The 57,214-nt window shown below is 68.4% G+C and carries 50 protein-coding genes (1 of these 50 running past the window's edge); 23 read left to right on the forward strand and 27 right to left on the reverse strand.

Annotation, left to right across the window (positions count from 1 at the left end):
- Window positions 1-114: 114 nt before the first annotated feature.
- The 6 genes from ISF28_RS16150 to ISF28_RS16175 form a co-directional block, all read right to left on the reverse strand.
- Window positions 115-1,038 carry an arginase family protein gene (locus tag ISF28_RS16150; RefSeq protein WP_198118199.1) on the reverse strand — a complete coding sequence of 308 codons (924 nt, stop codon included), beginning with the start codon at window positions 1,036-1,038 and terminating at the stop codon, window positions 115-117.
- A 9-nt stretch (window positions 1,039-1,047) separates the two neighbouring features.
- A complete protein-coding gene (locus ISF28_RS16155; protein ID WP_198118200.1) occupies window positions 1,048-1,803 on the reverse strand; it encodes a helix-turn-helix transcriptional regulator in 756 nt (251 codons plus the stop codon).
- Between the two features lie 60 nt (window positions 1,804-1,863).
- The gene (locus tag ISF28_RS16160; RefSeq protein WP_229519127.1) at window positions 1,864-3,606 is read right to left on the reverse strand and encodes a glycoside hydrolase family 16 protein; all 1,743 of its coding nucleotides are present in this window, start codon (window positions 3,604-3,606) and stop codon (window positions 1,864-1,866) included.
- 243 nt (window positions 3,607-3,849) lie between these two features.
- A complete protein-coding gene (locus ISF28_RS16165) occupies window positions 3,850-6,222 on the reverse strand; it encodes a DNA polymerase II (RefSeq protein WP_198118202.1) in 2,373 nt (790 codons plus the stop codon).
- Between the two features lie 4 nt (window positions 6,223-6,226).
- Window positions 6,227-7,036 (reverse strand): ferritin-like domain-containing protein, encoded by an 810-nt coding sequence (locus ISF28_RS16170; protein ID WP_198118203.1) that lies wholly within the window; start codon window positions 7,034-7,036, stop codon window positions 6,227-6,229.
- Window positions 7,037-7,098: 62 nt separating this feature from the next.
- On the reverse strand, window positions 7,099-7,647 hold the full coding sequence (locus tag ISF28_RS16175; RefSeq protein WP_198118204.1) for a hypothetical protein: 549 nt from the start codon (window positions 7,645-7,647) through the stop codon (window positions 7,099-7,101).
- A 403-nt stretch (window positions 7,648-8,050) separates the two neighbouring features.
- Here ISF28_RS16175 and ISF28_RS16180 point away from each other — a divergent pair, with 403 nt between their 5' ends.
- Window positions 8,051-9,718, forward strand: a complete 1,668-nt coding sequence (locus ISF28_RS16180; protein WP_198118205.1) for a sodium:solute symporter family transporter — start codon at window positions 8,051-8,053, stop codon at window positions 9,716-9,718.
- A 173-nt stretch (window positions 9,719-9,891) separates the two neighbouring features.
- A complete protein-coding gene (locus ISF28_RS16185; protein ID WP_198118206.1) occupies window positions 9,892-10,179 on the forward strand; it encodes a hypothetical protein in 288 nt (95 codons plus the stop codon).
- A gap of 40 nt (window positions 10,180-10,219) precedes the next feature.
- On the opposite strand, the gene ISF28_RS16190 is transcribed toward ISF28_RS16185, so the two are convergent.
- Window positions 10,220-11,839, reverse strand: coding sequence for a rhamnogalacturonidase (locus ISF28_RS16190; RefSeq protein ID WP_198118207.1), 1,620 nt, complete (start codon window positions 11,837-11,839; stop codon window positions 10,220-10,222).
- Window positions 11,840-11,993: 154 nt separating this feature from the next.
- Here ISF28_RS16190 and ISF28_RS16195 point away from each other — a divergent pair, with 154 nt between their 5' ends.
- Window positions 11,994-12,581 (forward strand): LysE family translocator, encoded by a 588-nt coding sequence (locus ISF28_RS16195; RefSeq protein ID WP_198118208.1) that lies wholly within the window; start codon window positions 11,994-11,996, stop codon window positions 12,579-12,581.
- 3 nt (window positions 12,582-12,584) lie between these two features.
- On the opposite strand, the gene ISF28_RS16200 is transcribed toward ISF28_RS16195, so the two are convergent.
- The 5 genes from ISF28_RS16200 to ISF28_RS16220 form a co-directional block, all read right to left on the reverse strand.
- Entirely contained in the window at window positions 12,585-13,412 is an 828-nt protein-coding gene (locus tag ISF28_RS16200; protein ID WP_198118209.1) for an AraC family transcriptional regulator, read from the reverse strand.
- Between the two features lie 55 nt (window positions 13,413-13,467).
- On the reverse strand, window positions 13,468-14,055 hold the full coding sequence (locus tag ISF28_RS16205) for a PEP-CTERM sorting domain-containing protein (RefSeq protein ID WP_198118210.1): 588 nt from the start codon (window positions 14,053-14,055) through the stop codon (window positions 13,468-13,470).
- A gap of 143 nt (window positions 14,056-14,198) precedes the next feature.
- Entirely contained in the window at window positions 14,199-14,804 is a 606-nt protein-coding gene (locus tag ISF28_RS16210) for a 2-dehydro-3-deoxy-6-phosphogalactonate aldolase (protein WP_198118211.1), read from the reverse strand.
- Window positions 14,801-15,706, reverse strand: a complete 906-nt coding sequence (locus ISF28_RS16215) for a 2-dehydro-3-deoxygalactonokinase (RefSeq protein WP_198118212.1) — start codon at window positions 15,704-15,706, stop codon at window positions 14,801-14,803. Before ISF28_RS16215 ends, ISF28_RS16210 begins: the two co-directional genes overlap by 4 nt.
- Before the next feature lie 54 nt (window positions 15,707-15,760).
- Entirely contained in the window at window positions 15,761-16,735 is a 975-nt protein-coding gene (locus ISF28_RS16220; RefSeq protein ID WP_198118213.1) for a LysR substrate-binding domain-containing protein, read from the reverse strand.
- A 189-nt stretch (window positions 16,736-16,924) separates the two neighbouring features.
- Between ISF28_RS16220 and ISF28_RS16225 the strand changes: the two genes are divergently transcribed.
- From ISF28_RS16225 to udk, 6 genes are all read left to right on the forward strand, one after another.
- Window positions 16,925-17,329 carry a nuclear transport factor 2 family protein gene (locus tag ISF28_RS16225; RefSeq protein ID WP_198118214.1) on the forward strand — a complete coding sequence of 135 codons (405 nt, stop codon included), beginning with the start codon at window positions 16,925-16,927 and terminating at the stop codon, window positions 17,327-17,329.
- 25 nt (window positions 17,330-17,354) lie between these two features.
- Window positions 17,355-17,927 (forward strand): hypothetical protein, encoded by a 573-nt coding sequence (locus tag ISF28_RS16230; RefSeq protein ID WP_198118215.1) that lies wholly within the window; start codon window positions 17,355-17,357, stop codon window positions 17,925-17,927.
- Window positions 17,928-18,682: 755 nt separating this feature from the next.
- Window positions 18,683-18,991, forward strand: coding sequence for an SCO4225 family membrane protein (locus tag ISF28_RS31210; protein WP_370663446.1), 309 nt, complete (start codon window positions 18,683-18,685; stop codon window positions 18,989-18,991).
- An 81-nt stretch (window positions 18,992-19,072) separates the two neighbouring features.
- On the forward strand, window positions 19,073-19,447 hold the full coding sequence (locus tag ISF28_RS16235) for a hypothetical protein (protein ID WP_198118216.1): 375 nt from the start codon (window positions 19,073-19,075) through the stop codon (window positions 19,445-19,447).
- Window positions 19,448-19,532: 85 nt separating this feature from the next.
- Entirely contained in the window at window positions 19,533-19,835 is a 303-nt protein-coding gene (locus tag ISF28_RS16240) for a hypothetical protein (RefSeq protein ID WP_198118217.1), read from the forward strand.
- A 116-nt stretch (window positions 19,836-19,951) separates the two neighbouring features.
- Window positions 19,952-20,593, forward strand: a complete 642-nt coding sequence (gene udk, locus ISF28_RS16245; RefSeq protein ID WP_198118218.1) for a uridine kinase — start codon at window positions 19,952-19,954, stop codon at window positions 20,591-20,593.
- Between the two features lie 6 nt (window positions 20,594-20,599).
- On the opposite strand, the gene ISF28_RS16250 is transcribed toward udk, so the two are convergent.
- The 3 genes from ISF28_RS16250 to ISF28_RS16260 all read right to left on the reverse strand — a co-directional run bounded on the left by ISF28_RS16250 (window position 20,600) and on the right by ISF28_RS16260 (window position 22,986).
- Window positions 20,600-21,373 (reverse strand): SDR family oxidoreductase, encoded by a 774-nt coding sequence (locus ISF28_RS16250; RefSeq protein WP_198118219.1) that lies wholly within the window; start codon window positions 21,371-21,373, stop codon window positions 20,600-20,602.
- 73 nt (window positions 21,374-21,446) lie between these two features.
- Window positions 21,447-22,595, reverse strand: a complete 1,149-nt coding sequence (gene dgoD, locus ISF28_RS16255; RefSeq protein WP_198118220.1) for a galactonate dehydratase — start codon at window positions 22,593-22,595, stop codon at window positions 21,447-21,449.
- 97 nt (window positions 22,596-22,692) lie between these two features.
- On the reverse strand, window positions 22,693-22,986 hold the full coding sequence (locus ISF28_RS16260) for an H-NS histone family protein (protein WP_198118221.1): 294 nt from the start codon (window positions 22,984-22,986) through the stop codon (window positions 22,693-22,695).
- A 229-nt stretch (window positions 22,987-23,215) separates the two neighbouring features.
- On the opposite strand from ISF28_RS16260, the gene ISF28_RS16265 reads away from it, so the two are divergent.
- A complete protein-coding gene (locus ISF28_RS16265; RefSeq protein ID WP_198118222.1) occupies window positions 23,216-25,882 on the forward strand; it encodes a sensor domain-containing diguanylate cyclase in 2,667 nt (888 codons plus the stop codon).
- A 20-nt stretch (window positions 25,883-25,902) separates the two neighbouring features.
- Here ISF28_RS16265 and ISF28_RS16270 read toward each other — a convergent pair whose 3' ends face one another.
- From ISF28_RS16270 to ISF28_RS16285, 4 genes are all read right to left on the reverse strand, one after another.
- Window positions 25,903-28,293 carry a sensor domain-containing protein gene (locus ISF28_RS16270; protein WP_198118223.1) on the reverse strand — a complete coding sequence of 797 codons (2,391 nt, stop codon included), beginning with the start codon at window positions 28,291-28,293 and terminating at the stop codon, window positions 25,903-25,905.
- Between the two features lie 243 nt (window positions 28,294-28,536).
- Window positions 28,537-30,120 (reverse strand): fatty acyl-CoA reductase, encoded by a 1,584-nt coding sequence (locus ISF28_RS16275; RefSeq protein WP_198118224.1) that lies wholly within the window; start codon window positions 30,118-30,120, stop codon window positions 28,537-28,539.
- A 20-nt stretch (window positions 30,121-30,140) separates the two neighbouring features.
- Complete coding sequence (locus tag ISF28_RS16280; protein ID WP_198118225.1) at window positions 30,141-31,148, reverse strand: DUF2156 domain-containing protein; 1,008 nt, start codon at window positions 31,146-31,148, stop codon at window positions 30,141-30,143.
- An 83-nt stretch (window positions 31,149-31,231) separates the two neighbouring features.
- Window positions 31,232-31,879 carry a class I SAM-dependent methyltransferase gene (locus tag ISF28_RS16285; RefSeq protein ID WP_198118226.1) on the reverse strand — a complete coding sequence of 216 codons (648 nt, stop codon included), beginning with the start codon at window positions 31,877-31,879 and terminating at the stop codon, window positions 31,232-31,234.
- A 294-nt stretch (window positions 31,880-32,173) separates the two neighbouring features.
- Here ISF28_RS16285 and ISF28_RS16290 point away from each other — a divergent pair, with 294 nt between their 5' ends.
- From ISF28_RS16290 to ISF28_RS16325, 8 genes are all read left to right on the forward strand, one after another.
- Window positions 32,174-33,403, forward strand: a complete 1,230-nt coding sequence (locus ISF28_RS16290; protein ID WP_229519128.1) for a BT3233 family polysaccharide utilization protein — start codon at window positions 32,174-32,176, stop codon at window positions 33,401-33,403.
- Between the two features lie 2 nt (window positions 33,404-33,405).
- Window positions 33,406-36,108, forward strand: coding sequence for an exo-rhamnogalacturonan lyase family protein (locus ISF28_RS16295; protein ID WP_198118227.1), 2,703 nt, complete (start codon window positions 33,406-33,408; stop codon window positions 36,106-36,108).
- Window positions 36,109-36,242: 134 nt separating this feature from the next.
- On the forward strand, window positions 36,243-37,538 hold the full coding sequence (locus ISF28_RS16300) for a right-handed parallel beta-helix repeat-containing protein (RefSeq protein WP_229519129.1): 1,296 nt from the start codon (window positions 36,243-36,245) through the stop codon (window positions 37,536-37,538).
- A gap of 22 nt (window positions 37,539-37,560) precedes the next feature.
- Window positions 37,561-38,844: a rhamnogalacturonan acetylesterase gene (locus ISF28_RS16305; RefSeq protein ID WP_229519130.1), complete on the forward strand. Its 1,284-nt coding sequence runs from the start codon at window positions 37,561-37,563 to the stop codon at window positions 38,842-38,844.
- Window positions 38,841-39,809 carry a glycoside hydrolase family 43 protein gene (locus ISF28_RS16310; protein ID WP_198118229.1) on the forward strand — a complete coding sequence of 323 codons (969 nt, stop codon included), beginning with the start codon at window positions 38,841-38,843 and terminating at the stop codon, window positions 39,807-39,809. Before ISF28_RS16305 ends, ISF28_RS16310 begins: the two co-directional genes overlap by 4 nt.
- Window positions 39,810-39,931: 122 nt before the next feature.
- Entirely contained in the window at window positions 39,932-40,363 is a 432-nt protein-coding gene (locus ISF28_RS16315; RefSeq protein WP_370663447.1) for a YsnF/AvaK domain-containing protein, read from the forward strand.
- A 20-nt stretch (window positions 40,364-40,383) separates the two neighbouring features.
- A complete protein-coding gene (locus ISF28_RS16320) occupies window positions 40,384-41,577 on the forward strand; it encodes a YsnF/AvaK domain-containing protein (protein ID WP_198118230.1) in 1,194 nt (397 codons plus the stop codon).
- Window positions 41,578-41,622: 45 nt separating this feature from the next.
- Window positions 41,623-42,960 carry a GMC family oxidoreductase N-terminal domain-containing protein gene (locus tag ISF28_RS16325; protein WP_198118231.1) on the forward strand — a complete coding sequence of 446 codons (1,338 nt, stop codon included), beginning with the start codon at window positions 41,623-41,625 and terminating at the stop codon, window positions 42,958-42,960.
- Here ISF28_RS16325 and ISF28_RS16330 read toward each other — a convergent pair.
- Window positions 42,923-45,121, reverse strand: coding sequence for a glycoside hydrolase family 3 C-terminal domain-containing protein (locus tag ISF28_RS16330; protein ID WP_198118232.1), 2,199 nt, complete (start codon window positions 45,119-45,121; stop codon window positions 42,923-42,925). The genes ISF28_RS16325 and ISF28_RS16330 overlap by 38 nt on opposite strands.
- A gap of 164 nt (window positions 45,122-45,285) precedes the next feature.
- Here ISF28_RS16330 and ISF28_RS16335 point away from each other — a divergent pair, with 164 nt between their 5' ends.
- Window positions 45,286-46,761: a tryptophan halogenase family protein gene (locus tag ISF28_RS16335; RefSeq protein ID WP_198118233.1), complete on the forward strand. Its 1,476-nt coding sequence runs from the start codon at window positions 45,286-45,288 to the stop codon at window positions 46,759-46,761.
- A 336-nt stretch (window positions 46,762-47,097) separates the two neighbouring features.
- Window positions 47,098-48,453 carry an NCS2 family permease gene (locus ISF28_RS16340; protein WP_370663450.1) on the forward strand — a complete coding sequence of 452 codons (1,356 nt, stop codon included), beginning with the start codon at window positions 47,098-47,100 and terminating at the stop codon, window positions 48,451-48,453.
- Here ISF28_RS16340 and ISF28_RS16345 read toward each other — a convergent pair whose 3' ends face one another.
- Window positions 48,454-48,834, reverse strand: a complete 381-nt coding sequence (locus ISF28_RS16345) for a nuclear transport factor 2 family protein (RefSeq protein WP_198118235.1) — start codon at window positions 48,832-48,834, stop codon at window positions 48,454-48,456.
- A 142-nt stretch (window positions 48,835-48,976) separates the two neighbouring features.
- Between ISF28_RS16345 and ISF28_RS16350 the strand changes: the two genes are divergently transcribed.
- Window positions 48,977-49,354, forward strand: coding sequence for a hypothetical protein (locus tag ISF28_RS16350; RefSeq protein ID WP_229519131.1), 378 nt, complete (start codon window positions 48,977-48,979; stop codon window positions 49,352-49,354).
- Window positions 49,355-49,398: 44 nt separating this feature from the next.
- Complete coding sequence (locus tag ISF28_RS16355; protein WP_198118236.1) at window positions 49,399-50,217, forward strand: metallophosphoesterase; 819 nt, start codon at window positions 49,399-49,401, stop codon at window positions 50,215-50,217.
- Between the two features lie 39 nt (window positions 50,218-50,256).
- Here ISF28_RS16355 and ISF28_RS16360 read toward each other — a convergent pair whose 3' ends face one another.
- The 4 genes from ISF28_RS16360 to ISF28_RS16375 form a co-directional block, all read right to left on the reverse strand.
- On the reverse strand, window positions 50,257-51,663 hold the full coding sequence (locus ISF28_RS16360) for a glycoside hydrolase family 88/105 protein (RefSeq protein WP_198118237.1): 1,407 nt from the start codon (window positions 51,661-51,663) through the stop codon (window positions 50,257-50,259).
- Window positions 51,664-51,676: 13 nt separating this feature from the next.
- Entirely contained in the window at window positions 51,677-52,369 is a 693-nt protein-coding gene (locus ISF28_RS16365; RefSeq protein ID WP_198118238.1) for a DUF6250 domain-containing protein, read from the reverse strand.
- The gene (locus ISF28_RS16370) at window positions 52,366-54,045 is read right to left on the reverse strand and encodes a rhamnogalacturonan acetylesterase (RefSeq protein ID WP_229519132.1); all 1,680 of its coding nucleotides are present in this window, start codon (window positions 54,043-54,045) and stop codon (window positions 52,366-52,368) included. Before ISF28_RS16370 ends, ISF28_RS16365 begins: the two co-directional genes overlap by 4 nt.
- 156 nt (window positions 54,046-54,201) lie before the next feature.
- A complete protein-coding gene (locus ISF28_RS16375) occupies window positions 54,202-54,846 on the reverse strand; it encodes a 3-keto-disaccharide hydrolase (RefSeq protein WP_198118239.1) in 645 nt (214 codons plus the stop codon).
- A 47-nt stretch (window positions 54,847-54,893) separates the two neighbouring features.
- Here ISF28_RS16375 and ISF28_RS16380 point away from each other — a divergent pair, with 47 nt between their 5' ends.
- Window positions 54,894-55,826 carry an alpha/beta hydrolase gene (locus ISF28_RS16380; protein ID WP_198118240.1) on the forward strand — a complete coding sequence of 311 codons (933 nt, stop codon included), beginning with the start codon at window positions 54,894-54,896 and terminating at the stop codon, window positions 55,824-55,826.
- Here ISF28_RS16380 and rhaM read toward each other — a convergent pair.
- Together rhaM and ISF28_RS16390 are read right to left on the reverse strand one after the other, a co-directional pair.
- The gene (rhaM, locus tag ISF28_RS16385; protein WP_229519133.1) at window positions 55,814-56,158 is read right to left on the reverse strand and encodes an L-rhamnose mutarotase; all 345 of its coding nucleotides are present in this window, start codon (window positions 56,156-56,158) and stop codon (window positions 55,814-55,816) included. The two genes, ISF28_RS16380 and rhaM, sit on opposite strands and share 13 nt — an antisense overlap.
- On the reverse strand, window positions 56,155-57,214 hold the 3' portion of the coding sequence (locus ISF28_RS16390; protein ID WP_229519134.1) for a glycoside hydrolase family 88/105 protein. 182 nt of this gene lie beyond the right edge of the window; 1,060 of the gene's 1,242 nt are visible here — the last part of the coding sequence; its start codon lies off the right edge, out of view; the stop codon is at window positions 56,155-56,157. The genes rhaM and ISF28_RS16390 overlap by 4 nt, the downstream gene beginning before the upstream one ends.

The following is a 57,214-nucleotide window of genomic DNA, read 5'->3' on the forward strand; positions in this document are numbered from 1 at the left end:
CGCGGATCGTCGTCTCCGTGACCGTGTTACCGTCTCCTTGCAACGCCCGGGATGGGTGCGGAAAGGATACGATCGCGCGCTGTAAAGTCGCGTCAAGAGCCGTCCTCGCAAGTATTACGAAATATGTCCGCCGGCCCTGCGGAACGGCAACCTGGCCAGCAGGTCGACGAGCGTGCGCGCATGGCGCCCGTCCGGATCGAGGTCGGGATCGAACACGGTGACCGTCATGCCGGCACAGCGCGGATCGGGCACCAGGCCGGCCACGATCGCCACGAGATCGTCCGGCGCGATGCCCGGCGATCCGGGACTGTCGACGGCGGGCATCACGGCTGCGTCGAGCACGTCGACGTCCAGGTGGACCCAGAAGCGCTGGTCCGGCGCGGCGTCCAGGGTGCGGCGGGTGCGTGCCAGCACGGCCTGCGGTCCGATGTCGTTCGCCGCGAACACGTCGATGCGCTCGATCTCGGTATCGTTCACGTCCGGCCACGCGAACTCGGGCCGCCGCCCATCGCGCTCGCCGATCTGCACGACGTGACGGTCCTGCACGAGGGGCGATGCGACGCCCGGCCACTCCGTCATCAGCGCCTCGCCGCGGCCGGTGGCGAGGGCGAGATCCATGCCGGCCACGGCGCCGAGCATGCTCTCCGGGTCGTAGTTGCCCGGATGGCGGAAGTCGCTGTGGCCGTCCACGTGGACGAGCGACAGCGGCCCGCCGCGCCGCGCGCCCGCCAGGGCCCCCAGCAGGATCGAGCAGTCGCCGCCGACGACGAGTGCGAATTCGCGGCGCGCGCACGCCGGCGCCACGTGGTCGGCCAGCGCCAGGTTGAAGTCGCGCATCGCCCGGCCGTTGCGCAGCCGCGTGTCCGGGTCGGCGCCCGGTTTCCAGACCGGCCGTGCCATCGTGACGGGCGCGCCGGCGCCGACGGCGTCCAGCAGGCCCGCGTCGAACAGGGCGGCCGGCGCGCGCCACGCGCCCGGTTCATGACCGGGGCGCAACGGGCGCAGACCGAGGTTGGAGGGAGCGGCGATGACGATCATGGGCGGGCCTCAAGATAACCGGAACGATTCCGGCGTCGCGTCCGCGAACTGGCGGAACGCGTGGATGAGATGGGATTGGTCGTAGTAGCCGCAGTCGCCGGCCAGGCGCGCCCAGTCGACGGCGTCCGGCTGACGGCGCAAGGCGGCATGCGCGCGGCGGAAGCGGCACACCATGGCGAACGTCTTGGCGGACAAGCCCACGCGTTCGCGGAAGAGCAGCGCCAGGTGCTGGCGCGTGATGCCAAGGTCCGCCGCGAGGTCGTCGATGCGGACGGCGCCGCCGCTCGCTTCCAGCCGCACGACGGCCGCCCGCGCCAGCGCGTCCGCGCGCGCCGGAGCACGCGCGTGCAGGCGCGCGAGCAGCGCCCGTTCGATGATGGCCAGGCGTGCGGCCGGCGTCCGCTCGCGCTCCCACAACGCCTGCGCCAGCGCTTCGGCCTGTGCGCGCGGCCACAGGTCGGCCAGCGCGGGATGGCCGTCCTGCAGCTCGTACAGGGGCAGGTCGAAAAAGGCGCGCGCCGCGCCGGGCAGGAAGCGCACGGCGACCGTCAGCACGGGAACGGCCGCTTCCACGTGATGGGGCCGCGACATCATGCCCGCCACCATGCCCAGCGGCGTACGGTCCTGCCACAGGATATCGATGCAATTGTCGGGCAGGACGCGCGTGCGCACGGGCGCGCCGTCCGGGACGGCGTGGCTCGTCCACAGGCAGGCCACGTGGCCGGCCAGCGCGGGATGCGGCGGGTATTCGCGGTACAGGTGCATGGTGGCGTCAGTATACCCGGCACGGCCGCGCAGCCGAGCGCGAAACCGACGCCGCCCGGCTCACTGCATCGTGTAGGTCTGCAGCGCCGTGTCGACCGCGTAGTTGCGCGCCGTGTCCCAGTACGTGAAGCTGTAGCGCACGACGTCGCCGATCTTGAGGCCGCCCGCGCTGTACGTGTTGGTCGTGCCGTCGAGGCGCATGCGCACGTTCTGCTGGACGCCGTCGTTCACCGTGTAGTGGACGTCGGCCCAGCCGCCCGTCGTCGTCGTGAACTGCAGCGTCGTGGCGGACGTCTGCGTCACGTACGTCGGGCCGGACGGCGGCGGCGGCGTCGTGCTCCCCGAATCCCATACGATGTCGTCGATGGCGAACTGGAAGGCCGACGCCGGCAACTTGTTCGCGTCGCTGGAGATCATGAAGACGTCGAGCAGCGACTGCAGCGCCACCTTGGGCCCGATCAGCGTGGACACGGGAATGCTCGCCTGCGCCCAGTCGCCGTTGCGCACGAGGCCATACGCCGTCGTGTTGGCCGGGAAGTTCACCCAATTCTGGTTCGTGTACGTGTCGCCCACGCCGATGTTGAACGAGACGTTGGCCGGGATCTTGATGCGGAATTTCATGGTCCCGTTGCGGTAATTCGTCAGGTCGCGGGCCTGGCGCGCCTGCACGCCGCCGCCGAACCACTGTCCGGGCGCCGTGTAGTTCCAGGCGATGACGTTCGCGCCCTCGTATGGGGGCGTTTTGCCGGCGCCCGACGACGCGCCGTTCCACAGGAAGATGTCGGAACTCGTGCCCGCCACCAGCTTGTCGTTCACGGGCGTCGTGTCCGTGAACACGCCGAACTTGCCGGCCACCTCCGGGACGGTCTGGTTGCCCAGCTTGACGGCGCCCTTGCCGTCCAGCTGGTAGACGCGGATATAGTCGACGTACATGGTGCCCGGCAGCGGCGCCGTCACCTGGCCGGGCGTCGCGGCGTCCGTGAAATTGCCACCGACCGCGAGATTCAGCAGCAGGTAGAACGGCGCCTGCAGCGACGTCGAGTTCACCGGCAGCGGCGCGTCGTACATGTCGTGCTCGACGCCGTTGTCGATGGTCGTGAAGCGCATCGCGCTCTCCGTCCAGTACAGGCGGTACGTGACGAAGCGGTTCGCGAGCGACGTCGCCGGCACGTACCAGTTCTTCGTCTGCCACGCCGTGGACGCCGCGCAGCTCTCGTTGCCGGGCACGCACGCGGCCTGCTGCCACGTGATCACGTTCGAGCCGACGAAGTTGTTGGCCGGCGGCGATCCGGCCGCCGCGCGCGCCGACGCCTTGTGGCCCATCTCCATGATGTCGATCTCGCCGTTGCGCGGCCACGTCTGCGGGCTCGTGCCCAGCATCCACGCGGCCGGCCACAGGCCCGTCGCCACGTTCGGGGCGCTCATGCGGATCTCGATCATCCCGTATTGGACCTGCACCTTGCCGTGGCTGTCGATCTTCCCGGACGTGAAGACGTTGCTGCCCACGGTCTGGTTCTGGGCGCGGATCGCGAGCGCGCGCGTGCCGGGCTCGAACGGCACGTCGGCGATCGACACGTTGTTCGGGCTGTAGTACTCCAGCTCCTGGTTGCCGTAGCCGCACAGATTGATCTGGCAGCCGTTGCCGTCGGTGGCCGTCCAGCGCGACGCGTCCAGGGACGGACCGTTGAACTCCTCGGACCACAGCAACTGGCCGATGGCCGGGCTGGTGACGCTGGCCCCCGCGTGCACGGCACATGCGAACAGGCCGGCGGCGGCCAGCGCGTGGAAAGCTTTCCATCTCAAACGGGATTTCTGGTTGTCATTAACCACGTCAACTCCTCAGTTTCACTTCGAAGAATGCGGAATCGCCCGTCGGACGGCCCGCGCCAGGCCGGCTCGCATGCCGGTCTTGATGAATTCTTGCCGAGAACGAGAATGGAAAGGTTTCCATTTAGGAAACGGAAATATAGCCGCGTTTGGCCGAATCGTCAAATGAAATCGAGCATGAAGTTGCAATGAGTAGGTCGCTGCTCTGGACATGAAGTCTCAGAACAACGCCCCCTGCCGGCTCGTGAGCCGCGCGAAGCTGTCGTCCAAAAACGGCAGGATGCCGTCCGCGACCGGTTCCAGCTGCCTGGTCAGATAATGTTCGTAATCGATGGGGGTGCGGCGCACGTCCAGCGTGTCGAGCGGTTCCGGGCCCGCCGTCGTCATCACGTAGCGGATCCACCCGCCGTTGCGGTAAGGCGCCGGACGCCCCTGGCGCACGTGGAATTCGTCGGCCGCGCGCGCGGCGCGCACGTGCGGCGGCACGTTGCGCTCGTACTCGGCCAGCGGCCGGCGCAGGCGCTTGCGGTACACGAGCTGGTCGTCGAACTCGCCGCGCAAGGTGGCGGCCACGTAGTCGCGCACGTAATCCTCGTAGGGCTCGCCGCGGAACACGCGGCCGTACAACGCCTGCTGGAAGGTCTGCGCCAGCGGCGTCCAGTCCGTGCGCACCGTCTCCAGGCCCTTGAAGATCACCTCTTCGCTGCCGTCGGCGCGGCGCACGAGGCCCGCGTAGCGCTTCTTGCTGCCCTCTTCCGAACCGCGCACGGTCGGCATCAGGAAGCGGCGGAAGTGCGTCTCGTATTCCAGCTCCAGCGCGCTCTCAAGCCGCAGCTCGGCCTGCAGGTGCGCGCGCCACCAGGCGTTGACGTGGTCGACGAGCGCGCGGCCGATCCGCTCGGCGTCGCGCTCGGCGTGCGCCGCGCCGAGCCAGACGAACGTCGAATCCGTGTCGCCGTAGATCACCCGGTAGCCCTGCGCCTCGATCAACTCGCGCGTGCGGTGCATGATCTCGTGGCCGCGCATCGTGATCGACGATGCGAGGCGCGGGTCGAAGAAGCGGCACCCCGTGGTGCCCAGCACCCCGTACATCGAGTTCATGATGATCTTGAGGGCCTGCGACAGCGGCGCATTGCGGTCGCGCTTGGCGGCCTCGCGGCCCTGCCACACGCGCGTGACGATGCCCGGCAGGCAGTGCTGCGTGCGCGAGAAGCGCGCGCCGCGAAAGCCGGGCACCGTGTCGTCCTCAGGCGCTTCCAGGCCCGCGACGAGGCCCACCGGATCGATCAGGAAGGTACGGATGATCGACGGGTACAGGCTTTTGTAGTCGAGCACGAGGACGGAGTCGTACAGGCCGGAGCGCGAATCCATCACGAAGCCGCCGGGGCTGTCCGCGCCGGGCACGTCGCCGATATTCGGCGCCACCCGCCCGAGCCGGTGCATCAGCGGCATGTAGGCGTGCTCGAACGCGGCGACGGAACCGCCGCTGCGGTCGGCCGCCAGGCCCGTCACGCTGGCCCGCTCCAGCAGGAACGGCATCAGGCCGGACTTTTCGAAGATCCGCGTGACGAGCACGCAGTCCTGCAGGTTGTAGCGGGCCAGCGCCGGCTTGTCCTCGTCGAACATGCGGTCGATTTCCGCCATGCGGTCGTACGGGTTGTCGATGGCCTTGCCCTCGCCCAGCAGGCTTTGCGCCACGTGCTCCAGCGAGAACGACGGGAAGCTCCACGTGGCCGAACGCAGCGCCTCGATGCCGTCGATGACGAGCCGGCCCGCGATCCCGGCGAACCAGTGTTCCTGGCGGCCGCCGTGTTCGCGCCATTCGATGGCGCTGCCGTCGCGCCCGAGACGCAATGGCCGCTGCATCTGCTGCGCATGCTGCTGCAGGACGCGCAGGTCGAACTGCACGGGGTTCCAGCCGATGATGGCGTCGGGGTCGTGGCGGCGGATCCAGTCTTCCAGCCGGTCGAGCAGCTCGCGCCTTGTGGCGCACACGGCGTAGTCGAAATCCAGGCCGGACGCATCGCCGTTCGCGGGGCCCAGCATGTACACCTGGCGCGCGCCGCAGCCCTCCAGCGCGATCGAGCGCAGCTCGCCCTGCATCGTCGTTTCGATGTCGAGCGAGACGGTCGTGAGCATCGGCCGGTAATCCTGGACGGGCGCCAGGCGCGCGTCGGCGAGGAGCAGCGGATCGTGCGCGTCCGGCGTGCCGGCGTACGCGACGGGCGCCGTGATGAAGCGCTCCATCAGATAGCGTTCCGGCGGGCGCACGTCGGCCTCGTAGACGTCGACGCCGTGTTCGCGCAGCCGCTTTTCCAGGCGCAGCAGGTGGCGGTACTGGGTGCAGTACAAGCCGAGCACGGGCCGGTGGCGGAAGTCGCGCAGTGCCAGTTCGCGCAGCTCGGCGCCCCGTTCGCGCTGCAGCAGCAGGCGCGCCGTGTCGCCCTGCTCCGCCGGAATGAACGCGACGGCCGGCTGCGGCGCGAGGCGCACGCGCCGCGGCCCATCTGGCGTCGCCAGCCAGAACTCGACCTCGACGCCCGCGTCCGTATCGCGCCAGTGGCGCGTCAGCAGGAAGCCTTGGGTGTCCATGGCGTCAGCCGTGCGCGAAACGGGCCAGCTCCGCTTCGGTAAAACCGGCCTGGCGGCGCGCGTCGACGTTGAACGGCCCCTTGAGCACGGGCGCCTTGTACTGCACCGTCAGCGCGTCGTACGTCGCCACCGGCTCCAGGCCGCGCTGCGCGCACAGATGAACATACCAGCGGTTGCCGATCTCCACGTGTCCCACCTCGTCGCGCAGCAGCACGTCGAGGATGCGTGCGGCCGCCTCGTCGCCGGCCTGCGCCAGCTTGGCGCGCAGCGGCGGAATCGCGTCCAGGCCGCGCGCTTCCATCGTGCGCGGCACGAGGGCCATGCGCGCGAGGACGTCGCCGCTCGTCTTTTCGACCATCTCCCACAGGCTGTCGTGGCCGGGAAAATCGCCGTAGTCCCAGCCCAGCGCGCGCAGGTGCGCCGCCAGCAGGTTGAAATGATGGGCTTCTTCCGCCGCCACGCGCAGCCAGTCCGTGTAGTAGGCGTCCGGCATGCCGGGGAAGCGCCAGACGGCGTCCAGCGCGAGGTTCACGGCATTGAATTCGATGTGGGCCAGCGCGTGGACGAGCATCGCGCGCCCTTCCTGCGTCGCCATCGAGCGCCGGCCGACGAGGCGCGGCGGCACCAGTGCCGGACGCGCGGGCCGGCCGGGAATTTCGGCGGCGACCGCGTCCAGGCTTGCTGCCGCATCCACCGAGCAGGCGCCGGCGCGGCAGGCGTCGGCCAGCAGCGCGACGCCCTGCGTCTTGGCGACCGGGTCGGTCTCGATCAAACACTCGAGCGCGTGTACGCGCAGCGCCAGGGGGTGCGCCATCGTGGTCCTCTGCGACAAAAGCCGCAAGTTTACCATTCGGCGCCCCCGGGCGCGGGTGCTGCCTACTGCTGCTGGACGGGCGGCGTCGTGCCTTGCGGCGGCTGGTTCGGCGCCTGCATGTCCGACTGGTCCATGCGCGGCGTCGGCAGGCCGCTCGTCTGGCCGTTGCTCGGCGGGACGGTATCCTCCTTGCCGCGAACTTCGCCCGCGCCCGCGCCGGTCGCGCCCGTGCTCGAGCTGCCGTAGGCGGTGGCGCCCGGCTGGACGGGGGTGTCTGGGGTGGAAGGCGTCGTGGCGACGACGCGTTCCGTCACCTCGCCCCGCGGCGCCTCAGCCAGCAGTTGCGGCGCGTGCGCCATGTCGTGCTGGTAGACCTGGCGGGCTTCCTTGAGGCACGTGCTGCGGCTGCCCGACGACTTGCGCTTGCACGCCGTCCGCTGCTCCGCGTAGGCCGCATTGATTTCCTTCTTCAGCGTGGCCATGCGCTGGGACTTCGTCTTGTCGCCCTGCGTCCACCGCGCCGGATCTTTTGCCGCCATCGCGGGCGAACCGGCCGCGCACAGCGCGCACGCCAGCGCGACGCCGCGCAGGAACCATGTTGCTTTGCTCATCTCGACCTCCTGATACCGTAAAAAGGCGACGCCACCGGCGTCTGCCGGGACCCCGCCGGCTCGAAAGAAGGCGGGCACGCGTTCAGTATAGTGCTTGCGAGCGGATGACCTGCGTTCCTTTCCCCTTATCAAATAAACAGCGTAAGTTTCAATCCAGGCAACGCCGCCATACGAATATTTCATAGGTGACGCGAAAAATGGATGGTCTCGGCAGCGCGTTTCCTGCCTAGAATCCGGGGCTTAGTGGCTTGACAATAATTATTCGGAGACGCATTGAAGCAATATTCTTTCGCCCCGGCGGCCCATCCGATGGGCGCCCTTGATCGCGGCGGCAAGCTGGCGACGATCATGGACGCTTTCCTGGAGCGCTGAAACACGCGCAACTCTCTACCGAGATAAACTTATGAATCTGATCTCCCCCCTGGACTCCATCGTCTTTTTGGTCTACTTCGTGGTCGTTGCCGGCTACGGCCTGTGGGTCTACCGCCGCAAGAAGAGTGCGAACACCTCCGCGTCCCACGACTACTTCCTGGCCGAAGGCTCGCTCACGTGGTGGGCCATCGGCGCCTCGCTGATCGCCTCCAACATCTCGGCCGAGCAGTTCATCGGCATGAGCGGCTCGGGCTTCCGCATCGGCATGGCGATTGCCGTGTACGAACTGATGGCCGCCGCCACGCTCGTCATCGTCGCCGTGTTCTTCATGCCCGTGTACCTGAAGAACCGCATCTACACGATGCCCCAGTTCCTCGAACAGCGCTACGGCAAGGCCGTCGCCACGACGATGGCGCTGTTCTGGCTCGGCCTGTACGTCGTCGTCAACTTGACCTCGATCCTGTACCTGGGCGCGCTGGCCATCGGCAGCGTCACCGGCATCGGCGTGTTCCCCTGCATGCTGTTCCTGGCCGTCTTCGCCGCGATCATCACGCTGGGCGGCATGAAGGTCATCGGCTACACGGACGTCATCCAGGTGACCTGCCTCGTCGTCGGCGGCCTCGTGACCACGTGGCTCGCATTGGACCTCGTCGCGAAACTGGGCCAGGGCCACGGCGCCCTGCAAGGCTTCTCGACCCTGTACAACACGACCCGCGACCACTTCGAGATGGTGCTGGGCCGCGACAACAAGAACTACATGGATCTGCCGGGCCTGTCGACGCTGATCGGCGGCATGTGGATCGTGAACCTGAACTACTGGGGCTGCAACCAGTACATCACGCAGCGCGCCCTCGGCGCCGACCTGCCGACCGCGCGCAAGGGCCTGCTGTTCGCCGCGTTCCTGAAACTCCTGATGCCGATGATCGTCGTCATGCCGGGCATCGCCGCGTTCGCGCTGGACCGCGCCGGCGTGCTGGGCGACGCCATGCGCGTCGGCGGCGAACTGAATCCGGACCGCGCCTATCCGACGCTGCTGGCGATGCTCCCGTCGGGCATCAAGGGCATCGCGTTCGCCGCGCTGACGGCCGCCGTCGTCGCGTCGCTGGCCGGCAAGGCCAACTCGATCGCCACCATCTTCACCCTGGACATCTACCAGAAACGCCTGCATCCGAACGTCACCGAACAGAAGATGGTGTGGATCGGCCGCATGACCGTCGTCGTCTCGATGCTGCTGGCGGTCGTGATCGCGCCGATGATGGGCATCGACAAGAAGGGCGGCTTCCAGTACATCCAGGAATACACGGGCTTCGTCTCGCCGGGCATCCTGGCCATGTTCCTGCTGGGCTTCTTCTGGAAAAAGACCACGTCCAGCGCGGCGATGTTCGCGACGATCGGCGGCCTGGTGTTCTCGATCATCCTGAAATTCCTGCCGACGATGATGGACCTGTCGTTCCTCGCACCGATCGGCTTCTCCCACGACAACGGTTCGGGCGTGTACGAGATCCCGTTCCTGGACCGCATGTTCATCGTGTTCTGGCTCGTCGTCGCCGGCATGGTCCTCTTGAGCACCGTGTTCGCGCGCGGCAAGGTCAAGGCGCTGATCGTGGACACCAAGCTGTTCAAGGTCGACGGCGCGTTCGCGCTCGGGTCGGCGGTGATCTGCGTGGCGCTGGCTACCATCTACGGCATGTGGTGGTAATACGTCTGGTGGGCACGGGGTGCCCACCCTACGATGTTTCGGTACGCGGTGCGTCAACGACAAGGTAGCCGTAGGGCGGGCTCCCCGAGCCCGCCAACACCTGAAAGCAGCCTGCGGGCTGCTTTTTCATTCCGGAGATCGGCCGGTAGCGGCGATGCCCCCACCGGTTCGCCATGGCCGGCGACGCGCGCGGCTCGATGGTCGAAATCTATCCGCACACGCTGCCGATCGCGCCCGGAGACGGCGCCGGCATGGCGCGCCCGCTGCCGGACGCGGACCCGCGCCCGTATTCCTGCTTCCACCTGGCCATCGCCACCGAACGCACCGTCGACGAGATCCTCGCGATCGGCGCGCGCGAAGGCTGGCGCGCCGTGCCCTGCTCGCGCGGCGGCGTGTTCGACGTCGTCGAACTGTGGATCGAGAACGGCCTGATGTTCGAAGTGCTCACGCCGGAGATGTAGCACGATTACCAGGCCGGCGTGACCATGGACCTGTGGCGCGTCAACCGCGACGAGGAGCCGGTGCCGGCCTGACGCGCCGGATCTCCGGCACGCCGGGGGCGCGGCCCAGGCGCACGTGATCGAAACTGGCGTCCGCCACGTCGTCCAGCACGACGGGCGGCCGCGCATCCGGCGCCGCCGTCCGCAGGTCGACGTGGTGCACCTCGACGTTGTGCACGTGGCGGCAATACAGGCCGTACGCGGGCGTGACGCCGAACATGCTGGGCTCCGGATAATGGTCCGCCTGCTCGGGCGGCGTCCGCGTTGCATCTGCCTGCGTGCCGCCGCCGCCGTACACGATGGTGATGTTGGACAGCCGCACGTCCTCGACGGGCGCCTTGGGCAGTCCGGCCACGATGCACGCGTACGGCGTATTCGCCTGCGACACGACGACGTTGCCAATATTGATACGGCGGATCGCGCCGACCGGCGTCCCTGCGGGCGCGCGCATGCGCCGGCCCAGGCGGATGAACAGCGGGGCCGTCGTCAGGTCGCGCATGGCGAGGTTGTCGACCGTGACGTCCTCGATGACGGCGCCGTCCACGCTTTCGATGGCGAGTCCCCGGCAATGCTCGAACACGCAGTTCGCAATCGCGATGTTGCGAAAGCCCCCGTTCGACTCCGTGCCCAGCTTGATGCGGCCGCACACGCCCTCTTCGTCCGGCGCCTTGCGCTGCGTGGTGCCGAACGTCCCGTCCAGCAAGGTGCCGAGGTCGAAGCCGGACACCTGGCAGCCCGTGATCGTCACGTGCTCCGTGAAGCGCGCGCGGCCCAGGGCGTAGGAACTCTTCAGGCAGATGGCGTCGTCGTTCGGCGTGTTCACGGCGCAGTCGCTGATGCGCACGTTGCGGCAGCAGTCGATGTCGAAGCCGTCCCGCTCCGTGTCGACGGTGACGTTCGCGATCGCCAGGTTGTCGACGCCCGTCGCCAGCACGGCGAAGTGGCCGCACTTGAGCATCGAGAAGTCGCGCAGCAGGACGTTGCGGCAGTTCTTCAGCGCGATCGCCTTGTTGCCCTTGCCGTCCATCTCCGCGCCGAACGCGCTGGCCGAACGCGTGCGCTCGCCCATCGGGTCCTTGCCGCCCAGCGAAGACGGCATGTCGCCCGCCTTCAGGGGCCGGTTGGCGCCGGGCCCGGTGCGGGTCAGGCCGCGGCCCCAGATGCGGCCGGGTCCGAAAATGGCGACGTCTTCCAGGTCCTCGCCCCAGATCAGCGAATTGTGCCAGTGGCTGTGCCCGAAATCCTGGTAGGCGTCGTACGCGTTCGGTTCGGCCGGATCGTAGCGGCCCGGGTCCCGGGCCGGATCGGCCGCGACGATCACGCTGCCCGCTTCAAGCACCAGCGCGACGCGGCTGTGCAACCGGATCGAAAAGCTCAGGTAGCGGCCCGCCGGAAAGCGCACCGTGCCGCCGCCCGCCGCGCCGGCCGCCGCGATGGCGGCATTGATGGCGTCCGTGTCCAGCGTCGTGCCGTCGCCGCGGGCGCCGAAGGCGCGCACGTCGTAGCCGGCGGGCGGCGCCGCCGCGTGCGCGGGAGCCAGGGTGGAGACGCAGGCGGCTGCGCCCAGGGTCAGCAGGAAACGGCGCCGCGTGGCGGCGGTGTGATCGGATACGGTCGTCATCGAAGTCAGCTCATCGTGCCAGCGGCAACCATACCACCGCCGCGCCGCGCCGTCCGCGCAAGTTGGTGAGCGGTTGAGGGTCATTTCGTTCAATACCGCGCGGCCCGCCGCCGCTATCGTCTGCCGCATCCCTCGACACGAAAGGAAAACGCAGATGAATATGTTCGCCTCGATGGCCGCCTTCGCCCTCGCTACCTCGATCACTCCCGGCCCCGTCAACGTCGTCGCCCTCGGCAGCGGCGCCCGTCACGGCTTCACGGCCAGCCTCGCCCACGTCACCGGCGCCACGGCCGGGTTCTGCCTGCTGCTCGTGCTGGCGGGGTTCGGACTGCACCAGGTGGTGACTGCCTCGCCGCAGGTCACAACCGGCGTACGCTGGGCCGGTGTCGCCTTCCTGCTTACCATGGCGTGGAAGCTGGCCGCCGACGCAGGCGACCTGGATGCCGGCCAGGCCCCGGCACGCCCGTCGATGCTGCAAGGCGCGGCCATGCAGTGGCTCAGTCCCAAGGCCTGGTTGGCCGCGCTGGCGGGCATGGGCACGTACGCGCCGGACGGCGACGCCGCGGCCATCCGCCTGTTCGCGCTCGTGTACTTCGTCGTGTGCTGGGTGTCGGTCGCCGCCTGGGCGTGGGCCGGCAGCCGGCTGCAGGCCTGGCTGCGCACGCCGCGCCGCGTCCGCTTGTTCAACCGCACGATGGCCGGCATGCTCGTGATGAGCGTCGTCTACCTGGCCGCCGTGTGACGGTCAATCGCGGTACTGGCCCGGCGTCGCGGCCGTCATGCGCTTGAAGACGCGCTGGAAATGGGCCTGGTCGGCAAAGCCGACGTCCAGCGCCACCTGCGCGATCGGCGCGCCGTCACGCAGCCGCGCTTTCGCGTACTGGATGCGGCGGTTGGTCTGGTATTCGTGCGGCGCGACGCCGTAGCGCCGCCTGAAGGCGCGGATCAGATAGGAGCCCGACAACTGGGCGGCGTCGCACAGGTCCCGCAGCGGCAGGGCGTGCGCGAAATGCGCGTCGATGTAGTGCGCGACGCGTTCCACCCTGGGCGTGGCGGCGGCGTCCGCGATGCGCCCCGGCGCAAGTTCGCGGTCGAGCAAGGCGACGAAGTCGGCGACGGCGGCCTCGCGTTCGGCCAGGCTACCCTGCCCGTCCGCCAGCATGCCGAACAGCCGCACGCCCGCGTCCACCACGTGCGGCGCGCGCAGCGCGGCCAGGTCGTACGGGCGGAACGCGGTATCCGCGTCCCCGCGCAGGCGCGCCTGGACGCGGCCCAGCCAGGCCGGATCGAGATAGAACATCACGTAGGCCCACGGCGCGTCGCCCACCGGATTGCAACCGTGGACGTCGCCCGGATTGACGACGACGACGGCGCCCTGCTCCACCACTTCCGCGTGCGCGCCGTTCACGTACGTGCTGCGGCCGCCGGTGATCACGCCGATCGAATGCGTCTCGTGCCAGTGGCGCCCGTAGTGCAGGCCGCGCCCGTCCGCCACGCGGCGGGCTTCGATGAACGGCAAGGCGGGGTCGCGCCAGAACGTCTGGCGCGCGGTGTGTCGAGCGGGTCGGGTCATGGTCGCGGGCTGGAAGAACGACGCTTGATTCTACCAGCCGGCGCGATTGCGCGGATCAGCGTTGGCGGCGGCGCAGCGCGCCGATACCGGCGAGGCCCAGCGTCAACAGCGCGATCGATGCGGGTTCCGGTACGGGGTGGGTGTCGGCGACCACGACGTTGTCGAGCAGGCCGTCGGTCGAGAACGTCCAGTTGTGCACGTCGTCCGTGAACGTCAGCGTCGAGAGGCTGCTCGCCGCCGTGAAGTCGAAGGCGAAACCGTGCAGCCACGGGCCGGGCGCGGCGTAGTTCCCGCTGCTCAGCACCGAATGATCCTGGGCCGCGACGGCGACGTCGATCTGCTGCCAGTTGCCGTTGTTGGTGCCGTAGTCGAACGTCACGTGGTACGTATGGCCGGCCAGGGTCGCGAACGATTGCGACAACACGGCGTTCGGCGCCTGTTCGCCCTGGTTGAAGACCGCCATGTACACGCCGTTCGCGGCGGGCGTTCCGCCGCCGAAGTACGGCGCGCCCGCCAGGCCGCCGATACCGGTGATACTCCAACCCGTCAGGCCGGCTTCGAAATCGCCGTTGACGATGACGTTGGCGTTGGCGACGCCGGACAGGCACAGTGCGAGCGCGGCAAGCGCAATCTTGTTCTTCATGAAAATTCCTTATAGATTGGATATTTTCGGAGAAGCAATAATTATGCCTGGACAATATTTCACATTTGAAATCATATGCTTGTGCCATGCCGGCGGGACCGCGCGGCGGCACATGTAAAAAGTGCCGACACCGTGGACGCGGATCAGCCGCGCCAGGCCTGCGCGAAAGCCCGGGCGCGGGCCGCCAGTTCGTCCAGCGTCACGCCGGCCGTGAACAGCTGGCTGCCGATGCCCGCGCCCGTCGCCCCGGCCCCCTTCCACGCGGGAAGTTGTTCGGGCGTCACGCCGCCCACGGGCCACAGCGGCGTCCCGGCGGGCAGCACGGATTTCATCGCCTTGAGGCCGGCGGGGCCGATCGATTCGGCCGGGAACAGCTTCAATGCATGCGCCCCCGCGTCCAGCGCGGCGAACGCCTCCGTCGGCGTGGCGACGCCGGGCGCGCACAGCATGCCGGCCGCGCGCGCGTGCGCGATCGCGGACGGGTTGCAGTTCGGCGCGACGAACAGCCGGCCGCCGGCCGCCGCGACGGCGTCGACGTCGGCCACGCTGAGCATCGTGCCGCCGCCCACGATGGCGTCGGCCGGCGCCATGTCGACGAGGATGCGGATGGCGTCGAGCGCGCCCGGCCGGTTCAGAGGCACTTCGAGCAGGCGCCAGCCGGCGCCGAACAGCACGCGGCCCGTGGCGGCGGCGGCGTCGGGGTCGAGGCCGCGCAGGATGGCGACGAGGGGCAAGTCGGGGAGGTTCATGTCGGGATGCGATCGAGGAAGCGCGCCAGTGCGGCGCAATACACACGGTCCGGATCGAGCCCGGACAGCGTCATGCCATAGTAGCCGGCCGCCCGCGCGTAGCGCTCCTGCAGCGCGGGCGAGCCGATGCAGGTCAGCGGCGCGGCGCCGCCGGCGGCCACGAACTCCGCGCCGACGAGCAGGCCGCTGACGAACGGGCGCGCCCACGCGGCCGGCATCGCACCGGCGACGACGCGGGCGCGCACGCCGAACAAGGCGTTCGACAGCGGCGCGCCGCGGCGGGCCTCGTCGAGACCGGCCACGAAGGCGCCATCGTCGTCCAGGCCGCCGGCCATCAACGGCGCCAGCGTGCCGTGCGCGGACAAGGTCGCGAACAACTCGCCCGTCATGAACGTGGCGATGCGGCGGATGACGCCATCCTGCAGCCGCACCCACTTGCTGTGCGTGCCGGGCAGGACGAACCAGCCGTCGCGCCGGCCCAACGCCACGGCGCCCAGCAACTGGGTCTCTTCGCCGCGCATCACGTCGACGTGGTCGCCGCGTTGCGCATAGCCGGGAACGATCAGGCACGGGCGGCCGGCGCGCGGATCGTCGATGCAGACGAGATGGTCCGGCAGCGCGTCGAGCGGCTCGTCGATGTCGAGATAAGGCACTTCGCGCCAGCCCTGGGCGCTGCCCACCATGCCGGACGCGACGACGGGAACGTCCGGGCCGACGTCCAGCGCGGCCACCAATTGCGCGAACGAGCCCGCGAAATCGGGGCGCGCGGCCAGCATGCCCTGGTCGTCGGCCCGCTCGGCGCGGCAGGAGCCGGCGGCGTCGACGAGATAGGCGCGCCGGTTGCTCGTGCCCCAGTCGATGCCGAGCAGGCGGCGGGAAGAAGTTGGTGCTGGCGTATCCATCCCGCCATGCTACCCGCACGGCGGCGCGGCCGCCCATCGCGTGTGCGCGGCCTGCTATCCGGATTTGATATACGTGACGCGCGCCGTCGGCTTGGGACGCGTGGCGGTCTCGCGCAGCGCACTCAGCATCGCCTCCGCGGCCGGCGACAGCTGATGGTGGCGCCGCGTGATGATGCCGTACACGTCCATGCGCAGATTCAGCTCGTACGGCAGCACGGCCAGCAGGCCGCTGTCCAGATACGGTTTCACCAGCTCCAGCGACATCGGCGCCACCATGTCGCTGCCCAGCAGCAGCGTCGTCACGACCGGGAGTTCGGCCGTCGACACCGTCTCCGCCGGCTGCTCCAGGCCCTGCGTGAGGAACAGCGACGCCATCCGCTCGCGCACCATGCTGCCCGCCGGCGGCACGATCCACGCTTGGCGCGCGAGGTCGGCCAGGTCGAGGCCGCGCGCGGCAAGCAGCGGATGGCCGGCGCGCACGATCAAGCAATGCGGCTCGTCGGTGATGGGTTCGAAATGGAATTCGTCGGCGATGGCGCCGTCCACGACGCGGCCGATGACGATGTCCAGGTCGCCCGCGCGCAGGCGCTCGACGAGCTGCTTGCTGCTGTCCACTTCGATCGACACGTTCAGGCGCGCATGCCGCGCCTTGAGCAGCGTGACGGCGGCCGGCACCAAGGTCGTCGACGGCGTCAGGATCGCGCCCACCGCCACGCGGCCGCGCAGGCCGGACATCAGCTCCATCACTTCCTGGTAGGCGGCATCCATCTCCGCCAGCGACGCGCCGGCGCGGCGGATCAGCACCTTGCCGTACCACGTGGGCTCGACGCCGCGCGGCAGGCGCTCGAACAGCGTGACGCCCAGCGCGTGCTCCAGCTCGCCGAGCAATTTCGATGCGGCCGGCTGCGTCAGGTTCGCGGCCTGGGCCGCCTGCATGATCGATCCATGCCGGCCGAGTTCCACGAGCAGGACGAGATGGCGCGTCTTGAGGTAGGCGCGGACGAAACGGTCGGAACGTGGATCGGACATGGCGGTGCGGCGTGGGCCTTCAAAGTTTCCACAATGATAGTTGCCCATCCGTCCAGGGTCAAACGCTGGACGGTGTGCTGTGTCCGGAACAACACTGACTGGACGGCCCCGACCTTCGACTTGCCGTTTGGGCAATGCTATATTCCATATGCTATGCTCGCCCGACAACCATTGCGCGGTAGCCCGGCCATGAACAATCACGTGGAAGTGCTCAAGGAATACTTCGCTGCGATCAACCGCAACGACATGCACGCCATCACCAGGGACTTCGCTCCCGACATCGTACGGACTGAGCCCGCGGGATTTCCGACGGCGGGCACCTATCGCGGCATCGAGGCCGTGCGCGACAATGTCAGCAGGGGACGCGGCACCTGGGCCGAGGGGACGTGCGAGCCCGAGGGATTCTTCGTCCACGGCGACAAAGTCGTCGTCTACCTGCATGCGTGGGTCCGGTTGAAAAACGCGACGGAATGGACCGGCGGACGATTTGCCGATGGATTTGCATTTCGTGACGGGAAGATCACGGAATATCATTCGTTCGGCGATCGCAACGACGCGCTCGAATGGGCCGGTATCGACAAACCGGGCGGGTAGCCGGCATGCGTCGACAGGGAAAATCGTGACGTTTCTCGTTCAATGCGAGCGCAGATGCGATGAATCGACGGCATTCCCGTCTGCGCTGCGCTTTATTGCGCAAGAAGCGGCTACCGCCGTCGCGATCGGAGAGCTCCATCCGCCACGCCATGCGTTCGAGGTCAACATGGATGGCGAAAGGCTTCATTTACCGGATCGGGTTTACTACGATCGTGACCTGTTGCGTGCGGAAATCAGCAATTCGCAGGGGAGCGCCAAGCTCATCCGCTTGTGCCTGGGGACGCGGCACTACGACGGTCACTTGCGTCAAGAATGCCTGCAGGGCCTGCTCAATAACGGGATCCCTTGGCTCATCCCCTATCTTCTTCAACTTGCCGGCGAGTACGTCGTCGAGATCGCGGAAGACGTCGCCAACGCCATTGTTGGGTGGGATCCCGGCACGCTGCGGGCGTTTGCGATGGAAAATCCGCGCTATCTGGCGACACTTGCGCGGCGGGTGACGAGTTATTGGAATTGCTACCATCGGCGGGCCTATCCTGATCGTCAGGGGTATCCCGGGGCCAGGGTTTTAGCCGTGGTGCGTGCTGCGATGGACTAACCACTCTTGCCGGTGGTGACCGTCTGTGACTTTTGCAGCCCTGCAACGTGCTATGCTTGCCCAATAACGAAGTCCGGCCGAAGGCGGAGCGTCGATCAATCGATTTAACAATGCAAAATGGCCAGACTACGTGACCAAATTTTCCCGGGGAGACACATCAAGATCCCAGTCCTGTTGCTCGGTGTGTTTGCGTGGTGCATTGTCCTGTTTTTTTATGGCGCGGTGATGTACACGGACGCACCGTACAAACCATGTGACAGCGGTAATTACTGCGGCAAAACAGGCCGCCCCCATTCCCGTGAAACGTATGAGGACTGGAAAAGTTGGGAAGGGTTGCTGTTCGCCAGTTGGCCGTTCGGCATGTTGGCGTCTTTCGGCCTGAGCCGCTTGCGGAAACAGCCGCCCGCTTACTAACGTGCGTCATTGCCTGGGCATAGCATGATCGCTTGTCACGATTCGAGGCAGTTGTTAATTCATACAAGAAGCAATAACAGCGTGCAAATGACTACAAAATCAACGGCGGCGTCGCGTACTCAAGCCAAACCAACTCATTTTTGTTTCGCCCTAGTGTGCGCTAGCGCTGTTTGCGCTGCTGCTGGCAGCATTCTCTCTATAACTGAGGGAAGTTACTCCACAGCAGTATGCAACGCATATTTAGCGATAGTAAACGCATCGTTGGCGTCCATAATACATAAGTTGCGGCGCTCCGGACGCTGAGCTGTCGTCGAGAGACTTCCTGACGCCTGAAGGTGGCGATGCGTGCCCGAAAAAAACCTGGATTTACGACAGCATATTTAATAGTCGTGCTGCTCGCGGCCAGCTGGGCAATATACGTGGACGCCACGTTGCTCCACTCCGAGCGCGAGCACCTGTTACCAGATGTGGTGCTGGCAATCGTGACGCTACCTTCGTCTTATTCGCTTGGTCCTCTATTTGAAATTTGGCCAGACTTCTTTTCGCTGCCGTTTGTGCAAGTCGGCTGCATGATCCTCTGCGGCTTGGCGCAAACCTGGTTCATTTGGATTCTTAGTCGACGATTACAGCGATCCACGAAACGAAAATAGCGACAGCGACTGAGGAGCTAGTAACAACGCTCGAACTCAACTGGGGATCTGCTTGCTCAACGACATTTCGCAAAGCAGCCCGTGCCAAACGGCCTCGACCTGAAGGTTTACAATCGCTTGAATATTGAACCAACCAATAGAACAGCCGCGCTTGCGGGGATTTGGACGTCGCTGGGGCTTGCACCATTCGAGGTATGGTTAGAGGCGTCAAAGTTCAGCTCCGCCCTTGCCTACAAGTTGACGTGGCTGTCGTTCGCCGCTGTGTTCTTCGTCCTGCCCGCATTCTTTTTTGTTATTGGCCGCGACACTGCAGGATTCACTCGCCTGTGGATTCTCGACCCTATGGAGCGAGGCAAATATTGGCATGTCGTCAGGAGGATGTTTGTCTGGTTCGTGAGCGCAGGCATAACCGGTCCGCTCATCTCGATCGCCATGAACAACATCCATATTTGTTAAGGGAAATTCGTCGACCGCCAAGATGGCATTGCTCTGGCAAAACTTAAATGGCAGGATGTGATTCCCATCGTTCCAAATCCACCGCATGCTCATGCCGACCCGATACATCCTCGAAGTGTGCGACACCTCCGGCGCGCACAAGCCCATCGCCGCCTTTGAATCCGACGCGCCATTTCACGCGGTTGCAGTCGGCGAGCGTTTCGACGACATCGGCTGGCACCGCCTGGACGGCGTCGGCATCATCGCGTCGCCGGATCGGCCCAAGCGTTACACGGTTCACTCGATCAAACATCTCGTTTACCCGACCGCGAGCGGATTGACCGTCAAATACTGCCTCAACCTGTCGCCCTTCGATGGACCCAGTTCGCCCGTCTGGGGAGACCAGTGACCGATCCCGCCCGCCGAACCTTTCCGCAATGCTCAATACGCGCCATCGCGCCTGACGCGTGACGTCAGCCGGCGAATTATTGGTCAGCCCGCCCCCCGCTCCGGTATCATGCGGAGATGAATCAGATTTCTTTTGTTCCGTTCGTCATCGGTGTCGCCGGCGGAAGCGGCAGCGGCAAGTCGACGGTGACGCAGCAGGTACTGGCGTCGTTCGGCGCCGACATGGTCTCGGTGGTGATGCAGGACGATTACTACCGCGACCAATCCGACCTCACCCCCGAAGTCCGCCGCAAGCAGAATTACGACCATCCGCAGGCCTTCGACTGGCCGCTGCTCGTGCAGCACGTCCAGGCCTTGCGCAACGGCGAAACGATCGCGATGCCGGAGTACGATTTCACGGTCGACAACCGTTCCGATAAAACCATTCCGGTCAAGCCCGCCCCGGTCATCGTGATCGAAGGCCTGTTCGCGTTGTACGACGCGGACTTGCGCGACATGATGTCGCTGAAGATCTTCGTGGACACCGCGCCCGACGTCCGCTTCATTCGCCGCATGCAACGGGATATCGCCGAACGCGGCCGCACGCTGGAGAGCATCGTCGGCCAGTACCTGGACACGGTGCGCCCGATGCACAAGCAATTCATCGAGCCGACCAAGCGTCATGCCGACGTGATCCTGCCCCACGGCGCCAACGACCCGGCCATCGACATCATTACCACCAAGGTGGCGAGCGTCATCGGCCAGTTGCGACAGGGCTGACGGACGTCAGTCGTGGTAGACCTGGCTGCGGCCACCGTCCACCAGCAGATCCGTCGCATTCACGAACCTGGCCTCGTCGCTGGCCAGGAACAGGGCCGCGTTGGCCACGTCCTCCGGCGCGCCGATCCAGCCGCACGGCAGGATCTCGGACTGGCGCCGGCGTTCCGCCTCCGGGTCGGGAAAGGTCGCGAGCCACGCCTCGATCCGCTCGGTCAGGATCAGCCCGGGCGAGATCGAATTCACGCGGACGCCGCGCGCCGCGTATTCCACACCGAGTGAACGGGTCAGGCCGATCAGGCCGTGCTTCGCGACGGGATACGGGAAACAGCCCTTGATCACCTTGTGGCCGTGGACGGACGCGATATTGACGATACTGCCCGCGCCTGCCGCCAGCATCGACGGCAGCACGGCGCGGCAGGCGTTCCACGCGCCTTCCAGGTCGAGCGACAGGCAGCGTCGCCAGCCCTCGGCGTCCAGTTCGAGCGGATCGGCGAACACGTTGACGCCCGCGTTGTTGACGAGGATGTCGATGCGGCCGAAGCGTTCCAGCGTGCGTGCCGCCAGGCGCTCCACGGCGCCCGCGTCCGCGATGTCGGCCTGGACGAACAGGCAGTGCGCGCTGCCGAGTTCTTCGCGCAGCGCCTGTGCGGCGGCGTCTTCCACGTGGCTGTTGATGACCACGCGCGCGCCCTCGCGCACGAAGCGCCGCGCGACGGCCGCGCCGATGCCCATGGTGGAACCGGTGACGATCGCCACCTTCCCTTCGAGTCTTCCGTTCATCTGCTCCTGCCGCTTCCCTGGTGTCGCATGCTTTTATGCATACATCGTACACCATGGACGGGCAGGCTCGCCATCACCACTCGGCCACGCTGCCGTCGGCGTGGCGCCACACGGGATTGCGCCAGTCGGTCGCCTGGCGGTTCGCCTCGATCACACGCTCTTCGTCGATCTCGACGCCGAGGCCGGGCTTGGTCAAGGGCTTGATCCAGCCGCCGTTCAGATGGAAATCGTCCTTGTTCTTCACGTAATCCAGGAGCTCCGCGCCCTGGTTGTAGTGGATGCCCATGCTCTGCTCCTGCAGCACGGCGTTGTGCGCGACGAAGTCGACCTGCAGGCAGGACGCCAGCGCCACCGGTCCGAGCGGACAATGGGGCGCGAAGGCGACGTCGTGCGCCTCCGCCAGCGCCGCGATCTTGACGCATTCCGTGATGCCGCCCGCGTGCGACAGGTCCGGCTGCACGATGGCGAGCCCGCCCCGCGCGAACACGCGCTTGAAGTCGAAGCGCGAGTACATGCGCTCGCCGGCCGCCAGCGGAATCGACGTGGCGTCGGCCAACGCGCGGTAATACTCGTCCTGCTCGGCCAGCACGGGCTCCTCGACGAACAGCGGCCGGTACGGCTCCAGTTCGCGCAGCAGGACCTTCGCCATCGGCGCCGACACGCGGCCGTGGAAATCCACCCCGAACTCGATCTCGAAGCCGAACTTCGACCGCACCTCCGCCACGCGGGCGACGGCCTGGTCGACCTTGCGCGCGCTGTCGACGATGCCCAGTTCCTCGGTGCCGTTCATCTTGAACGTGTCGAAGCCCGCCTCGCGCAGCGCGGCGATGCCGGCGATCAGCTCGGCCGGACGGTCGCCGCCCACCCAGCTGTACGTCTTCATGCGGTCGCGCACCAGGCCGCCCAGCAGTTCGTAGACCGGCTGTCCCAGCACCTTGCCCTTGATGTCCCACAGCGCCTGGTCGATGCCGGCGATGGCGCTCATCAGGATCGGCCCGCCGCGGTAGAAGCCGGCGCGGTACATCGTCTGCCACAAGTCGTTGATCCGGCCCGGATCCTTGCCGACGAGGTAGTCGGACAACTCGTGGACGGCCGCCTCCACGGTGCGCGCGCGCCCTTCGATGACGGGTTCGCCCCAGCCGGTAACGCCCTCGTCGGTCTCGATCTTGAGCAGCATCCAGCGCGGCGGGACGCGGTAGGTGGTGAGTCGGGTGATTTTCATGGCGGCCAGTGTAGCCGTGGTCGCGCCGCCGGATGCATGCGCAATCGTTGGCAAACTATACCGTTACGATATAGACGCCGATCGCTCCCGCGGCGCCTCAGATCTTGAACTCGTCCAGCGACCGTCCGCTGGCCAGCGCCTCCGCGACCCAGCGCGGCTGGCGGCCCCGCCCCGTCCACGTCTGGCCGATGTCGGCCGGATTGCGGTAGCGCGGCAATGCCTTCTTCACCAGCGCGTCGAGCGGGATGCCCGTTTCCGCCGCGAGCGCGTGGATGCGGGCACGCGCCTGCTCGCGCTCGTCGCGGAGGCGGCGCTTGATCTCCTGCTCTATATCGAAATGCAAACCTTTCAGTTCAGCCAAGTCATAACCGCTGAGATCGATCGGCGCCATGGTCGGGAGTCCTTTGCCAGGAGGGTAAGCGAGCCACCATTCTACTATGCCGGCGCGGTGGAATATGTGAACTGCAACGTAGCCGCCACGCCACATTTCGCGCATTCCGAGGCTTTCCGCAGAGAATTGCGTGTTACGATTCATCACCGGCGCCGGCCCCAACCCCCGGCCGCGCCGTCCTTTGCGGCCCCTGCCCCGCCGCCGTTCACGCCACTGGACGGCCAAGCTGATGACCTCGACGATACCCGAAACTTCACGCATCGCGGCACTGGCCGCGCTCGACCTGCTCGACACACAGCCGGAGCCGCGCTTCGACCGTTTCACCCGCCTGGCCGCGCTGACTTTCGGCGTGCCCATCGCGCTCATCTCGCTGGTGGACGAGAAGCGACTATGGTTCAAGTCGCGCTGCGGGCTGGACGTCGAACAGACGGACCGCTCGATCGCCTTCTGCAGCCACACCGTGGCGCAGCGCGAGATGCTCGTCGTCGAAGACACGGCCGCCGACCCGCGCTTCGCCGACAATCCCCTCGTCAAGGGCGAACCGCACATCCGCTTCTACGCGGGCCAGCCGGTTTATTGCGACGGCCAGGCCGTGGGCACGCTGTGCATCGTCGACCGCAACCCGCGCCGCCTCGACGACCGGCAGCGCCGGGCCCTGCGCGACCTGGCCGGCCTCGTCGAGGTGGAACTCAACCAGGCCAGGGTCACGACGACCCGCGTGATGGCCGAACAGGCCCTCAAGTCGCTGAACGCGGAACTGGAGCAACGGGTCGCCCGGCGCACGGCCGAACTGGAAGCGCGCCTCGTGGAACTGTCGGCCGAAGCCGCCCAGCGCAAGGCCGCCGAGATGCTGCTGCGCGACGCGGAAAGCTGGAACCGCACGATCGTCGCGACGTCGTACAGCGCCTTCGTCGGCGCCGATGCGATGGGCCGCATCATCGAATGGAACCCGGCCGCGGAGCGGATCTTCGGCTGGAGCCGGGTCGACGCCGTGGGCCGTCCGCTGTCGGACCTGATCGTGCCCGAAGAACTGCGCGCGGCGCACACGGCTGGCATGCGCCGCTTCATGGCGACGGGCGCGAGCAGGATCGTCGACCGCCAGGTCGAGCTGCCGGCGCTCACCGCGAGCGGCCGCCGCATCACCGTCGAGATGAAAGCCGGCGCCTACGAATGGCAGGGACAGCGCTGCATCGGCGCGTTCATCGACGACGTCTCCGAGCGCAACCGCACCCGCCAGCAGCTCGAGGAAAAGCAGGAATTGCTGGACGCCGTGCTGGAATCGATCGACGTGGCCGTCGTCGCCTGCGATGCGGAAGGCAGCCTCACGCTGTTCAACAAGAAGGCCAGGATGCTGCACGGCCTGGACCGGGAATGCGTCGAATCGCCGGACTGGTCCAGGCATTATTCGCTGTACGAAGCCGACGGACACACACCGCTGCCCACGGACGAAGTCCCGCTGGTGCGCGTGCTGCGCGGCGAAGTGGTGCGCGAACAGGCGATCGCCGTCGCCCCGGCCGGCCGCCCGGCCGCGACCTTGCTGGCGAGCGGCCGCCCGCTGCGCAGCACGAGCGGTCGCGCGCTCGGCGCCGTCGTCGCCATGCATGACATCACCGAACGCAACGCCGCGCGCGAGCAGCTGGAAGCGAGCGAGCGCCGCCTGCGCGCCGTCACGGAAAACCTGCCGGCGCTGATCGGCAAGGTCAACGCGGCCGGCAAGTTCGTGTTCCTGAACGGCCGCGCCGTCCAGTTCTACGGCAAGCGGGCCGAGGACCTGATCGGCCACGACGTGCGCGACGCCTATTCGGAACTCGAATACGCGAAGCTCGAGCCGCACTTGCGCCGCGTGCACGCGGGGCAGCGCAGCACGTTCGAGGACGTCATCGCCGTGAACGGCCGCCAGCTGTACTACCAGTGCGTGTTCGTGCCGCAGCGCGCGCCCGACGGCACGCCGGACGGCTACTACGCGATGGCGTTCGACATGACGGACCGCCGGCTCAGCGAACTGCGCCAGGCCGAGAGCGAGGAGCGGCTGCGCACCATCACCGACAACGTGCCGGTGCTGATCGCCTACCTCGACGCGGACCGCCGCTACGCCTTCGTCAACGCGGTGCACGCGTCCTGGCTGGGCGTGCGGCCGGAACGGGTCATCGGGCTCACCGTCGACCAAGCGTTCGGGCCGGACTATCACGCGGCGCAGTCCAAGGCGCTGGCGCAGGCCTGGCAAGGCAACGCGGCGCAGTGCGAGCACGAGATCGCGCGCAAGGGCCAGACCCGCATCGTCCACTCGACCTTCCTGCCGCAGATGCGCGATGGCCGCGTGGCGGGCGTGTACGTGCTGACGACGGACGCGACCGCGTCGCGCATGCACGAACGCAGCCTGCACGCGCTGGCGCACACGGATGCGCTCACGCAGCTGCCCAACCGGCGCCGCTTCGAGCAGGCCCTGGCCGGCGCCGCCAAGCGCGCGCGCCAGGGCGACCGCGACTGCGCGCTGCTGTACCTGGACGTCGACTTCTTCAAGCAGATCAACGACCGCTACGGCCATGCGACGGGCGACGACGTGCTCGTCGAATTCGCGCGCCGGCTGCGCGCCGGCGTGCGCGCGTCCGACCTCGTCGCGCGCCTGGCCGGCGACGAGTTCACGGTGCTGCTGCACGACGTGCGCAGCGAGGCTGACGTGGAGCGCGTGGCCCGCAAGATCCTGGACGCCGTCGCCGAACCGTTCGAGCTGGCGACGCACGTGCTCAAGGTGGGCACGACGATCGGCGTCGGCATGGCGTCCGGCGGCGCCCTCGACCCGCGCGCGTTGATGGAAACGGCCGACCGCGCGCTGTACGCGGCCAAGAAGGCCGGCCGCCACACGTACGCGATCCTGCACACGGGCGAATACGCCTGAGCGGCCGGCGGGCGCGCCCGCTACATCACGAGGCGGTCGTCGCGCCGCAGCATCTCCTGCAGCCCGTCGCGGGCGACGGCGGCGCTGAAATAATAGCCCTGCATCTGGTCGCAGTCGTGTTCGCGCAGGAACACCAGCTGCTCGTGCGTTTCCACGCCTTCCGCTATCACTTGCAGCTTGAGGTTGTGGCCGAGCGCGATGATGGCGCGCGTGATGACGGCGTGGCCGTCATGGAGGTCGGTGGCGCCGCCGAGGAAGGAGCGGTCGATCTTGATGCAGTCGACGGGGAATTTCTGCAGGTGGCTGAGGCTCGAATAGCCCGTGCCGAAATCGTCGATGGACAGCCGCACGCCCAGGCGCTTGAGCTGGTCGAGCGCCTCGCGCGCCTCGTCCGGATGGTCCATCAGCTGGCTTTCCGTCACCTCCAGTTCCAGCAGGCGGCCGGGCACGCCGTGGCGGGTCAGCGTTTCCCCGAGACGGTGCACGAAGCGGCGCTGGCGCAGCTGGCGCGCCGACAGGTTCACGGCGATCACGAAATCGCTGATGCCCAGCGCGCCGAGCGTGCGCAACGTCGCGCAGGCTTCGTCGAGCACCCATTCGCCCAGCGGCACGATGAGCCCCGTCTGCTCGGCCACGGGGATGAACACGTCCGGCGGAATGATGCCGTCGACCGGGTGCTGCCAGCGCACGAGCGCCTCGGCGCCGACCACCTTGCCGGTCCGCAGGTCGACCTTGGGCTGGTACCCGAGGATCAGCTCACGGTTGCGGATCGCGCGGGCCAGGCTCGCCTCCAGCAGCAGGTGCTGGTGCACGACCCGGTTCAGCTCCTTCGAATAGAGCTGCACGTTGTTGCGGCCGAGCGTCTTGGCGTGGTACATGGCGGCGTCGGCGGCGCGCATGACGTGGTCGACCGTGCGCCCGTCCTGCGGAAACAGGCTGACGCCGATGCTCGTGGCGGGCAGGATTTCCTTGCCGGCCACGTGGATCGGCGCCGACACGCTCTGGCGGATGCGCTCGACGAGGGCCGTCAACTGGGCCACGTCGGACTGCTCGGCGATCACCAGCACGAATTCGTCGCCGCCCAGGCGCGCCACCGTGTCGCCCTCGCGCATGCTGGCGCGCAGCCGGGACGCGACCTCGCGCAGGACCGCGTCGCCCGCCTCGTGGCCGAAGGTGTCGTTGATGTGCTTGAAATTGTCGAGGTCGAGGAATGCCAGCGCGCCCTGCTTGTGGTGGGCGACGGCGGCGTCGATCGCGGCTTTCAGGCATTCCTGGAGCAGGGTCCGGTTGGCCAGGCCGGTGAGTGCGTCGTGGTGGGCCAGGTGCTGCAGCCGGCGCTCGTAGTGCCTGGCCTCGGTGATGTCGCTGATCACCCCGACGAAGTGCGTGACGCCGCCGTCCATGCCGGTCACCGGATCGATGCGCAGGTCGTTCCAGAAAATCTCGCCGTTCTTGCGCCGGTTGCGCATGACGGCGCGCACGCTCTCCCGGCGCGCCAGCGCGTCGCGGATCCGCTGGCGCTCGTCCAGGTCGCAATCCTCGATCCGCATGAACCGCGGATTCTTGCCCTTGACCTCGGCCAGCGTGTAGCCCGTGATCTGTTCGTACGCGGGGTTCACGTACTCGATGACGTTGTCGGCGCCGTCGGCGCAGCACGTGATCACGATGGCGTTCACGCTCGAATACATGGCCCGCTCGCGCACGCGCAGCCCGTGCTCGGCCTGCTTGCGCGCCGTGATGTCCAGCCCCGTGCCGAACACGACCGGCAGGCTGCCCAGGTTCGCCCGCGCGCAGTGGAACAGAAATGCCGTGCGCTTGCCCTGCCGCCCGACGAGCTCCGCCTCGTGCGACGATGAGCCGCGGTTGAACGCCTCCAGGATTTCTTGCACGATCGTCGGCTGGACCGCCGCGTCGAAGAAGTGCTTGACGTTCGACGTCGGCAATTCCTCGCTCGTCATCTCGAGCGCCTCTTCCAGCTGATGATTCCACAGCAACAGATGTCCGCTCTGGTCGATCACGTAAAACACGCAGGGCAATTCCTCGATGATGTCGGCGATGGGCAGGTCCTGGATCAGCGCATAGCGCGTGGGCGCCAGGCCCGAGCGCGGCACGACGATCACGCTGTAGGTGCAGGCCAGGTCGGGATCGAGCGACTGCGGCGCCACCGTCACCCGCACGGGGACGCGGTGGCCGTCGGCGCAGATCAGCTCCCCCGTCGAATCGGCGTTGACCCGGTCGCGGATGCTCGTGACGGCAGCGGTGTCGTCGAAGGCGATGATCGTGTCGAGGCGGCGGTCGCGGATATCCGGCGCGCCGTAGCCCGCCAGCTTTTCGCAGGCGCGGTTCCAGCTCGTGATGGCCCCGTTCGCGTCGACGACGAAGACCGCGAGAGGCAAAGGCGAAAGGTTCACGGGCTCCTCCAGAGAACCTGCCGGGCTTGCTCGGATGTTACGTCCGGCGGGCAAACATGATAGCGCAGTCACGACATCCACGGCGCCATATTTACGCAGCAAGGCGGCGGCGTCCGCCGAGCCTGGTGGCGGTTTTTCGGATTCCGGCGCGCCTTCGTCGGTTAGTTGCAAAACTGTGCCGCTGATTGACGCCGTGCCCGAGGCGGCGGACGTCGAACCGCCCGCCGCACCGATCTCCGTCCGTCAGCGCGCCGCTTGCGGCGCCGCCAGCGCCTCCCCGCCCGCACCCGCATCCGCCGGCGCGCCGGCCGCCGCCTCCGGCACGGCATCCCGCCGCCGCAGCGCATACCGGTTCAGGCCCGCCATGTGGACGCGGCACAGATAGTCTTCCCAGTCGATCTGGCGCGCGTCGACGGGATACAGCTTGCGGCCCTCTTCCCCGAAGCGCGCGGCCAGCGCCAGCAGGCCGGCATTGTGGAAGCGGTAGCGCGGATGCGCGTAGAACGCGAACGTCAGCGCCAGCGTCCGCGTGGTGCGCAGCTTCTCGAGCGCGCGCGTGGCGCCGGGCGCGCCGGCCAGGCGGCGCAGACCATTCCACACGGTCGCGCCCAGCCCGAGGACGCCCAGCACGCAACGGAACGTGCCCTCGCCTACCGTGCGGAAATCGCGTCTGGGTTCGGCATGGAACAGCCGGTCGTAGTGGCGCCAGTTGCGCTTCGCTTCCGTCTGCAGCAGGCGGATCAACTCGCCGAGCGGCAGCGGATTCGTCGACCCGCTGCAGCACTGGTAGATGCGCTGGCGCGGCGCGCCGTACAGCGCCTCCGCGGCCGCCAGCGCGATCGCGTTGGCGACCAGGTCGACGGGGACGATGTCGATGATGCCCGCGCGCCGCGCCGGGAAGAAGCTCGTCTTGCCGCGCGCATAGGCGAGGATGACGGCATCCGCGACCTTGACGCCCTCGATCCAGCCGGGCACCGGATCGCGCAAGGTGCTTTCGATGATGGCCGGCCGCACGATCGTCAGCGTGCGGCCGTGCATGGCGCGCAGCGCGACCTGCTCGCCCAGCCATTTCGTGAACGTGTACGTGTCGTTCCAGCCGTGGCGCTGGGCCTGGGCGATGCCGAGGTCCGTCAGGCGCCGGCGCAGCCGTTCCGGATCGCCGCCGCGCGCGCGCACGCGTTCGATCTTGCGCTGCAGCGACGCGATCAGCGCGTCGACGTCGTACCAGCCGTCGCGGTGGCGCGGGATGGCGCGGCCGTCCGGACCGGCCGGCGCCATCACCTGCTCGCGCATCTCGCCGCGGTTGAAGCCGTTCACGTAGCAGGTCGACACGTGCACCAGCGGCGCGTCCGCGACCCGCGCGAACGCCGTCACGTGAGTCAGGCTGAGCGTGTTGATGGCCAGCGCCTGGTCGAGCGGTTCGCGGAAATCCACGCTGGCCGCCGCGTTCACGACGACGTCCACGTCGCGCGCGAGCGCCGCGAAGCGTTCCGGCGCCAGGCCGAAGTCCGGTGCCGTGATCTCGCCCGTCACGCATTCCACGCGCTCGGCCAGGAAGCGGTCCAGCCAGACCGGCCGCACGGCGCGCAGGTGGTCGAACACGGACGATGCCGCGATCTCGCGCTCGAAGCGCGCGCGGGCGTCGCCGTGCTCGCCGGCGCGGATCAAGAGCACGACCCGCCCCAGGTCGGGCACGGTGCGGATCAGCTTTTCCAGCAAGACCTTCGCGACGAAGCCCGTCGCGCCCGTGAGCAGGATGCGCTTGCCGGCGAAGGCGAAGCGCACGTCCGGCACCGCGGCGGCGGCGTCGTTGATGGATGTCGTCATGGTGTCTCCGTGTGATTGGCTCAGATGATCCGCGTCAGGCGGAACATGGCCGTCATCGCGAGGGCCGGAAGCGCACGCCGGTGGCAGCAATACGTCTTCTCGACCTGCCCCTGGAAGCGCGACTTGGCGAATTCCAGCCCCTTGAAGTTGTACAGGAAGTCCATCCGCTCGCGGATCACGGACAGCGTGGCGCGCAGCACGCGCGACTCCTGCGGTTCGACCTCCGCGGCCAGCATCAGCGGCGTCAGGCCGAGGGCGACGAACGGCACGCCTTCTTCCTGGAAGCGCGCGAGCGCGTGCGCCATCAGCGCGTACCACAGGCCCTGGCGGAAGTTGGCGGACGAGCGCGAGATGTTCGGCACGTAGCCGGCCAGGCGGCCGTCGCGGTAGATCGGATCGAAGAACACGAAGCCGACGGCCTCGCCGTCGCGATAGGCGTAGAAATAGCGCGTGCCTTCGCGGTAGTCGACGATCATCGGCCGGATCAGGAAGCGGATCTCGTTGTTCTTGCAGCGCCGTGTGCGGATCCACGCTTCGGAAATACGGCGCACGTCGTGGTCGAAGCCGCCCTCGCGGATCTCGATGCCGTCCAGCCGCGCGCCGTTGATGGCGGTGCGGATCACCTGCTTGCGGGCGCCGCGCAGCGACCAGCCGGCGAGGTCGATGCGCGCCTCGCTGCCGAACTGCGTGCCGTAATAACCGTGGCGGGCGTGCAGGTGGTCGACGACCTGCTTTCCCACCTGGACGAAGATGGCGTCCGGATGGCGGTCGAGGAAGGCGTCGAGCATCGCGTTCGCAAGGTGCGGCGGGCACACGGGTTCGCCCAGCGCGAACCGCATGCCCCAGTATTTCGCGTACGCGATGTAGCCGGCGCCGGGCACCTCGAAGTACGACATCCCCGGCTGCATGGTGCAGAACGACAGCGCGTGGCTGCCGGACTGGCGCAGGCAGGCGGCGCGCCTGGCCGTATCGTGATGGGACAGGTCGGCGGCGATGCGCCGCTCCAGCGCGGCGGCTTGTTGGCTCATGTGGGCTCCGGTTGGATTCGATGGACGTGCGCGCCCGCGCGGCCCGGCGCGGCCGCGGCGATGCTGCGCGTCGGAACGGCGTCTCAGGCCGGCTTGCGGCCCAGGACGGACCAGTAGCAGTCGAGCAGCAGCAGCTTGTAGTGCTTCTGTTCGCTGACCTGGAGGCCGAACTTCCTCATCCACGCCGGATAGTCGTAGATGTTGTGGAAGGCGTTTCCGGCGAATAGCCAGAAGAAGCCGACGGCCCCGTACCAGTACAGGGTCTTGAACGCGCGGCTGAACACATTCCCGGTCGGGAACGAGAAATCGCCGACGACGATGTGCGCGCCCGGGCGGCCCAGGCGGATCAGGTGCGCCAGCACGCGCAGCATCATGTCCTGGTCGAACACGTTCAGGAAGAAGTTCGCGACCACCATGTCGTACTGCTCGAACTCCTCGACGAGCATGATGTCGCTGTGCACCTGGCGGATGCGCACGACGACGCCTTCGCGCTCGAGGTTCGCCTGGAATTTCTTCAGCATCGTGGCCGACAGGTCGACCACCGTGACGTCGGCGCCGAGGCGCGCCGCATGGACCGCGTCGCGGCCGTGGCCGACGCCGGCGAACAGCACCCGGTCGCCCGGCCGCAGCTTGTCCAGCATCGCGACCTTGCAGCGATGGATCGATTTGCCGCTGTAGAAAGCGCTGAGCCAGTCGTAGATCGGCCCTACGAGCTTGTACTTGTCTTTCATGTCTCCCCTTCCGGTCTTTCCGACCTTCGTGTTATCTCCTCTTGGCCCGCGTCCACGTTGCATGAACGGCAAGCACCATTAGAGTAATGGAAAGCGCCTGCCCGCCAGCGTGCGGCGCCTTGTCCCTGCGAGCCAAAACACTGGCTTTGCGGGTCACACCGTCAATACGATCCGCTCAACGCGCTGACTAAATGCCGCGCGCCGCCGCCCGTTCGTTGACACCCGCGCCGCTCCCGCTCGATACTCGGCGGGTAACATCCCGCGATCCCTCAACCGCCGCAACCCGAACGAACGATGAACCTTCCCATGCACCTCCGCCTGTCGCTGTTCGCCCTCGCCGCCGCCACGGCCACCGCCGCCACCGCCGCCGAGCGCCTGACCATCACCGTCACCCAGGACCTGTCCATCGCGCGCCCTTCCGAGACCATTACCGTGCCGTGGAAGAGCGTCAACGACGCGCTGCCGCATGCCGGCGTCCAGCACATCGTCGTCAGGGACGCGGCCGGGCACGTGCTGCCGTACCAGGTGACGAACGTGGCGCCGGAGGCGAAGGACCCGCAGCGCATCGGCGTGGCCTACGGCGAATTGCTGTTCCAGCACGACTTCGCGCCCGGCGAAAAGCGCGCCACGTTCACCGTCGAGAAGCTTGATGCCGTCGTGCCGCCGTTCCCGGCCAAGGTCTCGGCCCGCATCGTGCCCGAGCGCCTGGACGACTTCGCGTGGGAAAACGACAAGATCGCGCACCGCACCTACGGCCCCGCCCTCGCCGCCCCGGCGCCGGCCGGCTCCGACAAGGAAGTGCTCAAGACGAGCGGCCTGGATATCTGGTTCAAGCGCGTGCCCTATCCGATCGTCGACCGCTGGTACAACGTCGGCCACGACCACTACCACCACGACGAGGGCGAAGGCCTCGACATGTACAACGTCGGCACCACGCTGGGCGCCGGCGGCACGGGCATCTGGTCCGGCGGGAAGCTCTGGTCGGGCATCAACTTCACGCACTGGAAGGTCCTGGCCAATGGCCCACTGCGCGCCATCTTCGAGCTGACGTACGACGGCTGGGACGCCGCCGGCACGCAAGTCGCCGAGGTCAAGCGCTTCACGGTGGACGCGGGCCACTACTTCGACCGCATCGACAGCACGTTCACGTTCGCCGGCGGCCGTCCGCTGACGGTGGCCGTGGGCCTGAACAAGGAACCGGCCGACAAGGGCGAGGACGCCAAGTCCACGCTCACCGAGGACAAGGCGTCGAAAGCCCTCGTGCAATGGGTCGCGCAAAAGACCATGGGCGACTTCGGCGTCGCCGTGATCGTGCCGGCCGCCGGCACGCCGGCCTACGGCGCGGATGCCCGCAACGCGTTCATGCTGGCCCCGGCCACGTCCGGCCGACCGCTGCGCTACTACGTCGGCGCCGCGTGGACGCGCGCCGGCGAGATCACGTCCGCGCAGCAGTGGAAACGCTACGTTGCCGACGAGGCGGCGCGTGTCGCGTCGCCCGTGCACGTCAGCCTGTCCACGCGCTGACGATGGACGGCGCCACACGGGGTTTCACGCGCCGCGACTTCTTCCGCGCCACGACACTGGCGGCCGCGCTGCCGCTGGGCCATCCTTCAGCTGCCGCCCCCGCCGCACCGTCTGCCGCCACCGCGCCGGCCGACGGCGCCGACGTGTCCTGGCTGGAAGGCCGCCCGGACGGCAGCGCCGGCGCCACGTTCGGCGTGCCGTGGCCGCGCGGCGCGTTCCCCAAGGACCAGCCGTTCGCCGTCGAGGGCGCGTCCGGCGACGTGCCGGCGCAAACCTGGCCGCTCGCGTTCTGGCCGGACGGTTCGCTGAAATGGACGGCCCATGCGCTGGGCAGCGATGCCCATCCGGACGCCGCCCTGCGCGTGCGCCCGGGCACGTCGCGCGCCCGCGCCCAGCACCACGTCACCGTGCGGCGCGGGCCCGACGGCGTCGTCGCCGTGGACACGGGCGTGATCGAATGCGCCGTGCCGCCGCGCGGGCCCGTGCTCGTGCGGACCATTCGCCGCGCGGGAGGCGACATCGCGCGCGACGTGCGCCTCGTCGCGCTGTGCGACGACGCGCCGGAAGGCAGCACGCGCCGCGCCGAATTCCAGAGCGACGTCGAACGCGTGACGGTGGAGCAGGAAGGCTTGGTGCGCAGCGTCGTCAAGGTGGAAGGCCGGCACCGCAACCGGGAGCGCGGCTGGCTGCCGTTCACCGTCCGCCTGTATTTTTACGCCGGCGCCGAATCCGTGCGCATCATGCACACCTTCGTCTTCGACGGCGACGAGCACCGGGATTTCGTGCGCGGCATCGGTCTTTCGTTCGACGTGCCCATGCGCGACGAACTCCACGACCGCCACGTGCGCTTCGCCGGCGAGAACGGTGGCCTGTGGGCGGAAGGCGTGCGCAACCTGACGGGCCTGCGGCGCGATCCCGGCGCCGACGTGCGTCGCGCCCAGCTGGCGGGCGAGCGCTGCCCGCCCGCGTCGGACCGGGTACGCCCGCTGCTGCACCTCGTGCCGGCGTGGGGCGACGTGTCGCTGTCCCAGCTTTCCGCCGACGGCTTCCGCATCCGCAAGCGCACCAAGGCCGGCTGCGGGTGGATCGAGGCCGCATGGGGCCGGCGCGCGCCGGGCTGCGGTTATGTGGGCGGCGTCTCGGGCGGCGTCGCGTTCGGCCTGCGCGACTTCTGGCAGCGCCACCCGACGCAGCTGGACATCCGCGACGCCCACACGGACACCGCGCGCGCCACGGTCTGGATGTGGTCCCCGGACGCGCCCGCGATGGACCTGCGCTTCTACCACGACGGCATGGGCATGGCCACCCATGCGCAGGAATTGCAGGGTCTCGACATCACGTACGAGGACTACGAAAAGGGCTTCGGCACGCCGGTGGGCGTCGCGCGCAGCAGCGAGATCACCTTGTGGGCGTTCGAGGCGACGCCGCCGCGCGAGCACCTCGTGCGCATCGCGCAAGCGGTGCAGACCCCGCCGCAGCTGGTGCCCGCGCCCGCGCACATGCTGGCGACCGAGGTGTTCGGGACGCTGTGGTCGCTGCCCGACCGGACCACGCCCGCCCGCGCCGCCATCGAGGACCAGCTGGACGCCCGCTTCGCGTTCTACCGCAACGAGGTCGAACAGCGCCATTGGTACGGGTTCTGGGACTACGGCGACATCCGCCACACCTACGACGCCGACCGCCACGAGTGGCGCTACGACGTGGGCGGCTTCGCCTGGGACAATTCGGAACTGTCGCCCGACCTGTGGCTGTGGTACTCGTTCCTGCGCACCGGCCGCGCCGACGTCTTCCGCATGGGCGAGGCGATGGAGCGCCACACGAGCGAGGTCGATACCTATCATGCCGGCCGCTTCGCCGGCCTCGGTTCGCGCCACAACGTGCAGCACTGGGGCTGCAGCGCCAAGCAGGTGCGCATCAGCACGGCCGTCTACAAGCGTTTCTACTACTACCTGACGGGCGACGAGCGCATCGGCGACATCCTGCGCGAAGTGCTGGAGGCGGACCGCAAGCTGGACGCCGTGGACCCGGTGCGCAAGCTGGCGAACCAGCCGCCCAAGGGCCCGTATCCGGCGCGAATCAGCTTCGGCACGGACTGGGCATCGCTCGTCGCGAACTGGCTCACGGAATGGGAGCGCAGCGGCAGCACGCATTACCGCGACAAGATCCTGACCGGCATGCGCGACATCGCCGCCATGCCGCACGGCTTCTTCAACGGCGACCGCATGGGCTACGAGCCGGACACCGGCCACCTGCACAATATGATCGGCAACGGCGTGAAGGCGCTGCACCTGAACGCCGTGTTCGGCGCCGTCGAGATCTTCGACGAATTGATCCGCCTGACGGGCGACCGGGCGTTCGAGGCGGCGTGGCTGGATTACTGCGAGCTGTTCAACGCGCCCGAGGACGAACAGCGCCGGCGCCTCGGCAAGCCGCACGGCGCCACGCACGCGCTGTACGTGGGCCACTCGCGCCTGACCGCATACGCCGCCTGGAAGCGGCACGACCCCGCGCTGGCCCGCCGCGCCTGGCGCGAGTTCGCCGGCGAGCACGCGCCGCGGCCGTTCCGCACGGTCCACGTGGCGGGGCCGGACGTCCTGAACCCCGTCGACGAAGTCCCGTGGGCCAGCACCAACGAGACGGCGCAATGGGGACTGGCCGCCATCCAGAACCTGGCGCTGATCGGCGCCGCACTGCCCCGCACTTGAAACCTGTTCCAGTAGGGTGGGGTGATTGATGCCGGCGGCATCAATCACGTGCCCACCATGCGTTCGTGGACCGGCTTGCGTTTGGTGGGCACAGAGGTGCCCACCCTACTGGCATACTCTGTTAGGAGAATAGTTTGCGTCCCTGCTCTTTCATCGCTGCGGCCTTCCTGGCCGTTCCCGCCAGCGCGGCGACCTATTACGTGGCCCCCACCGGGAGCGACACGGCCGCCGGCACCTTGGGCGCGCCGTGGCAGTCGTTCGCCCACGCGCAGGCCGTCGCGCAGCCCGGCGACACCGTGTATTTCCGCGGCGGCCGCTACGTCTACACGCATGCGACGGCGGCCTGCGCATCGCGCCGCGCGGCCGTCGCCGCCATCGTCCTCGACAAGAGCGGCACGGAGGCGCAGCCGATCCGCTACTGGGCGTATCCGGGCGAGACGCCCGTGTTCGATTTCGCCGCGATGAAGGACGATTGCCGCATCAAGGGCATCGAAGTCGTCGCCGACTGGATCCGCCTGAAAGGCCTGGAGATCACCGGTGCGCCGCAGCAGCCGGACAATCGGCTGAACCACGAATCGTGGGGCGTGTGGATCAAGGCGAACCACGACGTGTTCGAGCAACTGAACCTGCACCACAACATGGGACCCGGGCTGTTCATCAAGGACGGCGGCTGGAACCTCGTGCTGAACAGCGATTCGCACCACAACTACGACCCGTACACGTCGAACGGCGCGGGCCAGAGCGCGGACGGCTTCGGCGCCCACGTCAGCGCCGGCCACCCGGGCAACGTGTTCCGCGGCTGCCGCGCGTGGGCGAACTCGGACGACGGCTTCGACCTGATCAACGCCTACTCCCCGGTGACGATCGAGTCTTCGTGGGCCTGGCAGCAAGGCTATCTGCCCGGCACGCACACGCCGCTGGCCGCGGGCAACGGCAACGGCATCAAGGCGGGCGGCTACAGCGGCAGGTACGTGCCGAACGGCGTCGAGCACGTCGTGCGCTTTTCCGTCGCCTTCGACAACAAGGTGTCCGGCTTCTATGCGAACCACCACCCGCTGGCGCTGGACTTCACCGGCAACACGGCGTTCGGCAATGCCGTCGACTTCAACATGCTGGGCATCGCGCCGGACGGCAGTCCGGTCTACCTGGGCCGGCTGCGCAACAACCTCGCCTACCCGTCGGCGGCCAAGGTCAAGATCGGCGCCAGCGACAGCGCGGCCAATTCCTGGGACCTGGGCCTGGCGCTCTCTCCGGCGGACTTCGACAGCGTGGCGGCCGCCGGCTGGGACGCCCCCCGCAAGCCGGACGGCAGCCTGCCCGACGTCCCCATGTTCCACCCCAGCGCGGCCAGCGCCGTCGTCGACAAGGGCGTCGACATTGGGCTACCCTACCGGGGCAAGGCGCCGGACCTGGGCGCGTTCGAGCGCTGAACCTCCATCGACCATGAGACACATGAATCCATCCTTCCGCGGCGCCGCCGGCGCCCTCCTCCTTGCCGCCTGCGCGGCCCAGGCCCACGCGGCCGGCGCGTGGCAATTCGCTTTCGGTCCCGGCAAGGCGCCGGCCGGCTACACGCAGGTCGACACCGACTACACGCCCGCGCGCGGCTACGGCTTCGAGCCGGGCGGCCGGCCGGACGGCGTCCATCCTTATTACTTTTCCGTCGATCTCCCGGACGGCAATTACGCGGTGACCGTCACGCTGGGCGACGACAAGGCGGCCGCCACGACGACTGTGAAAGCGGAACTGCGCCGCCTGATGCTGGAAAACGTCGGCACCCGGCCGGGCGAGACGATCACGAAGACCTTCGACGTCAACGTGCGCACGCCCGCGATCGCGGCGGCGAACGGCATCGCGGCCGGGCAGGTAAAACTGAAGGCGCCGCGCGAGACGGTCACGGAAGCGTGGGCCTGGGACCGGCGCCTGACCCTGGAAATCAACGGCGCGCACCCGGCCGTGCGCACGATCGCGATCGCACCCGTCGACGTACCGACGTTGTTCCTGCTGGGCGATTCGACTGTCTGCGACCAGCCGGCGGAACCCTACGACAGCTGGGGCCAGATGCTGCCGCGCTTCTTCAAGCCCGGCATCGCCGTCGCCAACCACGGCGAATCCGGAGAGACTTACCGCGACTCGCTCGCGCGCCGCCGCCTCGACAAGATCCTCAGCGTGATGAAGCCGGGCGACACGGTCGTCATGCAGTTCGGCCACAACGACCAGAAGCAGATCAAGACCGGCAAGGGCGGCCCGTTCACGACCTACAAGGCGGAGATCAAGGCCCACGTGGACGCCATCCGTGCGCACGGCGGACTGCCCGTGATCGTGTCGCCGATGGAGCGCCGCGGCTTCGACGCGAACGGCCACGTCATCCCGTCATTGAAGGATTACGCGGAGGCCGCGCGCCAGTCCGCGCGCGAACTGGACGTGCCGTTCGTCGACCTGAACACGATGAGCAAGGCGTTCTACGAAGCGCTCGGGCCGGAAGGGTCGAAGGCCGCGTTCGCGCTGCCGGCGCCGGGCCGGCTGGACAACACGCACCACGACAATTACGGCGCCTACGAACTGGCCAAGGCCGTCGTGCTGGGCCTCGCGCAGGCGCGCGTGCCGGCGGCGCGGTTCATCGTCGACGGCTTCACGTTCGACCCCGCGCATCCCGATCCGGTCGCGGCCTTCGCCGTGGCGGCGAGCCCGCACCATACCGAACAACGCCCGCTGGGCGACGAGGCGCACAAATGAAGCGGCGCGCGGCATTGGCCGCCATCGCCGCCGGCGCGCTGGCCGGCTGCGCGACCGTCGCGCCGTCCCGCGACGCGTACGTGTTCGCCTACTTCATCGGCAACGGCGAGGACGGCCTGCACCTGGCCGGCAGCCGCGACGGCTACCATTGGGAAGCGTTGAACGGCGGCCGCAGCTTCCTCGCGCCCGAAGTCGGCAAGGCGAAACTGATGCGCGACCCATGCATCCTGCGCGGCCCGGACGGCATCTACCGCATGGTGTGGACGAGCGGCTGGAACGAAGGCGGCATCGGCTACGCGTCCTCGCCCGACCTCGTGCACTGGTCGCCCCAGCGCGAACTGCCCGTGATGGCGCACGAGCCGACCGCACTCAACGCATGGGCGCCGGAAATCGCGTGGGACGAGAAGCGCGGCGAATACCTGATCTTCTGGTCGTCGACGATCCCCGGCCGCTTCCCGCAATCCGACGCGGCCGGCGACGCCGCAGGCACGAACAAATACAACCACCGCATCTACGCGACGACGACGCGCGACTTCGCGACCTTCACGCCCACGCGCCTGTTCTACGACCCCGGCTTTTCCGTCATCGACGCGACCTTCGTGCGCACGACGCGGGGCGACTGGCTGCTCGTGAAGGACGAGACGCGCCACCCGCCGCGCAAATACCTGCAGCTGGCGCGGGCGGCCAGCCTGCAGGGCCCGTTCGCGCCGCTGGGCGCCCCGATCACGCCTGCCGGGCTGTGGACGGAAGGTCCGACGGCGCTGCAGGTGGGCGACGACGTCATCGTGTACTACGACGCCTACATGACGAAACACTACGGCGCGCTGCGTTCGCGCGATCTCGTGCATTGGGAAGACGTGACCGCCAGCATGCATTTCCCCGATGAAGGCACGGCGCGGCGCATGCGGCACGGCACGGCGCTGCGGGTGTCCGCGGGAATCCTCGACGCGTTGCCACGACGGTAATCGAGGGAAGCTGCTTGTAAGAGCCAGACTACAGCCTCGTTTGAGCGCGGGCAACGGTGCGCGGGAAGCTTGACAGTTGGAGTAACCTCGGTCGCTCCACGTCGTGATCCCGGAGGCGAACCGTGTCAATTGACCCATCACAACTCAATCAGGAGAACGAGGAACTGTTCAAGATCCCCGTTGTCCGCGAGGAGGCGTGGGTCGAGAAACGGATCGTCGACTCGGGGCGCGGCGTACGCATCCACAAGACCGTCGCCGAACACCCCTGCCGGATCGACGAAAGCCTGATGCACGACGACGTCCAGGTCAACCACGTGCCGGTGGACCGCATCGTCCCGCTGGACCAGGCGCCCGCGACCCGCTACGAAGGGGATACGCTCGTGGTCCCGATCCTTGAAGAAGTGCTGGTCGTCGAACGGCGCCTGCGCATCAAGGAAGAGCTCCACATCACCCGCACCCGCCGCGAGGAACGCCACGTCGACACCGTCATGCTCAAGTCCGAGCAGGTCGGCGTGGAGCGCTTCGACGAGCACGGCGACACATCAACCACGTGACAATCACTGGAGGACGCATCATGCAACATACCCTAGTCGCGGTTTTCGACAACCGCAGCGATGCCCAGAACGCGCTGGACGAACTGCTGGCGTCAGGCTTCACACGCGAGAACGTCAACGTGTCCAGCGCCGACCTGTCCGGCACCACCGCCGGCACAATCGCCGGCACGACCACCGACACGACGACCCGCACCACCCATGAGGAAGGCGTCGGCGCCTCGATCAAGCACTTCTTCGAGAACCTGTTCGGCACCGACCACGACGAACACGCCATCCGCTATTCGAACGCCGTCACGGCCGGCCAGCACGTGCTGACCCTGACGACCGACTCCGAGCCCGAGGTCGAGCGCGCGGCCGACCTGATCGAGCGCTTCGGCCCCATCGACATCGACGAGCGCCACGACCTGACGGGCAATGCCGCCACGCTGGGCGCGGGCGCCTACCAGCCGTCCACGTCGCAGGCGACGGCGGGCACGATGCAGTCCGGGACGCAAAGCGGCAGCATGTCGGGCAACCTGTCCGACACGCGCGCCGACCTGCGCACCGATTCGCTGCAGCGCGACACGGCCGTCGACAGGACCATCGACAAGACCGGCAAGGCCGCGATCCCCGTCCTGCAGGAAGAGGTCCGGATCGGCAAGCGCGTGGTCGAACGGGGCGGCGTGCGCGTGTTCTCGCGCGTCGTCGAGACGCCCGTGAACGAAACGGTGGCGCTGCGCGAGGAACACGTCAGCGTGGAACGCCACCCGGTCGACCAGCCGGTCAATCCGGCCGATGCCGCCGCGTTCAAGGACAAGACGATCGAGCTGCGCGAAACGGCCGAGGAAGCCGTCGTGCAGAAGTCCGCCCGCGTGGTGGAGGAAGTCGTCGTCGGCAAGGAAGTCAGCCAGCGCCAGCAAAACGTCAAGGACACGGTGCGCCACACGGAAGTCGAGGTCCAGCCGCTGCAGGGCACGGCCGACGACGACGCGTACTACCGCCAGGACTGGCAGACGAATTACGCACGCCTGGGCGGCACCTACGACGACTACGCGCCGGCCTACCGCTACGGCTACGAGATGCGCCGCAACGCCCGCTACCAGGGCCGCGACTGGGACGACGTCGAGTCCGACCTGCGCAGCGACTGGGATACGCGCTACGGCGACAGGGGCACCTCGACGTGGGAGCGCATGAAGGCGGCCGTGCGCTCGGGATGGGACCGCATGACGTCCTGACGCAAGCGTTGCCTGCGGGGCGGGCGTGAGCGGTACAATGCGCCCATGTCCGCCCCCACCTCTTCCTTCGACGCCGTCGTGGCCGGCACCGGCCCCGGCGGCGCCAGCGTCGCCCGCGAACTCGCGCGGGCCGGCGCGCGCGTGCTGATGCTGGAAGCCGGCGACGCCGCGCCGCTGGCCGGCACGCTCGCGCAGATGGCCGCCATGGCCGCCGTCCCCGGCAAGGGGGCGTTCCTGCACCGCGACCTGTCGCTGCTCGTGCGCGCGCTGACGACGGGCGGCACCTCCACCATCAATTTTGCCACTGCTGCCGCACCGCCGGCGCCCATGTTCGCGGCGCACGGGATCGACCTCGCGCCCGCGCTGGCGGCCTGGCGTGCGGAATTGCCGATGGCACCGCTGCCCGACGGCCTCGTCGGCCCGATGGCCGCGCGCATCATGGCGGCGGCGCAGGCCCGCGGCCTCCCTTGGCGCAAGCTGGACAAGATGATCCGGCCGGCCAGCTGCCGCACCGGCTGCTGGCGCTGCGTCTACGGCTGCCCGTTCGGCGCCAAGTGGACGGCGCGCGAACTCGTCGACGACGCCCGCGCCCACGGCGCGCAGCTAGTGACGGACGCGCGCGTGACGCGCGTGCTGGTGGAAGGCGGACGGGCGGTGGGCGTCGAGGCCATCGTCGCCGGCCGCGCGCAGGCGTTCCGCGCGGGCCGCGTCGTGCTGGCGGCCGGCGGCATCGGCAGTCCCCGCATCCTGCGCGCGTCCGGGCTGCTGGCGGGGCCGGTCCCGTTCTTCAGCGATCCCGTCGTCGCCGTGATGGGCACCGTCGACGCCATCGAAGGGGGCGGCGCGGAAGTGCCGATGGCGGCCGGCATGAGCGACCCGCAGGCCGGCATCACGCTGTCCGACCTCACGCTGCCCCGCCCCATGTACCAGGCGTTCGCGGCGCAGGCGGGCCGCGTCGACCGGCTGTTCGCGCACGCCCGCACGCTCACGATCATGGTCAAGATCCGCGACGAGATCGGCGGCGACGTCGGTCCGCGCTGGGTCGACAAGACGCTGCATCCGGCCGACCGCCGCCGCCTCGCGGACGGCACCGCGATCGCGCGCGGCATCCTGGAACAGGCGGGCGCACGCCGCATCTTCGCCAGCCACCACTTCGCCGCCCATCCCGGCGGCACGGTGCGCATCGGCCGCGCGCTGGACGCCGACCTGCGCACGGCCGTCCCCGGCCTGTACGTGTGCGACGCGTCGGCGCTCCCGGAACCGTGGGGCCTGCCGCCGACGCTCACCCTGCTGTGCCTGGGCTGGCGCCTCGGCCGTCACCTGGCCGGCGCGCCCGGCCACGCGCTCAGTGCGGACGCACCGGCAGCGTCGCCGTCAGCTTGATGTCCGCGGACGATTCGCCGACCATCAGCGTCACGGGCACGGGTTCGACGTCGAAGCGCTTGGCCTGGGTGTTCCAGTAGGCGAGCCGCTTGGCGGCGAGCGGGATGTGCACGGTGCGCTTCTCGCCCGGCTTCAGGTGCACGCGCTGGAATCCGACGAGTGCCTCGCGCGGGCGTGCCACCCGCGACTTGGGCCACGCCGCGTACAGCTCGACGACGCTGTCGCCCGCGACCTTGCCCGTATTGGCGACGTCGACGTCGACCGTCACGCTGCCGTCCGCCGCCAGCGCCGGCGCGCTCGTGCGCAGCTTCGCGTACTTGAACGTCGTGTACGACAGGCCGTGCCCGAACGGGAACAGCGGCTGGCCCTTGAAATACATGTACGTGCGGCCGTGGCGGATGTCGTAGTCCATCATCGGCGGCAACTGAGACTCTGCCGCCGGCCACGTCTCGACCAGCTTGCCGCCCGGGTTGTAGTCGCCGAACAGCACTTGCGCCAGCGCCGTGCCCTGGTCCTGCGACGCGTGCGCCATCTGCACGATCGCGGGCACGTGTTCCTTGGCCCAGTTGATCGTGAACGGGAAGCTCGACACCAGCACCATCACCGTATGCGGGTTGGCGGCCAGCACCTGCTTGACGAGACCTTCCTGCGCCAGCGCCAGCGACTCGCGGTCGCGCCCCTCGCGGCCGTCGCCCGGGTCGGCGCAGGGCTTGGTGCCGGCATCCGTCCACTCGTGCGCCATGTTCGGGCCGCACGTCGGGTCGTTGCCGACGACGACGATGGCCACGTCGGCCTCGCGCGCCGCCTTCACGGCCGCGCCGTTCGCGTTGTCGAACGCGTAGTCGACCTGCACGTCCGGGCCCACGGCGGCCTTGATGCCGGCCAGCGCCGTCACCTTGTGCGGCGGGACGCCGCCATACCAGTCCCAGTGCACGCTGTCCGCGTGGGGGCCGATCACGGCGATGCGCTTGATACCCTTCTTCGCGAGCGGCAGCGCGTGGCCGTCGTTCTTCATCAGCACGATGGATTCCAGCGCCATGCGCAGCGACACCGCCTGGTGCGCCGCGCCGTCCCACGGCGCCGGGCCGTCCTTGATGGCGGCATACGGGTTGCCGGCCGGCGGGTCGATCAATCCCAGCTTGATCGTCGTGCGGAACTTGCGGGCCAGCGCCTCGTCCAGGTCGGCGACGGTGATGGTGCCGTCCTTCAGTGCGGCGTGCAGCTCGTCCCGGTATTTGTCGAGGTACTGGTTGACGCCGGCCTTCAGGGCCGCGACGGCCGCTTCCTTCTGGTTCGGATACCGTTTATACAGTTTCACCAGCGTACTGATGGCGCCGCCGTCGCTCGAGATCACGTCCGCGCCCCACTGCTTGATCACGATGCTGCGCAGCACCGGGTTCACGTCCATCGGCGTCCCGTTCCAGGCGTTGTACGACGCCATCAGGGCGCGCGCCCCGCCCTCCTGGAACGCCATGCGGAACGGGGCCGCATAGTATTCGTGGAACAGGCGCTCGTCGAAATTGGACGACGAGTTGCCGCGCCCGTTCTCGTTGCTGTTGGCGAGGAAGTGCTTCAGCAGCGCGGCGCCGCGCCAGTATTTCGGGTCGTCGCCCTGGATGCCGCGCGCGAACGCGGTGGCCATCGTCCCGACGAGGAACGGGTCTTCGCCGTACACCTCTTCGCTGCGGCCCCAGCGCGGGTCGCGCGCAAGATCCGCCTGCGGGCCCCATTGCATCAGCATCGGATGCTTGTACCGGGTGCTTTGCGTGATGTAGCGCGCCTCCGTCGACTGCACGGCGCCGGCCTGGCGCACGAGGTCCGGGTCCCAGGTCGCGCCCATGCCGGGCGGCTGCGGGAATTGCGTCGTCGTGATCGGCTCGCGCTGGCGCTTGGATTCGCCGCGCTGGACGAGGCCGTGGATGCCCTCGGTGGCGCCGAAGCTGAGGATGCCGAGGCGCGGCACGCCGGAATCCGGCGACAGCGCGGCGATCTTTTCGTCGGGCGTCATCAGCGAGAGGATGTTGGCGATGCGCTGCTGCGGGGCCAGGTGCGGGTCCTGGAACGGGTACGTGGCCGCCCCCGCCGGCACGGCGGCCGCGAAACACAGGGCGAGCGCCAGGGCCGCAGTCCGCGTCGGATGCGTCGGGATGTTCGTCTGCATGGTGTCTCCTTCGATAACGTTTTTGTTAGCGCGAACATCGACATGATAACCCAGCGTTGAAACCGTTTTCACAACATTCCGTGAAAACTTGCTGTCCGGCGCTAAAAGTTTCTTGCGCGCCGCAAACGCGTCTGTACAATCGCTGTGCATATGGAGGAGACAGCATGACTTACGAACGCATCGTGGTCCTGGGCGGCGGCACGGCCGGCTGGATGACCGCGGCCGCCCTCGCCACGGGGCTGAGAAACACGGTGGTGGAACTGGTGGAATCGGAAGAGATCGCCACGGTCGGCGTCGGCGAAGCCACGTTCCCATCGATCCGCGCCTATCACCAGATCCTCGGCATCTCCGAAGCCGACTTCCTGCGCGCCACCAACGGCACGTTCAAGCTGGGCATCAAGTTCCGCGACTGGCGCGTGCGCGGCGAGGACTACTATCACACCTTCGGCAACTTCGGCCAGCTGGACGGCTCCGACGCCCTGTGGGGCCAGTACCGCCGCCACGTGAACGCGGGCCTGGGATCGTTCGGCGAACAATGCCTGCCCACCGTGATGGCGATGCACGACCGCTTCTGCGCGCCCGGCCAGGACGCCGCGGCCTTCAACTACGCCTACCACTTCGACGCCAACCTGTATGCCCGCTTCCTGCGCGACCTCGCGATGGCGCGCGGCGTACGCCGCACGGAGGGCAAGGTCGTCGACGTGACGCGCAAGGCCGACGGCGGCGTGGCGGCGCTCAAGCTGGACGGCGGCCGCGACGTCAAGGCCGACCTGTTCATCGATTGCTCCGGTTTCGCCTCGCTGCTGCTGGGCCGCACCTTGGAAGAGCCGTTCGTCGACTTTTCGCGCTGGCTGCCGGTCGACCGCGCGTGGGCCTGCCCATCCGCGCCCGTCGGCGAGGACCTGACGCCCTACACCCGCGCGACGGCGCTGACGGCCGGCTGGGCGTGGCGCATTCCGCTGCAGGACCGCATCGGCAACGGCCACGTGTTTTCCACCCGCTTCATCGACGAGGACGCGGCGCGCGAGGAACTGCTGCGCCAGATGGACGGCGAGCCGCTGGCCGAGCCGCGCCTGCTGCGTTTCACGACGGGCCACCGCGCCCGCTTCTGGTCGCACAACGTCGTCGGCATCGGCCTGTCGACGGGCTTCCTGGAACCGCTCGAATCGACCAGCATCTACCTCGTGCAGGCCGGCATCGGCCGCCTGATGCCGCTGCTGCAGCGGGGCGGCGCGGTCCCGCCGGCGGCCGTCGAGGACTACAACACGGGCCTCGTGCGCCAGTTCGAGCGCATCCGCGACTTCATCCTGATGCACTACTGCCTGACGGCCCGGCGCGACACGCCGTTCTGGAACGCGATGGCGGAAGTGGAGCTGCCGGAGACGCTGGCGTACAAGCTGCACGCCTGGCGCCAGACGGGCGCACTGGTCCAGTACGACGAGGAAGGATTCGACGGCCACAGCTGGCTCGCGATCCACGCCGGCATGCAGCACTGGCCGCAGCGCACCGATCCGACGCAGACGCAGATTCCCGTCGAGAAGTCGCTCGAATGGGTGCGCGAGCGCGAGCGCCAGCTCGCAGCCGCCGTCGCGCCGCTGCCCACGCACCAGGCCTATCTGGCGCACGTGCTGGGCGCTTAATCGGCGGCCAGGCCTTCCAGGCGCGCGCACGGCAGACCAGCCGTCGCCCCCCGCATCCGGCGCGCCCTTCTTCCCGGGGCGCGCCCCTCCCCGCCCCGGACGCTGAGCCGTCCGCGCGGCTCCGCACTTGCGAAAAATGCCATCGTCGACAAAGGCAATACGGTTTTCCTTATAGTGGTTATTCACAACTCGCATGACCTGCTGCCGGCCATCGGCTCTAAGCTTCCAGTCTCATAACGACGAGACACCCCGGCGACGCGCCCGCGCGGCGCGTCGATGGGCCATAACACAGGAGCAGACGCCATGTCCCAGCCTCAAATCCAGCGCGTAGCACGCGTGGATGCCTTCACGTCGAGCCAGCCCGCCGGCGGCAAAATCGACCACTACTTCCAGATCTCGGCGCGCGGCAGCACGCAGCGGCGCGAAGTCGTCGCCGGCGTCACGACCTTCCTGGCCATGGTGTATTCCGTGTTCGTCGTGCCGGGCATGCTGGGCCAGGCCGGCTTCGACGTCAGCGCCGTATTCGTCGCCGTATGCCTGACCGCGGCATTCGGTTCGCTGCTGATGGGCCTGTGGGCGCGGCTGCCGATCGCCGTCGGCTGCGCCATCTCGCTGACCGCCTTCACCGCCTTCGGTCTCGTGCTCGGCAAGGGACTCAGCCCCGCCGTCGCGCTGGGCGCCGTGTTCCTGATGGGCGTGATCTTCACGGCGATTTCCGTGACGGGCGTGCGCTCGTGGATCCTGCAGAACCTGCCGTCCGGCGTCGCGCACGGCACCGGCGTGGGCATCGGCCTGTTCCTGCTGATGATCGCGTCCAGCGACGTCGGCCTCGTCGTCAAGAACGCCGGCGCCGGCCTGCCGGTGGCGCTGGGCCACGTCACCGCGTTCCCGGTGGTGATGAGCATCGTCGGGCTGGCCGCCATCTTCGGCCTGGAACAGCGCAAGGTGCCGGGCGGGATCCTGCTGGTGGTGATCGCGATTTCCGTCTTCGGCCTGGCGTTCGACCCCAAGGTGCACTTCACCGGCGTGTTCGCGTGGCCGCAGCTCAGCAGCCCGGGCCACGCGTCGCTGATCGGCGCGATGGACGTCAAGGGCGCGTTGAGCATGGCCGTGCTGCCCAGCGTGCTGGCGCTCGTGATGACCGCCGTGTTCGACGCCACCGGCACCATCCGCGCCGTCGCGGCCCAAGCCGGCCAGGTCGACGCGAAGGGCTATATCCACAACGGCGGCAAGGCGCTGACGGCCGATTCGCTGAGTTCCATCTTCTCCAGCCTCGTGGGCGGCGCGCCCGCCGCGGCCTACATCGAATCCGGCGTCGGCACCGCCGCCGGCGCCAAGACCGGCCTGACCGCCGTCGTCGTCGGACTGCTGTTCCTCGGCCTGATCTTCTTCTCGCCGCTGGCCGGCCTGGTGCCGTCGTACGCCACCGCGCCGGCGCTGATGTACGTCGGCCTGCTGTTGCTGAGCAGCGTCGCGCACATGAAGATGGACGACAAGCTGGATGCGCTGGCCGGCCTGGTGTGCGCCGTGTTCATCCTGCTGACCTGCAATATCGTCACCGGCATCATGCTGGGCTTCTGCACCCTCGTGATCGGCCGCCTGCTGGCCGGCGAATGGCGCAAGCTGAACTTCGGCACCGTCAGCATCGCCGTCGCGCTGGCCGTGTTCTACGCGGGCGGCTGGGCCATCTGATCAGAACATCCCGTCCCGGTTCGCCATCGGGACGGGCGCCGGCTGGGCGATGTCCCACATCTCGGCGATGCGGCCCGCCTCGAAACGCAGGATGTGGACGATCGCCAGTTCCACGCCTCCCTCTTCCATGACGGCGCGCGAATGCACGGCCACCAGCGGGCCTTCGGCGATCGCGCGTTGCACCTCGAACACCATGTGCGGGAACCGTGCCGCGTTTTCCTTCATCGCAGCCTGCAGCGACGCGCTGTCCGCCGCGAAATGGGGATTGTGGTGCCGGAAACCCGGCGCCGCGTAGCGCGCGAACGCGTCGTCGACCTTCCCGCAAGCGGTCAACCGCAGGAAGTCGATTGCCGTTTCTTTCAGTGTGATCGTGTCGCTCATGGCGGTCTCCTTGTCGTATGCCGTCCGGAATCGTGCCACCACCGGGGCGCCGGGACAAGGGGCGGGCCGTCCCGACCGTATCGTACGCCGGGTCTTGACGAAATTGTGTAATCTAAGTGACAACTTCCCACAGGAGAACATCATGAAAGCCACCACCATTTCGAGCATCATGCTTGCCGTCGCCGTGCTGGTGACCGGTTGCCACAAGGCCGAGGACAAGGACGGCATGGGTCCGGCCCAATCCGCCGGCAAGGCCATCGACGACGCGGGCGCCAAGGCCGCCGCCGAGTCGAAGGAAGCCGCCGCCAACGCCAACGCCGCCGCCGAACAGGCGGGCGAGAATGCCAAGGTCGCGGCCGACCGCGCCGGCGACAAGGTGCAGCAGGCAGGCGCCGAGGTGCGCCAGGAATCGCACGAAGCGGCGCAGGACGTGAAGGAAGGCGCGAAGGACGCGACGGCCGCCACGGGCCGCGGCCTGGAACGCGCCGGCGAGAAAATGCAGAACGCGGCAGGCAAGTAACGAACGGGACCGGGGCCACGCGTCGGAGAAGGTATACTCGCCGGATGCGCATCCAGCTTTTCTCCGACCTCCATCTCGAACGCGACCCCGGGTTCCAGCCGACCATCTTCGCCGACACGGACGTCGTCGTGCTGGCCGGCGACATCGGTTCCTACCAGGCCCGCTCGCGCCTCGCCACCGACGACTTCGGCCTCGCGCGCTTCGCGCCCCGCCATACGGGCGCCAGCGCGCGCGTGCTGTACGTGCCCGGCAACCACGAATTCGACGGCCTCGACTTCGACGCCACGATGGCGCGCCTGCGCGACACCTGCGCCGCGCTGGACATCACGTGGCTCGACCGCGCGACCGTGACGATCGGCGGCGTGCGCTTCATCGGCACCACGCTGTGGGCCGATTTCGACGCGCTCGCCGCCGGCGAGACCGACATCGGGCGCCAGCTCAAGCAGCGCGAAAAAGCCTTCCGCGCCGCGAATTACTACCTGAGCGGGAACACGACGCTGGTGGACGGCGCGCCGCTGCTGGCCGAGGGCCAGCGCGAGCTGGCGTTCGCCTGCCAGGCCTGGCTGCGCGACGCGCTGGCCACGCCCTTCGACGGCACCACGATCGCCGTCACGCACTACGCCCCGACCTTGCGCAGCGCCGATCCGCGCTACGGCATCACGCCCGGCACGGCGGGCTTCTGCAATGCGCTGGACGACCTGCTGCCGTTCGCCGACGTGTGGATGCACGGCCACCTGCACTGCGCGAACGACTACGTCGTCGAAGGCACGGGCTGGCGCTGCCGCGTCGTGGCCAATCCGCTCGGCTACGCCAACAAGGGCGAGCAGGCGGCGTTCCGGGAAGACCTCGTGATCGTCGTGTGACGGATCACGGCCGGCGGGCCGCCGCGATGGACGTCGCGGTCAGCGCGTGCCCTGGTACATCAACGCGCTGTCGTTCAACCCGAACTTGAACTTGCGGTTCATCGCGATGATCTCCGCGCCGGCCAGCAGCGTGGGCCCGTAGCCGTGCGCCGCCTTCACGCTCGTCGGACGGTAGGCGTAGAACGCGGGATCGAACGCCATGCCCGTGCCCACGCAAATGCCTTCGATCTGCCCGTTCGGCCGGACCTTGCTCGCCACGGCATTCCATGCCAGGTTGGCCATCGGCCCGTAGACCTGCGCGTCGACGTAGCCGCGGTCGACCGCGCGCGCGATCGCATAGGCGTAGATCGCGGTGGCCGACGTTTCCTCGTAGGTGTCCGGGCGGTCGATCAGCTGGTGCCAGAACCCATCCTTCGTCTGGTAGCTCGCGAGCCCCTTGATGTGGGCGCGCAGCTGGTCGAGGACGGCCCGGTAATCCTTGTGGTTCTTCGGCAGCACCTCCAGCACCTCGACCATCGCCATTACGGCCCAGCCGTTGGCGCGGGCCCAGTGGAACTCGGGATGGTCGCGCATGCCCTCGACATAACCGTGCATGTAGATGCCGAGGCGCGGATTGAACATGCGCTTCGAGAACTGCAGCACCTGGCGCGCCGCGTCGTCGTAGTAGCGCGCATCGCCCGTCGCCTTGCCCAGCCAGGCGATCGTGGGCACGCCCATGAACATATCGTCCAGCCACAGCGTGTCCGGCAGCGGGCGCATCTGCGCGCCGCCGTGGCCGTCCGGGCCGCCCCGCGCCAGCGTGCCGTCCTTCAGCCGGTAATCCTTCTTCGTGACGAAGTCGCCGCAGATCGCGATCATCTGCGTGTAGTCGACGGGCGACCCGCCGAGCTTCGCTTCGAGGAAGCTATGGCACAAGGCGCCGGCGTCGTCCAGCGCGTGCGGATTCAGGAAGCTCTTGATCGGGGCCGCCGCATGCGCCGGGTCGGCCTGGACGAGCGGCAGGTAGGTCTTCGTCAACCGGGCCAGCAGGCGGTGCCGGGCGATGGCGTAGTCCGTGTAGCGGCGGTCGCCCGTGGCGGCGCCGGCCGCCAGCATGCCGGTGTAGGTCACGCCCCATTCGTAGCTCGTCAGGCGGAAGTCGCCCGGCTTCAGGATGGCGTTCGGGTCCGGCCGGGACAGGTCCGTCATCGGCGCGCCCGTGCGCTGGTCGATCACCTCGGCCGGCGTGACCTTGTCCAGGTAGGCGAACACGCGGTCCAGCACGGCCTTGACCTCGGCCGCGTCCATCGCGCGGTACGGCGTCGGGTAGTGCACTTGCAGCGCGTGCAGCATGGCGTCCGCCGGCGCCGGTCCCTGTTCCTGCGGGGCCGGGGCCTGCTGGGCATGCGCGTGCAGCGCGATCGCGGCGGCCAGCGCCAGCACGCACCGCGGCATCGATAACTTCATCCAGCGTCTCCTGTCAGTCGAGTCTTCGTATGGTCAGGTCGTCCACCGTCTGGCGCGACCACGTCGTGCGCAGGCCCAGGTAGCCGCGCACGAGCGGATGCGGGTCGCGCCAGGTGAACCAGGTGGCGCCGTCAACGCGCACGCGCGTGCAGCCGTCGTAGACCGCGATCTCGATGCGGTAGTCGCGGTTCGGCGCGAGCAGGTGGGCCCGGTCGCCGTATGCGCCGACCAGTTCGCGCGAGCCGTTGCCGTAGCGGCGCATGCGCGTCGTCGTGTTGTGGTTGCCGCCGATGCCCACGTAGTACATCGCGAGATCGTCGTAGTCCTCGAACTTGCCGCTGCGCGTGAACAGGTCGGCGCGGCGCGGGTCGTGCGCCATCCAGAACACGTTCAGGTCGGACAGGCGGTCGTTCTTGCCGTCCCCGACGACGACGCGGCGCGTGAAACCGATCAAGACGTTGCCGGACAACGGCTTGTCCAGCCAGGCCGTGGCGCCGCTGTCGACGTCCATCAGCAGCCGGCCGTCGCGGTTGGCGACGACGTTGCCGGGCTTGTGCGCATACTCGGTCACCCAGCCCGTCAGCGGCCCATCGAAATGGTCCTCGTAAAGTACCGCGCCGGGCCGGCCCCACGCCGTGCAGGCCGCCGGTTCGGCCGCCGCCGCGGCGCCGCACAGCACCATCGACAGGACGAGGAAAGACCTCACTGGCCGGCTGCCTTGTCGGCGAAGTACGGTCCGAGCGGATTGCCCGGCAACGCCTGCAGGCCCGCCACGACGCGCTCGGCGTTGAACTCGGCCCCTTGCGCATTCGTGTGCGTGCGGGCGTCCGCGAACAAGGTGTTCACGCGGTCGGCGCCGAGCCGCTTGTAGCCGTCCGCCACGAGCAGGGTCAGGTCGATATACGCCGCGCCGTTGGCCGCCGCCACCTGGCGGTCCCAGTCGGCGAAGGTCACGAAGTCGCGGTCTTCCTGCCAGCGGTCGCGGTGCGGGACGGGCGCCAACAGGACCACGGTCGCGCCCTTGGCCTTCGCATCCCGGACGTAGCGCGCCATGTACCAGCCGAAGGTGTGCACCTGCTCCTTGCTGCCGTCGGGGCGCGTGTCTTCAACGGTTTCCGGTCCGATGCCTGGCGCCGACGCGCGGTTCTTCATGGCCGGGTCGCCGATGCGGCCGCCGTCGTTGTGGCCGAACTGGATGAGGACGACGTCGCCCGGCTTGAGCTGGTCGCGCACCCTGTCCCAGCGGCCTTCCGTGAAATAGGTGCGGCTGCTGCGGCCCCCGATCGCCGCGTTCACGACGTTGATCTTGCGGGGATCGAAGAACGGCGCGATGCGCTCGCCCCAGCCGATCATGCCGCGCAAGCCGCCGCTCTTCACCGTCGAATCGCCGACGAGGAACAGGGTCGGCAGGCTGGCGTCGCGCGCCGTTTCCTCGTGCACCGTGCGCGCGTCGACGACGGGCCGGTCGTCCTCGCGCACGGGCGGCTGCGGGTCGACGGGCGCCTGCGGCTTCAGCCACGCCGCGATGCGGGGATCGTGCAATGCCTTCAGGCCGTCGACGACGACCTGCGCGTTCAGCACGGCGCCGGCCCAGTTGGTGTGCGTGTGCTCGTCCGGCGTCGTCTGCGGGAACAGGCGCATGACCGCGTCGCGGCCCAGGGCGTCGTAGCGGCGCGCGATGTCCTCGTTCAGGTCGATGAAGCCCACGTGCTCCGCCCGCGCGACGGCCGCGGCCCAGCCGGCGTACGTGTCGCGGTCGCGCTTCGCATGGCCTTGCGCATCCCACTGCTTGTGCGGGATCGGCGAGCAGATGACGGGCGTGGCCCCCTTCGCGCGGATGTCGGCCACGTATTGGCGCAGATACCAGCCGTAGCTGTGTACCACCTCGTGCTTGTGCGTCAGCAGGTTGTCGATCGCCTCCGTCTCGTCGCCGACGCCGCGAATGGTGCCGCGCGCGCGGCTCGTGTCGTTGACGGGGCCCGCGTCGTTATGACCGAACTGCATGACGACGATGTCGCCCCGCTTGACGAAGGCGAGCGTGCGCGCCCAGTGTCCGCTCGTCAGGTAAGTGCGGCTGGACAGCCCGCCGACGGCGCGGTTGACGACGTTGACCTTCGCCGGATCGAACCACGCGGCGATCGGATTGCCCCATCCCCACTGGCCCGCCGCGCCCTTGTGCTGGCCGTCGTCGTGGCCGTTGCGGACCGTCGAGTCGCCGATCAGGATCAGCGAGGGCAACGCCGGATTCGCGGGTTCCGGCAGCGTGACCCGGGCGCGGGCCGGGTCCGTATTGACGGCGGGCGGCAGCGGCTGGGCGTGCGCGCATCCGATGGACAGGAGGATGAGCGCGGCGGTGCGCATCAGGCGGGAAAGCGGCGGCATGGCGGTTCCAGTCTCGTTGTTCTGTTCTGCGATGATTCTATGCGAGCGGCGTCGCCCGTCGAAACCGGTCGGACCAAAGAATCAGGAAAATGATCGGTTGACGGGACGGACCGCTGCAACAATGAGCGGATGCGAACGACAAGGAGACCATGCCCGCTACAGGCGTTCGACGCGCAGGTTGCGCAGCTCGTACGGCGTGCCCTCGAACTGGAAGCCGATGTGGCCCGTCGCGGGCTGCGCGAGCGTGACGCTGTTCTGGTGGACGCCGTTGATCGACACGTCGATGCAGCCGCCGCGCACCAGCACGTCCATGCTGTTCCACTCGCCCGGCGCGCGTTCGCTGTCGGGCGCCGTGCGCGCCTTGATCGGCGGGTAGGCGCCGGGCGCGGTCGTCAGCGGTTCGTGGAAGGTGGCGCCCGCCATCGGCAGCAGGTCGCCCGCCGCGCCGTGCTTGGTCTGCACCTGGATGCTGAGCGGCCAGACGCCGTCCTTCGGCCCCGACGCCACGTGCAGCAGCACGCCGCCGTTGCCCGGCTTGCCCGGCCAGCGCCATTCCACATGCAGGCGATAATCCGTGTACGTGTCGCGCGTGGCGATGAAACCGGACGGCTTGCCCGCCACCGCGATGACGCCATCCGGCCGCACCTGCCAGACGGCCTCCGGCGCGGCCGCCGGCAACGTCACGACATCCAGCGCGCCCAGCGCACCGCCCGCCGGCGCCGGTGCAGGCACCCGCGTCGACGCGCAACCCAGCAGGCCCGCGCACAACAGCGCGCCGCCCAACCACCCAAGCTTTACCATGTCAGGACCTCATGATGAATCGATCGAATGAAAACAGGAGACTTTGCATGAAACTCGTCGCCGGCGCCCTGCTCGCCGGTGCCGCCGGTGCCGCCCCGGCGGCACCGCAACTGCCCGCCGCCGAAACGATCCCGCTGTGGCCCGAGGGCGTGCCCGGCGCCAAGCCCGGGCTCGGCCCCGAGCGCGTCGCGGACGGCCACGTCGCCAACGTCAGCGAACCGACGCTCACCGTGTACGGCCCCGCCGTCGACCGCCCGAACGGCACCGCCGTCATCGTCTGCCCCGGCGGCGGCTACGTGCGGCTGTCCATGCAGCGCGAAGGCGAGCAGTACGCCGCGTGGCTCGGCACGCTCGGCATCACCAGCTTCGTCCTCAAGTACCGCATGCAGGAATTCGGCCACCCCGCCCCGCTGCGCGACGTGCTGCGCGCGGTGCGCATCGTGCGTTCCCAAGCCGCACGGTATCACATCCGGCCGGACCGCATCGGCGTGATGGGCAGTTCCGCCGGCGGCCACCTCGCGGCCAGCGCCGGCACCTTGTTCGACCATCCGCTGGGCCGCACCGGCGCACCGCTCGACCAGGTCAGCGCCCGCCCCGACTTCCTCATGCTGCTGTACCCCGTCATCACGATGGAGGATCCGGCCGCGCACGCGGGCTCGCGCCGCGCCTTGCTGGGCCCGAATCCGTCCGCCGCCGACGTCCGCCTGATGTCGGTCGAAAAACAGGTGACGTCCGCCACGCCGCCCACCCTGCTGATCCACACGCAGGAAGACCGCACGGTCCCGGTCGAGAACAGCATCCTGTTCTACCAGGCGCTCACGCGGGCCCACGTGCCGGCCGAGATGTACCTGTTCGAGCACGGCTCGCACGGCATGGGGATGCGGGCCGGCCTGGGCACCGCCTCCGACTGGCCGCGACGGGCGCAAGCCTGGCTGAAGGCGCGCGGCCTGCTCGACCCGGCGCCGGATCACGGCAGGTGAAACACCGGGCGCAACGCCCATTCGCGGGGCCGGTTGCCCGGCTCCACCTCCATCAGCGGCGCCATATAATCCCACCAGCGCCGCATCACGGGATGATCCGGCAACGCGTCCGCCGAGTGGCCGGGCCGCAGCTTCATGACGGCAAACAGACGCAGCGTGTCCTCGTCGAGGAAGATCGAATAGTCGTGGATGCCGGCTTCGCGCAGCAGGTCGGCCAGCTCCGGCCAGATGGCGTCGTGGCGGCGCTTGTACTCGTCGACGTTGCCCGGCTTGAGCTGCATGACGAATGCCCTTGTTGTACTCAACGTGCTGTCCGCGCTGGTTCCGCTCATCGTGCGCCTCCCTGCGCCATGCGCTTGAGTTCCGCCGCGGCCAGCATGAAGCCGCCGACGCCGTAGTCGAAGCTGGACGTGGGCCGGTAGAACGCCGGCTCGGCGCCCGTCTGCTGGATGTTGCCGAGGCGACCGTGCGCATACACGTTCCCGAGGATGCCGGCCCACGCCTTAGCGATGACGGGCCGGTACTTCGCGCCGTCGAGCAGGCCGTGGTTCACGCCATAGGCCATGCCGAACACGAACAGCGCGGAACCGGAGATCTCCGGCAGCGGATACGCCTGCGGGTCGAGCAGGCCCGCGTGCCACAAGCCGTCCGGTCCCTGCAGCGACGCGATCCGGTCCGCCATCTCGCGCAGCTGTCCCACGTAGAAGCCGCGCCGCGGATCGTCCGCCGGCACGTAGTCGAGCACCCGGGCGAGGCCGCCCATCACCCAGCCTTCGCCGCGCGACCAGAAGACCTTCTTGCCGTTCGGCTCGCGCTTGTCCTTGTAGCTGGCGTCGCGCGCATACAGGTGTTCGGCCTTGTCGTACAGGAGGTCGTAGGTGCGCTTCCAGTTCAGGTGCATGTAGTCGAGGTATTTGCGCTCGCCCGTCGCCCGGTACATCCGGGCCCACACGGGCGGCGCCATGAACAGCGCGTCGCACCACCACCACGGGATGCGCGCGTCGCCCGGCTTGAGCGTCGAGAGCGGCAGCAGGTCGTCCATCTCGGCCTTCGTCAGCCGCAGCATGCCCGGGTTCTTCTCCTGGAAATACAGGTCGAGATAGGTCTGGGCGATGGACAGGTCGTCCGCGTTCGGCAGGCGGTCGCGCTCCTGGAAATCGAAGTGGCGCGCCATCGCCAGCATCGCGTCGCGGTATTTTGGTTCGCCCGTCGCGTCGGAGGCGGCCATGAAGCCCGTGTACATCACGCTCTCCGTCCAGATGCGCGAAAAATAGGGCCGCGCGCGCGCCAGCTGCCAGTCGGCCACGCGGCGCAAGGCCTTGTCGATGGCGGCCGGCGTCAGCTCGGGCGACAGGTCGGTCGCGAGCGGGCCCGCGTCGGCGGGCGCA

Origin of the sequence: Massilia rhizosphaerae, assembly GCF_016093545.1 — a bacterium.
In the GTDB taxonomy this organism is placed as follows: domain Bacteria; phylum Pseudomonadota; class Gammaproteobacteria; order Burkholderiales; family Burkholderiaceae_D; genus Telluria; species Telluria rhizosphaerae.

Excerpts from the sequence above, each read along its gene's own strand:
- ISF28_RS16205 (WP_198118210.1), bottom strand. The coding sequence starts at position 14,055 with ATGAAGAACAAGATTGCGCTTGCCGCGCTCGCACTGTGCCTGTCCGGC.
- ISF28_RS16280 (WP_198118225.1), bottom strand. The coding sequence starts at position 31,148 with ATGAGCCAACAAGCCGCCGCGCTGGAGCGGCGCATCGCCGCCGACCTG.
- ISF28_RS16275 (WP_198118224.1), bottom strand. The coding sequence starts at position 30,120 with ATGACGACATCCATCAACGACGCCGCCGCCGCGGTGCCGGACGTGCGC.
- ISF28_RS16195 (WP_198118208.1), top strand. The coding sequence starts at position 11,994 with ATGAATATGTTCGCCTCGATGGCCGCCTTCGCCCTCGCTACCTCGATC.
- ISF28_RS31210 (WP_370663446.1), top strand. The coding sequence starts at position 18,683 with ATGCGTGCCCGAAAAAAACCTGGATTTACGACAGCATATTTAATAGTC.
- ISF28_RS16210 (WP_198118211.1), bottom strand. The coding sequence starts at position 14,804 with ATGAACCTCCCCGACTTGCCCCTCGTCGCCATCCTGCGCGGCCTCGAC.
- ISF28_RS16370 (WP_229519132.1), bottom strand. The coding sequence starts at position 54,045 with ATGCCGCCGCTTTCCCGCCTGATGCGCACCGCCGCGCTCATCCTCCTG.
- ISF28_RS16295 (WP_198118227.1), top strand. The coding sequence starts at position 33,406 with ATGGACGGCGCCACACGGGGTTTCACGCGCCGCGACTTCTTCCGCGCC.
- ISF28_RS16185 (WP_198118206.1), top strand. The coding sequence starts at position 9,892 with ATGGCCGGCGACGCGCGCGGCTCGATGGTCGAAATCTATCCGCACACG.
- ISF28_RS16355 (WP_198118236.1), top strand. The coding sequence starts at position 49,399 with ATGCGCATCCAGCTTTTCTCCGACCTCCATCTCGAACGCGACCCCGGG.
- ISF28_RS16350 (WP_229519131.1), top strand. The coding sequence starts at position 48,977 with ATGAAAGCCACCACCATTTCGAGCATCATGCTTGCCGTCGCCGTGCTG.
- ISF28_RS16190 (WP_198118207.1), bottom strand. The coding sequence starts at position 11,839 with ATGACGACCGTATCCGATCACACCGCCGCCACGCGGCGCCGTTTCCTG.
- ISF28_RS16335 (WP_198118233.1), top strand. The coding sequence starts at position 45,286 with ATGACTTACGAACGCATCGTGGTCCTGGGCGGCGGCACGGCCGGCTGG.
- ISF28_RS16320 (WP_198118230.1), top strand. The coding sequence starts at position 40,384 with ATGCAACATACCCTAGTCGCGGTTTTCGACAACCGCAGCGATGCCCAG.
- ISF28_RS16265 (WP_198118222.1), top strand. The coding sequence starts at position 23,216 with ATGACCTCGACGATACCCGAAACTTCACGCATCGCGGCACTGGCCGCG.
- rhaM (WP_229519133.1), bottom strand. The coding sequence starts at position 56,158 with ATGAGCGGAACCAGCGCGGACAGCACGTTGAGTACAACAAGGGCATTC.
- ISF28_RS16170 (WP_198118203.1), bottom strand. The coding sequence starts at position 7,036 with ATGGCGCACCCCCTGGCGCTGCGCGTACACGCGCTCGAGTGTTTGATC.
- ISF28_RS16285 (WP_198118226.1), bottom strand. The coding sequence starts at position 31,879 with ATGAAAGACAAGTACAAGCTCGTAGGGCCGATCTACGACTGGCTCAGC.
- ISF28_RS16325 (WP_198118231.1), top strand. The coding sequence starts at position 41,623 with ATGTCCGCCCCCACCTCTTCCTTCGACGCCGTCGTGGCCGGCACCGGC.
- ISF28_RS16380 (WP_198118240.1), top strand. The coding sequence starts at position 54,894 with ATGAAACTCGTCGCCGGCGCCCTGCTCGCCGGTGCCGCCGGTGCCGCC.
- ISF28_RS16200 (WP_198118209.1), bottom strand. The coding sequence starts at position 13,412 with ATGACCCGACCCGCTCGACACACCGCGCGCCAGACGTTCTGGCGCGAC.
- dgoD (WP_198118220.1), bottom strand. The coding sequence starts at position 22,595 with ATGAAAATCACCCGACTCACCACCTACCGCGTCCCGCCGCGCTGGATG.
- ISF28_RS16215 (WP_198118212.1), bottom strand. The coding sequence starts at position 15,706 with ATGGATACGCCAGCACCAACTTCTTCCCGCCGCCTGCTCGGCATCGAC.
- ISF28_RS16165 (WP_198118202.1), bottom strand. The coding sequence starts at position 6,222 with ATGGACACCCAAGGCTTCCTGCTGACGCGCCACTGGCGCGATACGGAC.
- ISF28_RS16345 (WP_198118235.1), bottom strand. The coding sequence starts at position 48,834 with ATGAGCGACACGATCACACTGAAAGAAACGGCAATCGACTTCCTGCGG.
- ISF28_RS16260 (WP_198118221.1), bottom strand. The coding sequence starts at position 22,986 with ATGGCGCCGATCGATCTCAGCGGTTATGACTTGGCTGAACTGAAAGGT.
- ISF28_RS16220 (WP_198118213.1), bottom strand. The coding sequence starts at position 16,735 with ATGTCCGATCCACGTTCCGACCGTTTCGTCCGCGCCTACCTCAAGACG.
- ISF28_RS16240 (WP_198118217.1), top strand. The coding sequence starts at position 19,533 with ATGCTCATGCCGACCCGATACATCCTCGAAGTGTGCGACACCTCCGGC.
- udk (WP_198118218.1), top strand. The coding sequence starts at position 19,952 with ATGAATCAGATTTCTTTTGTTCCGTTCGTCATCGGTGTCGCCGGCGGA.
- ISF28_RS16360 (WP_198118237.1), bottom strand. The coding sequence starts at position 51,663 with ATGAAGTTATCGATGCCGCGGTGCGTGCTGGCGCTGGCCGCCGCGATC.
- ISF28_RS16155 (WP_198118200.1), bottom strand. The coding sequence starts at position 1,803 with ATGCACCTGTACCGCGAATACCCGCCGCATCCCGCGCTGGCCGGCCAC.
- ISF28_RS16150 (WP_198118199.1), bottom strand. The coding sequence starts at position 1,038 with ATGATCGTCATCGCCGCTCCCTCCAACCTCGGTCTGCGCCCGTTGCGC.
- ISF28_RS16375 (WP_198118239.1), bottom strand. The coding sequence starts at position 54,846 with ATGGTAAAGCTTGGGTGGTTGGGCGGCGCGCTGTTGTGCGCGGGCCTG.
- ISF28_RS16225 (WP_198118214.1), top strand. The coding sequence starts at position 16,925 with ATGAACAATCACGTGGAAGTGCTCAAGGAATACTTCGCTGCGATCAAC.
- ISF28_RS16290 (WP_229519128.1), top strand. The coding sequence starts at position 32,174 with ATGAACCTTCCCATGCACCTCCGCCTGTCGCTGTTCGCCCTCGCCGCC.
- ISF28_RS16250 (WP_198118219.1), bottom strand. The coding sequence starts at position 21,373 with ATGAACGGAAGACTCGAAGGGAAGGTGGCGATCGTCACCGGTTCCACC.
- ISF28_RS16310 (WP_198118229.1), top strand. The coding sequence starts at position 38,841 with ATGAAGCGGCGCGCGGCATTGGCCGCCATCGCCGCCGGCGCGCTGGCC.
- ISF28_RS16175 (WP_198118204.1), bottom strand. The coding sequence starts at position 7,647 with ATGAGCAAAGCAACATGGTTCCTGCGCGGCGTCGCGCTGGCGTGCGCG.
- ISF28_RS16305 (WP_229519130.1), top strand. The coding sequence starts at position 37,561 with ATGAATCCATCCTTCCGCGGCGCCGCCGGCGCCCTCCTCCTTGCCGCC.
- ISF28_RS16180 (WP_198118205.1), top strand. The coding sequence starts at position 8,051 with ATGAATCTGATCTCCCCCCTGGACTCCATCGTCTTTTTGGTCTACTTC.
- ISF28_RS16330 (WP_198118232.1), bottom strand. The coding sequence starts at position 45,121 with ATGCAGACGAACATCCCGACGCATCCGACGCGGACTGCGGCCCTGGCG.